The 55,045-nt window shown below is 56.7% G+C and carries 56 protein-coding genes and 1 riboswitch (1 of these 57 cut by a window edge); of the genes, 31 read left to right on the top strand and 25 right to left on the bottom strand.

Annotated features, from left to right (window positions below):
- The 3 genes in view from EKN83_RS03260 to hpxW are tightly spaced (at most 10 nt apart) and all read right to left on the bottom strand, a layout consistent with a single transcriptional unit that may run on beyond the window.
- Positions 1–1,084: the 5' portion of an AtzE family amidohydrolase gene (locus EKN83_RS03260; protein WP_126800323.1), read on the bottom strand. The gene continues 314 nt to the left of window position 1, outside the view; the window shows 1,084 of its 1,398 coding nt (coding positions 1–1,084); its start codon is at positions 1,082–1,084; the stop codon falls past the left edge of the window.
- Complete coding sequence (gene hpxX, locus EKN83_RS03255) at positions 1,081–1,269, bottom strand: oxalurate catabolism protein HpxX (protein ID WP_025755912.1); 189 nt, start codon at positions 1,267–1,269, stop codon at positions 1,081–1,083. Before hpxX ends, EKN83_RS03260 begins: the two co-directional genes overlap by 4 nt.
- A gap of 10 nt (positions 1,270–1,279) precedes the next feature.
- Positions 1,280–2,863: an oxamate amidohydrolase gene (gene hpxW / locus EKN83_RS03250; RefSeq protein ID WP_126800322.1), complete on the bottom strand. Its 1,584-nt coding sequence runs from the start codon at positions 2,861–2,863 to the stop codon at positions 1,280–1,282.
- 142 nt (positions 2,864–3,005) lie between these two features.
- Here hpxW and hpxU point away from each other — a divergent pair, with 142 nt between their 5' ends.
- From hpxU to hpxK, 7 genes are all read left to right on the top strand, one after another.
- The gene (gene hpxU, locus EKN83_RS03245) at positions 3,006–3,845 is read left to right on the top strand and encodes a MurR/RpiR family transcriptional regulator HpxU (protein WP_025755910.1); all 840 of its coding nucleotides are present in this window, start codon (positions 3,006–3,008) and stop codon (positions 3,843–3,845) included.
- Positions 3,846–4,036: 191 nt separating this feature from the next.
- Positions 4,037–4,819 carry a transporter substrate-binding domain-containing protein gene (locus EKN83_RS03240; RefSeq protein WP_095440982.1) on the top strand — a complete coding sequence of 261 codons (783 nt, stop codon included), beginning with the start codon at positions 4,037–4,039 and terminating at the stop codon, positions 4,817–4,819.
- A 4-nt stretch (positions 4,820–4,823) separates the two neighbouring features.
- Positions 4,824–5,489 (top strand): amino acid ABC transporter permease, encoded by a 666-nt coding sequence (locus EKN83_RS03235; protein ID WP_045284650.1) that lies wholly within the window; start codon positions 4,824–4,826, stop codon positions 5,487–5,489.
- Positions 5,489–6,145 (top strand): amino acid ABC transporter permease, encoded by a 657-nt coding sequence (locus EKN83_RS03230; RefSeq protein ID WP_164850651.1) that lies wholly within the window; start codon positions 5,489–5,491, stop codon positions 6,143–6,145. The genes EKN83_RS03235 and EKN83_RS03230 overlap by 1 nt, the downstream gene beginning before the upstream one ends.
- The gene (locus EKN83_RS03225; RefSeq protein WP_023327069.1) at positions 6,126–6,863 is read left to right on the top strand and encodes an amino acid ABC transporter ATP-binding protein; all 738 of its coding nucleotides are present in this window, start codon (positions 6,126–6,128) and stop codon (positions 6,861–6,863) included. The genes EKN83_RS03230 and EKN83_RS03225 overlap by 20 nt, the downstream gene beginning before the upstream one ends.
- A gap of 13 nt (positions 6,864–6,876) precedes the next feature.
- A complete protein-coding gene (locus EKN83_RS03220; protein ID WP_126800321.1) occupies positions 6,877–8,118 on the top strand; it encodes a pyridoxal-phosphate-dependent aminotransferase family protein in 1,242 nt (413 codons plus the stop codon).
- Positions 8,085–9,350: an allantoate amidohydrolase gene (hpxK, locus tag EKN83_RS03215; protein WP_260591123.1), complete on the top strand. Its 1,266-nt coding sequence runs from the start codon at positions 8,085–8,087 to the stop codon at positions 9,348–9,350. The genes EKN83_RS03220 and hpxK overlap by 34 nt, the downstream gene beginning before the upstream one ends.
- Here the strand turns inward: hpxK and EKN83_RS03210 are convergent.
- On the bottom strand, positions 9,347–10,462 hold the full coding sequence (locus EKN83_RS03210; protein WP_025755904.1) for an ABC transporter ATP-binding protein: 1,116 nt from the start codon (positions 10,460–10,462) through the stop codon (positions 9,347–9,349). The two genes, hpxK and EKN83_RS03210, sit on opposite strands and share 4 nt — an antisense overlap.
- Before the next feature lie 321 nt (positions 10,463–10,783).
- Between EKN83_RS03210 and EKN83_RS03205 the strand changes: the two genes are divergently transcribed.
- The 6 genes from EKN83_RS03205 (at position 10,784) to EKN83_RS03180 (ending at position 17,901) form a co-directional block, all read left to right on the top strand.
- Positions 10,784–11,998: an extracellular solute-binding protein gene (locus EKN83_RS03205; protein ID WP_126800319.1), complete on the top strand. Its 1,215-nt coding sequence runs from the start codon at positions 10,784–10,786 to the stop codon at positions 11,996–11,998.
- Between the two features lie 57 nt (positions 11,999–12,055).
- Complete coding sequence (locus EKN83_RS03200) at positions 12,056–13,360, top strand: carbohydrate ABC transporter permease (RefSeq protein ID WP_045284644.1); 1,305 nt, start codon at positions 12,056–12,058, stop codon at positions 13,358–13,360.
- An 11-nt stretch (positions 13,361–13,371) separates the two neighbouring features.
- Complete coding sequence (locus EKN83_RS03195) at positions 13,372–14,223, top strand: sugar ABC transporter permease (RefSeq protein ID WP_025755901.1); 852 nt, start codon at positions 13,372–13,374, stop codon at positions 14,221–14,223.
- A 2-nt stretch (positions 14,224–14,225) separates the two neighbouring features.
- On the top strand, positions 14,226–15,428 hold the full coding sequence (locus EKN83_RS03190; RefSeq protein ID WP_126800318.1) for an arabinogalactan endo-beta-1,4-galactanase: 1,203 nt from the start codon (positions 14,226–14,228) through the stop codon (positions 15,426–15,428).
- A 29-nt stretch (positions 15,429–15,457) separates the two neighbouring features.
- Complete coding sequence (locus EKN83_RS03185) at positions 15,458–17,515, top strand: beta-galactosidase (protein WP_126800317.1); 2,058 nt, start codon at positions 15,458–15,460, stop codon at positions 17,513–17,515.
- 143 nt (positions 17,516–17,658) lie between these two features.
- The gene (locus EKN83_RS03180) at positions 17,659–17,901 is read left to right on the top strand and encodes a PTS transporter subunit EIIB (RefSeq protein ID WP_013097212.1); all 243 of its coding nucleotides are present in this window, start codon (positions 17,659–17,661) and stop codon (positions 17,899–17,901) included.
- 104 nt (positions 17,902–18,005) lie between these two features.
- Here the strand turns inward: EKN83_RS03180 and EKN83_RS03175 are convergent, their stop codons facing one another.
- Positions 18,006–19,271: a maltoporin gene (locus tag EKN83_RS03175; protein ID WP_025755897.1), complete on the bottom strand. Its 1,266-nt coding sequence runs from the start codon at positions 19,269–19,271 to the stop codon at positions 18,006–18,008.
- Between the two features lie 269 nt (positions 19,272–19,540).
- Between EKN83_RS03175 and EKN83_RS03170 the strand changes: the two genes are divergently transcribed.
- Positions 19,541–20,617, top strand: coding sequence for a LacI family DNA-binding transcriptional regulator (locus EKN83_RS03170; RefSeq protein ID WP_025755896.1), 1,077 nt, complete (start codon positions 19,541–19,543; stop codon positions 20,615–20,617).
- A 42-nt stretch (positions 20,618–20,659) separates the two neighbouring features.
- Here EKN83_RS03170 and EKN83_RS03165 read toward each other — a convergent pair whose 3' ends face one another.
- Entirely contained in the window at positions 20,660–21,661 is a 1,002-nt protein-coding gene (locus EKN83_RS03165; RefSeq protein ID WP_126800316.1) for a magnesium transporter, read from the bottom strand.
- Positions 21,662–21,722: 61 nt separating this feature from the next.
- Positions 21,723–21,892, bottom strand: a riboswitch (M-box (ykoK) riboswitch).
- A 283-nt stretch (positions 21,893–22,175) separates the two neighbouring features.
- Here EKN83_RS03165 and EKN83_RS03160 point away from each other — a divergent pair.
- On the top strand, positions 22,176–22,679 hold the full coding sequence (locus tag EKN83_RS03160) for a DedA family protein (protein WP_025755894.1): 504 nt from the start codon (positions 22,176–22,178) through the stop codon (positions 22,677–22,679).
- A 1-nt stretch (position 22,680) separates the two neighbouring features.
- Here EKN83_RS03160 and EKN83_RS03155 read toward each other — a convergent pair whose 3' ends face one another.
- Complete coding sequence (locus tag EKN83_RS03155; RefSeq protein WP_025755893.1) at positions 22,681–23,430, bottom strand: SDR family oxidoreductase; 750 nt, start codon at positions 23,428–23,430, stop codon at positions 22,681–22,683.
- 100 nt (positions 23,431–23,530) lie between these two features.
- Here EKN83_RS03155 and EKN83_RS03150 point away from each other — a divergent pair, with 100 nt between their 5' ends.
- Positions 23,531–23,890 carry a winged helix-turn-helix transcriptional regulator gene (locus EKN83_RS03150; RefSeq protein WP_126800315.1) on the top strand — a complete coding sequence of 120 codons (360 nt, stop codon included), beginning with the start codon at positions 23,531–23,533 and terminating at the stop codon, positions 23,888–23,890.
- 1 nt (position 23,891) lies between these two features.
- Here EKN83_RS03150 and EKN83_RS03145 read toward each other — a convergent pair whose 3' ends face one another.
- Together EKN83_RS03145 and EKN83_RS03140 are read right to left on the bottom strand one after the other, a co-directional pair.
- Positions 23,892–24,686, bottom strand: a complete 795-nt coding sequence (locus EKN83_RS03145) for an SDR family NAD(P)-dependent oxidoreductase (RefSeq protein ID WP_025755891.1) — start codon at positions 24,684–24,686, stop codon at positions 23,892–23,894.
- Positions 24,687–24,811: 125 nt separating this feature from the next.
- Entirely contained in the window at positions 24,812–25,255 is a 444-nt protein-coding gene (locus EKN83_RS03140; RefSeq protein WP_025755890.1) for a winged helix-turn-helix transcriptional regulator, read from the bottom strand.
- Between the two features lie 152 nt (positions 25,256–25,407).
- Between EKN83_RS03140 and agp the strand changes: the two genes are divergently transcribed.
- Complete coding sequence (gene agp, locus EKN83_RS03135) at positions 25,408–26,649, top strand: bifunctional glucose-1-phosphatase/inositol phosphatase (RefSeq protein ID WP_126800314.1); 1,242 nt, start codon at positions 25,408–25,410, stop codon at positions 26,647–26,649.
- A gap of 32 nt (positions 26,650–26,681) precedes the next feature.
- Here agp and EKN83_RS03130 read toward each other — a convergent pair whose 3' ends face one another.
- Together EKN83_RS03130 and wrbA are read right to left on the bottom strand one after the other, a co-directional pair.
- The gene (locus EKN83_RS03130) at positions 26,682–26,909 is read right to left on the bottom strand and encodes a YccJ family protein (protein WP_045284636.1); all 228 of its coding nucleotides are present in this window, start codon (positions 26,907–26,909) and stop codon (positions 26,682–26,684) included.
- Between the two features lie 18 nt (positions 26,910–26,927).
- Positions 26,928–27,524: an NAD(P)H:quinone oxidoreductase gene (gene wrbA, locus EKN83_RS03125; RefSeq protein ID WP_025755888.1), complete on the bottom strand. Its 597-nt coding sequence runs from the start codon at positions 27,522–27,524 to the stop codon at positions 26,928–26,930.
- A 392-nt stretch (positions 27,525–27,916) separates the two neighbouring features.
- Between wrbA and EKN83_RS03120 the strand changes: the two genes are divergently transcribed.
- The 4 genes from EKN83_RS03120 to EKN83_RS03105 all read left to right on the top strand — a co-directional run bounded on the left by EKN83_RS03120 (position 27,917) and on the right by EKN83_RS03105 (position 29,982).
- Positions 27,917–28,087, top strand: a complete 171-nt coding sequence (locus tag EKN83_RS03120; RefSeq protein WP_013097201.1) for a general stress protein — start codon at positions 27,917–27,919, stop codon at positions 28,085–28,087.
- A gap of 118 nt (positions 28,088–28,205) precedes the next feature.
- Entirely contained in the window at positions 28,206–29,123 is a 918-nt protein-coding gene (locus tag EKN83_RS03115) for a DMT family transporter (protein ID WP_025755886.1), read from the top strand.
- 61 nt (positions 29,124–29,184) lie between these two features.
- Entirely contained in the window at positions 29,185–29,454 is a 270-nt protein-coding gene (locus EKN83_RS03110; RefSeq protein ID WP_025755885.1) for a DUF1778 domain-containing protein, read from the top strand.
- Positions 29,455–29,460: 6 nt separating this feature from the next.
- Positions 29,461–29,982: a GNAT family N-acetyltransferase gene (locus tag EKN83_RS03105; protein ID WP_126800313.1), complete on the top strand. Its 522-nt coding sequence runs from the start codon at positions 29,461–29,463 to the stop codon at positions 29,980–29,982.
- 167 nt (positions 29,983–30,149) lie between these two features.
- Here EKN83_RS03105 and rutG read toward each other — a convergent pair whose 3' ends face one another.
- The 9 genes from rutG to EKN83_RS03060 all read right to left on the bottom strand — a co-directional run bounded on the left by rutG (position 30,150) and on the right by EKN83_RS03060 (position 37,467).
- Positions 30,150–31,472, bottom strand: coding sequence for a pyrimidine utilization transport protein G (gene rutG / locus EKN83_RS03100; RefSeq protein ID WP_126800312.1), 1,323 nt, complete (start codon positions 31,470–31,472; stop codon positions 30,150–30,152).
- 21 nt (positions 31,473–31,493) lie between these two features.
- A complete protein-coding gene (gene rutF / locus EKN83_RS03095; protein ID WP_126800311.1) occupies positions 31,494–31,988 on the bottom strand; it encodes an NADH-dependent FMN reductase RutF in 495 nt (164 codons plus the stop codon).
- 9 nt (positions 31,989–31,997) lie between these two features.
- Positions 31,998–32,588 (bottom strand): malonic semialdehyde reductase, encoded by a 591-nt coding sequence (locus tag EKN83_RS03090; RefSeq protein ID WP_126800310.1) that lies wholly within the window; start codon positions 32,586–32,588, stop codon positions 31,998–32,000.
- Positions 32,589–32,597: 9 nt separating this feature from the next.
- Positions 32,598–33,398, bottom strand: coding sequence for a pyrimidine utilization protein D (rutD, locus tag EKN83_RS03085; protein ID WP_045284631.1), 801 nt, complete (start codon positions 33,396–33,398; stop codon positions 32,598–32,600).
- Positions 33,399–33,405: 7 nt separating this feature from the next.
- Complete coding sequence (rutC, locus tag EKN83_RS03080; RefSeq protein ID WP_025755881.1) at positions 33,406–33,792, bottom strand: pyrimidine utilization protein C; 387 nt, start codon at positions 33,790–33,792, stop codon at positions 33,406–33,408.
- Positions 33,793–33,803: 11 nt separating this feature from the next.
- Positions 33,804–34,493: a pyrimidine utilization protein B gene (rutB, locus tag EKN83_RS03075; protein ID WP_045284630.1), complete on the bottom strand. Its 690-nt coding sequence runs from the start codon at positions 34,491–34,493 to the stop codon at positions 33,804–33,806.
- Positions 34,493–35,584 (bottom strand): pyrimidine utilization protein A, encoded by a 1,092-nt coding sequence (rutA, locus tag EKN83_RS03070; protein ID WP_095440998.1) that lies wholly within the window; start codon positions 35,582–35,584, stop codon positions 34,493–34,495. Before rutA ends, rutB begins: the two co-directional genes overlap by 1 nt.
- A 441-nt stretch (positions 35,585–36,025) precedes the next feature.
- Positions 36,026–36,577 carry a hypothetical protein gene (locus EKN83_RS03065; protein WP_260591115.1) on the bottom strand — a complete coding sequence of 184 codons (552 nt, stop codon included), beginning with the start codon at positions 36,575–36,577 and terminating at the stop codon, positions 36,026–36,028.
- Between the two features lie 317 nt (positions 36,578–36,894).
- Complete coding sequence (locus EKN83_RS03060) at positions 36,895–37,467, bottom strand: flavin reductase family protein (protein WP_025755876.1); 573 nt, start codon at positions 37,465–37,467, stop codon at positions 36,895–36,897.
- 129 nt (positions 37,468–37,596) lie between these two features.
- Between EKN83_RS03060 and EKN83_RS03055 the strand changes: the two genes are divergently transcribed.
- The 3 genes from EKN83_RS03055 to EKN83_RS23465 all read left to right on the top strand — a co-directional run bounded on the left by EKN83_RS03055 (position 37,597) and on the right by EKN83_RS23465 (position 39,685).
- Entirely contained in the window at positions 37,597–38,496 is a 900-nt protein-coding gene (locus EKN83_RS03055) for a LysR family transcriptional regulator (RefSeq protein WP_126800309.1), read from the top strand.
- Positions 38,497–38,795: 299 nt separating this feature from the next.
- Entirely contained in the window at positions 38,796–39,368 is a 573-nt protein-coding gene (locus EKN83_RS23470) for an EcsC family protein (RefSeq protein WP_260591112.1), read from the top strand.
- A complete protein-coding gene (locus tag EKN83_RS23465) occupies positions 39,308–39,685 on the top strand; it encodes an EcsC family protein (RefSeq protein WP_260591110.1) in 378 nt (125 codons plus the stop codon). The genes EKN83_RS23470 and EKN83_RS23465 overlap by 61 nt, the downstream gene beginning before the upstream one ends.
- 209 nt (positions 39,686–39,894) lie before the next feature.
- Here EKN83_RS23465 and EKN83_RS03045 read toward each other — a convergent pair whose 3' ends face one another.
- Together EKN83_RS03045 and EKN83_RS03040 are read right to left on the bottom strand one after the other, a co-directional pair.
- The gene (locus EKN83_RS03045; RefSeq protein WP_094918327.1) at positions 39,895–40,251 is read right to left on the bottom strand and encodes a DUF4440 domain-containing protein; all 357 of its coding nucleotides are present in this window, start codon (positions 40,249–40,251) and stop codon (positions 39,895–39,897) included.
- 129 nt (positions 40,252–40,380) lie between these two features.
- Complete coding sequence (locus EKN83_RS03040; RefSeq protein ID WP_059385304.1) at positions 40,381–40,692, bottom strand: hypothetical protein; 312 nt, start codon at positions 40,690–40,692, stop codon at positions 40,381–40,383.
- Positions 40,693–40,983: 291 nt separating this feature from the next.
- Between EKN83_RS03040 and rutR the strand changes: the two genes are divergently transcribed.
- A complete protein-coding gene (rutR, locus tag EKN83_RS03035) occupies positions 40,984–41,622 on the top strand; it encodes an HTH-type transcriptional regulator RutR (protein ID WP_025755874.1) in 639 nt (212 codons plus the stop codon).
- A gap of 6 nt (positions 41,623–41,628) precedes the next feature.
- On the opposite strand, the gene EKN83_RS03030 is transcribed toward rutR, so the two are convergent.
- Together EKN83_RS03030 and putA are read right to left on the bottom strand one after the other, a co-directional pair.
- Positions 41,629–42,048 (bottom strand): lysozyme inhibitor LprI family protein, encoded by a 420-nt coding sequence (locus tag EKN83_RS03030; protein WP_126800308.1) that lies wholly within the window; start codon positions 42,046–42,048, stop codon positions 41,629–41,631.
- A 51-nt stretch (positions 42,049–42,099) separates the two neighbouring features.
- Complete coding sequence (putA, locus tag EKN83_RS03025) at positions 42,100–46,062, bottom strand: trifunctional transcriptional regulator/proline dehydrogenase/L-glutamate gamma-semialdehyde dehydrogenase (protein ID WP_045284625.1); 3,963 nt, start codon at positions 46,060–46,062, stop codon at positions 42,100–42,102.
- A 423-nt stretch (positions 46,063–46,485) separates the two neighbouring features.
- Here putA and putP point away from each other — a divergent pair, with 423 nt between their 5' ends.
- On the top strand, positions 46,486–47,994 hold the full coding sequence (gene putP / locus EKN83_RS03020; RefSeq protein ID WP_126800307.1) for a sodium/proline symporter PutP: 1,509 nt from the start codon (positions 46,486–46,488) through the stop codon (positions 47,992–47,994).
- A gap of 114 nt (positions 47,995–48,108) precedes the next feature.
- Positions 48,109–48,528, top strand: coding sequence for a DUF3574 domain-containing protein (locus tag EKN83_RS03015; protein ID WP_126800306.1), 420 nt, complete (start codon positions 48,109–48,111; stop codon positions 48,526–48,528).
- Between the two features lie 72 nt (positions 48,529–48,600).
- Here the strand turns inward: EKN83_RS03015 and EKN83_RS03010 are convergent, their stop codons facing one another.
- Positions 48,601–49,785, bottom strand: a complete 1,185-nt coding sequence (locus EKN83_RS03010; RefSeq protein ID WP_095441001.1) for a NupC/NupG family nucleoside CNT transporter — start codon at positions 49,783–49,785, stop codon at positions 48,601–48,603.
- A gap of 251 nt (positions 49,786–50,036) precedes the next feature.
- On the opposite strand from EKN83_RS03010, the gene efeU reads away from it, so the two are divergent.
- The 4 genes from efeU (at position 50,037) to phoH (ending at position 54,616) form a co-directional block, all read left to right on the top strand.
- Entirely contained in the window at positions 50,037–50,870 is an 834-nt protein-coding gene (gene efeU / locus EKN83_RS03000) for an iron uptake transporter permease EfeU (RefSeq protein WP_025755868.1), read from the top strand.
- 40 nt (positions 50,871–50,910) lie between these two features.
- Positions 50,911–52,038: an iron uptake system protein EfeO gene (gene efeO / locus EKN83_RS02995; protein WP_126800304.1), complete on the top strand. Its 1,128-nt coding sequence runs from the start codon at positions 50,911–50,913 to the stop codon at positions 52,036–52,038.
- A 5-nt stretch (positions 52,039–52,043) separates the two neighbouring features.
- Positions 52,044–53,327: an iron uptake transporter deferrochelatase/peroxidase subunit gene (gene efeB / locus EKN83_RS02990; RefSeq protein ID WP_025755866.1), complete on the top strand. Its 1,284-nt coding sequence runs from the start codon at positions 52,044–52,046 to the stop codon at positions 53,325–53,327.
- A 500-nt stretch (positions 53,328–53,827) separates the two neighbouring features.
- Positions 53,828–54,616, top strand: coding sequence for a phosphate starvation-inducible protein PhoH (gene phoH / locus EKN83_RS02985; protein ID WP_024908976.1), 789 nt, complete (start codon positions 53,828–53,830; stop codon positions 54,614–54,616).
- The last annotated feature ends 429 nt before the right edge of the window (positions 54,617–55,045 follow it).

The following is a 55,045-nucleotide window of genomic DNA, read 5'->3' as shown; positions in this document are numbered from 1 at the left end:
ACGCCTGCCGGGCATGCGCGCGAAACCGCTGGGCCTGAATGTACCAGGCTGAGGGGATCATTGCCCCTGCCAGCAGCCGCTCGCGGGAGTGCGGCTCAAAACGCTCCGGCTCGCGGCGAAGCGCGGGCAGGTACTGATTTCCCCCTTCGGAGGCGCTGATGATAAACGCTGCGGCGCGCGCCAGTTCGGCCTCCGGGAAGTGCAGTTCATCCTGCACGTCGAGCGCCTTCGCTACCCGCGCCACGGCATCTCTGGCCTGGGCGTCACACCAGGTGGTGAAGTAGCCGCCGAGCACCGCGCAGCGCAGGCCCTCCAGGCCGCGGTCGAGCAGGGGGCGCGTCTGTTCGCGCGGATGTTCTGCCTGAAAAACGTCGCTGCTGTCCCGCCCCTGCAGCGCGTCGTACACGGAGGCCAGATCGCCCACCCGACGGGCGAAGGGGCCGATATGATCCAGGCTGGCGACAAAGGGATGGCTGCCGGATCGCGACAGACGACCAAAGGTGGGCTTCAGGCCATAGATCCCACACAGGGAGGCCGGGACGCGTATCGAACCGTTGGTGTCGGTGCCGAGCGAAAAGTGCACCAGCCCGGCGGCCACGGCGGCGGCCGAACCGCCGGATGAACCGCCCGCAATGCGCGTCAGGTCGTGCGGGTTACGCGTCGTGCCGTAGTGGCTGTTTTCGGTGGTAAAGCCGTAGGCGTAGGCGTCCATATTCACCATGCCGGTCAGCAGCCCGCCCGCGCTGCGCAGCTGGCGCACCGCGAAGCCGTCAGCGGGTGCGGCAGGGCGCTGGCTGAACAGTTCAGCCCCGGCGAGAGTGGTGTGGCCGGCAACGTCAAACAGGTTTTTCACCGCGTAGGGCACGCCCGCCAGCGGCGGCAGCGGACGCTTTTCGCGGCGTAGGGTGTCGATATTGTCCGCCTCGGCGAGCATGCGCGCTTGCGTCACCGTGGTCCAGGCGTTGATCTGCGGGTTAACCTTCGCAATCGTCTCCAGCGTCTGGCGGGCGATATCGCGGGCGCTCAGCTCGCCTGCGCTGAGCGCCTGCTGAATGTCGCTGATACTCATCTCGTGTAGCGTCATGCTTTATACACTCCTGCAATCTCCAGACGGTCGTCGAGCGGTAGCGCCATCAGCGGCGCGGCCATGCCGGCAATGCGGCTGAACTGCAGATGCAGCTCGGCGCGGCGGGCCTCATCCAGCGCAATGCCAAGCACGGACTCCATTTGCGCCAGATAGGCGTGCCACTCAGGTTGTACGTCATTCATTATTCTCTCCTCAGAATCCGGTGGCGGCGCCGTTGCTGCGTGGGTCGAACGCGCCTTCAAACAGCCCGTTCGGGTGGCGAACTATCGCACCCGCGTGGCCCATGGCTTCGCTAAAGTCCGGGAACAGCTCCACGTCGTGACCGAGCCCCTGCAGGCGTGCGACAGTCTCGGGAGAAAAACGGCCCTCCAGTTTTAAGGTGTCCGAGGTTTGTCCCCAGGTGCGCCCCAGCAGCCAGCGCGGGCGGGAGATGCTCTCCTGCAGCGGCACGCCCTGAACCACGTAGCGGGTAAAGAGGGCGGCCTGGGTTTGCGGCTGTCCGTCGCCGCCCATTGAGCCGTAGACCATCACCCGCCCATCCTTAAGACGTGCCGCTGCCGGGTTGAGGGTATGGAACGGCTGTTTACCCGGCGCGAGCGCCAGCAGATGATTGGGATCGAGACTGAATGAGGCGCCGCGGTTCTGCCAGACGATGCCGGTATCGGGCAGCACCACGCCGCTGCCGAATTCGTGATAAATGCTCTGAATAAACGACACGGCCAGGCCGCTGCTGTCCATCACCCCCATCCACACCGTATCGCCGGGGCCTTTGCCAGCTCCCCATGGGGCGGCGCGGCTGTCGTCAACCCTGTCGGCAAGCGCCTGAAGGGCAGCGGGGTCCAGCAGGCGCTGAATATCGGTTTTCAGCTCGCGCGGGTCGGTGATGTAAGCATCGCGCAGGCCAAAGGCCAGCTTGGTGGCTTCAACAATGCGGTGAAGGGTGTCGGCGTCGTCGGCCTCCGCCATGTTCAGCCGGTCGGTAATGCCGAGGATTGCCAGCGAGACCAGCCCCTGGGTCGGTGGGGCGAGGTTAAACACCTCCCCCTGCTGATGCTGCAGCGTCAGCGGCGTGGTGCGCCGGGCAGCGTGGGCGTGTAAATCGGCCAGCGTCACGGGCAGGCCCAGCGCCTCCATACCGTGCGCCAGCACCTCCGCCAGCGGACCGCGATAGAAGCTGTCCAGCCCGTCTTCCGCCAGCCGCTTAAGGGTGGATGCCATCGCCGGTTGATAAAAGCGGCTCCCGACCTCTGGCAACTGACCGTTTACCAGCCAGGTTTCCGCAAAACCGGGGATATCTTTCAGCTCGTCGAATTTACTCGCCGTGGCGTGAGCCTGAGAGGGCGTGACCGGCGTGCCGTGCTGCGCATACTCAATGGCGTCGGCCAGCAGGCGGGCCAGCGGCAGCGATTTACCGGTCATCTCACGTGAGACCTTAAGCGCCTCGTCCCAGCCGCTGACCGTTCCGGCGACGGTGAGCGCTGCGCGGGGACCCCGATGGGGTATCTGCGCCACATCATCATAAGCGGCAAGGGTTGCCAGAGAGCCAGCCGCGCCGCTGGCGTCGATGGCGATCGGCTCGCCCTGCGGCGGAACGATAAGCCAGAAGCCGTCACCGCCGAGGCCGTTCATATGCGGGTAAACCACGGCGATGGTCGCCGCCGCCGCCACCATCGCTTCGATGGCGCTGCCGCCTTCGCGCAGCACCGCCAGCGCGCTCTGGCTGGCAAGGTAGTGGGGCGCAACGGCCATTCCGCGTGTGGAAACATTACTGTGCATGAAAAGTCCTCATAACCCTGAAGGTCACAAGGCGCTGCAAAAGTTGTTCCAGTTCTGAAAGAAAAGTTTCAGTAAACTGGCACGTATCATGATACGTATAATGAAAAGCAAAATGTGATGAAACAAAAGTTACAGAGGCGCTATGGAACAGTTAGATGAACGTCTGAAAGCACAATACCCGTCGCTGTCGCCGCAGGAGCAGCGGGTGGCGGATTTTATTTTCGATCATTTTGACGACCTGATCGGCTACAACAGCGCCGAGCTGGCGCAGCTGAGCGGAGTGTCAAAAGCGACGGTCAGCCGTCTGTTTAAGCGCCTGGGCTATGAGAAATATAAGGACATGCGCGACGAGTTGCGCACCCTGCGCCAGAGCGGGATGCCGCTTACCGATAACCGCGACGCGGTGCAGGGCAACACGCTGCTGGCGCGCCACTACAAGCAGGAGATGGCGAACCTGACCCAGTGGGTTAATGCCCTCGACGCGCAGCAGTTTGCCGAGGCGATGGCCTGTATGGTGAAGGCGCGACGCATTGTCATCATCGGCATGCGTAACGCCTATCCGGCGGCGCTGCACCTGCGCCAGCAGCTGTTGCAGGCGCGCGGGCAGGTGCTGGTGCTGCCGCAGCCGGGGCAGAGCCTGAGCGAGGAGCTGGTGGATTTAACGCCCGACGATCTGGTTGTCATGATGGCCTTTCGCCGCCGCCCGCGCATTATCCGCCCGCTGATGCAGCAGCTTCAGAGCAGCGGCATTCCGGTGCTGCTGATGTGCGAGCCGCAGGCCCACAGCCTGTTTCCGCTGGCGAGCTGGCAGCTCTGCGCCCCGCTGGACAGCGTCTCGGCCTATGACAGCTATTCGTCCGTCAACAGCCTGATCAACCTGCTTTCAAATGCCTTGCTGCATGAGATCCTCGATAAGGGCCGTCCGCGCATTCACGAGATTGCCTCTCTCTACCAGCAGCTGGACGAACTGGAACAACGATAATGGGGCATCAGGCTGGTGCTTTGCATTGAAATGGTGCAGAACGGCGGGGCGAAAATGGGGCGCATTTTCGCCCCGCCCACGTTTTATCAGGCGTTAACAGAAAATTCCCCGCGCTACATTATCTGGCACATTAGTTGCAAAAACACATTCAAAGAATCTTTTGTTTCATGTTAACGTTACGGGGAAGCACCATGAAAAAACTGTTAATTGCACTGGCCGGGGCCGTCTGTCTGTTCACCAACCTGCCGGTAAAGGCTGACCAGCTTCAGGATATCGAGAAGCGCGGCACTATTCGTATCGCCGTACCGCAGGACTTCCCACCGTTTGGATCGGTGGGGACCGATCTCCAGCCGCAGGGCTATGACATCGACATGGCGCGCTACCTGGCCAAACAGATGAAGCTCAAGCTGCAGCTGGTCCCGGTGACCAGCGCCAACCGCGTGCCGTACCTGCAAACCGATAAGGTGGACCTGGTCATTTCCAGCCTCGGGAAAAACCCGGAGCGCGAGAAGGTGATTGACTTTAGCCGCGCCTACGCGCCGTTCTTCCTTGGCGTGTTTGGCCCGAAAGGCGCCGAACTGAAAGATGCCGCCGCCCTGAGCGGAAAAACCATCGGCGTGACGCGTGGAGCAGTGGAGGACATGGTGCTGACCAGCGTGGCGCCGAAAGAGGCCAACGTAAAACGCTACGAAGACAATAACACCACGCTGTCGGCGTATCTCTCCGGGCAGGTGCAGTACGTGGCGACCGGCAACCTCGTGGTGGCGGCCATTTCGCGTCAGAACGCGGCGAAAGCCCCGGTGCCGAGCTTTATGCTGAAAGACTCGCCGTGCTTTATTGGTCTGAAGAAGAACGAACCGGCTCTGAAGGCAAAAGTGGACGCGCTGATTGAGCAGGGTATTAAGGACGGCACGCTGAACGGCCTGTCTGAGCAGTGGCTGAAGGCTCCGCTGCCGGCAAACCTTGGCGCCTGAGCCGATGACGGAGCAACTTGATTTCTCCGCGCTCTGGCCGCACTGGCCGGAGCTGCTGGCGGGGCTGTGGGTCACCATTCAGCTAACGGTGCTGGCGACCGTGGGCGGGCTGGCGACAGGTATTTTCGGGGCGGCGATCCGCAGCGGACGCAAAACGTGGTACAGCCGGATCTGGGGTGGGTACGTCGAGATCATCCGCAACACGCCGTTTGTGGTGCAGCTGTTTTTCATTGTCTTCGGCCTGCCGAATCTGGGGCTGAAGATGACCGCGGGGGAAGCGGCGCTGCTGGCGATGGTGGTGAACCTCGGCGCGTACAGCACCGAGATTATCCGCGCCGGGATCCAGGTGACGCCGAAAGGGCAATGGGAGGCCGGACGCGTGCTGGGGTTGACCCGCCTGCAGACCTTTATCCGCGTGGTGCTGCCGCCCGCGCTGCAGCGCATTTACCCGGCACTGGTGAGCCAGTGCATTATTGTGATGCTCGGCTCGTCGGTGGTGTCGCAGGTCTCGTATGAAGAGCTGACCTTTGCCGCCAACCTGATCCAGTCCAGAACGTTTTTGAGCTTTGAGGTTTATCTGGTGACAACCGGGATTTACTTAGCGCTGTCGATTACCCTGCGCCAGCTGATGATGGCCGCAGGACGCAAATGGCTGGGGGTACAGGCATGATGACCACCTTTACCGACTGGGACATTATTCGCAACCTGCTGCTGGCCGGGCGCTGGACGGTGCTGCTGTCGCTGGTGGCGTTTGTCGGCGGCGCGGTGGTGACGCTGCCGCTGTTGCTGCTGCGCCTGACGGGCGGACGCACGGTGAAGCGCATCATCCGTGGCTATATCGAGCTGTTTCAGGGCACGCCACTGCTGATGCAGCTGTTCCTGGCCTTCTTCGGCGTGGCGCTGTTTGGTATTGACGTTTCGCCGTGGACCGCCGCCTCGCTGGCGCTCACGTTCTACACCAGCGCCTTTTTACTCGATATCTGGAACGGATGTATTCGCGCGCTGCCGAAGGGGCAGTGGGAGGCGTCTCGCTGCCTGGGGCTGACCTTTGGCCAGACCCTGTTTCGCGTGGTCGCCCCGCAGGCGCTGCGCATCGGCATTGCGCCGACGGTCGGTTTTGCCGTGCAGGTGATCAAGGGCACCGCGCTGGCATCGATTATCGGTTTTATCGAGCTCACCAAGGCCGGCACCATGCTGACCAACGTGACCTATCAGCCGTTTAAGGTCTTTGCGCTGGTGGCGCTGGGCTACTTTATTCTGTGTTATCCGCTGTCCCGCTACAGCCGCTATCTGGAGACGAAATTCAATGCCTCTCATCACCATTAATCAGGTGCAGAAGTACTACGGCGATAACCACGTGCTCAAGGGCGTCGATCTGGATATCGACATGGGCCAGGTGATTTCCATTATCGGGCGCAGCGGATCGGGCAAAAGCACGCTGTTGCGCTGCATTAACGGCCTGGAAGGCTATCAGGACGGCAGCATCAAGCTGGGCGGCATGACCATCACCGACCGGGACTCTCAGGCGCGTGAAATCAGCCGCTCGGTCGGAATGGTGTTCCAGAGCTTCAACCTGTTTCCGCACATGACGGCGCTGGAGAACGTCATGCTCGCCCCGCGCCGGGTACTGAAGAAAAGCGCCGCCGAATGCCGGGCGCTGGCGCAGCAGATGCTGGAGAAAGTCGGCCTTGGCGACCGTCTGGATTACTACCCGTCGAGCCTCTCCGGCGGCCAGCAGCAGCGCGTGGCGATTGCCCGGGCGCTGGCGATGTCGCCGAAAGTATTGCTCTGTGACGAGATCACCTCCGCGCTCGACCCGGAACTGGTGGGCGAAGTGCTCAAAGTGCTCGAGCAACTGGCGGCCGAAGGGATGACGCTCATCCTGGTTACCCATGAAATGAATTTCGCCCGCGAAGTGGGCGACCGCGTGGTGTTTATGCACCAGGGGAAAGTCTGGGAGCAGGGCGACAGCAAAACGCTGTTCGCCAACCCGCAGACCACCGAACTGAAGCAGTTCATCTCCTCCGTGCGCGGCCTCAACTGATAAGGACTGAACAATGGATATCGCACACTTTCCGCAAATCAATCCGCCGCAGCGCCTGCTGATGGGCCCGGGCCCGATCAACGCCGACCCGCGCGTGCTGCGCGCCATGTCGAGCCAGCTGATTGGCCAGTACGACCCGGCCATGACCCACTACATGAACGAGGTGATGGCGCTTTATCGCGGGGTGTTCCGTACCGAGAACCGCTGGACGATGCTGGTGGACGGCACCTCCCGCGCGGGGATTGAAGCGATTCTGGTCTCCGCCATTCGCCCCGGTGATAAAGTGCTGGTGCCGGTGTTTGGCCGCTTTGGTCACCTGCTGTGCGAAATCGCCCGCCGCTGTCGGGCAGAGGTGCATACCATCGAGGTGCCGTGGGGCGAGGTGTTTACCCCGGACCAGATAGAAGATGCGATTAAACGTATTCGTCCGCGCCTGCTGCTGACCGTGCAGGGCGATACCTCCACCACCATGCTGCAGCCGCTCGCGGCGCTTGGCGAGATCTGCCGCCGTTACGATGTGCTGTTTTATACCGATGCCACGGCATCGCTCGGCGGCAACGCGCTGGAGACCGACGCCTGGGGGCTGGACGCGGTGTCAGCCGGCATGCAGAAGTGTCTCGGCGGCCCGTCGGGCACGTCGCCGATCACCCTGAGCGCGCGGATGGAAGAGGCGATCCGCCGTCGCAAATGCGTTGAGGAGGGCATCCGTACCGACGCCCACCGCGACGGCGACGAGGAGATGATCTACTCCAACTACTTCGATCTCGGCATGGTGATGGACTACTGGGGGCCGGAGCGTCTGAACCACCACACCGAAGCGACCACCGCGCTGTTTGGCGCCCGCGAATGCGCGCGGCTGATCCTGCAGGAAGGGCTGGATAACGGTATCGCGCGTCATAAGCTGCATGGTGACGCTTTGCTGAAGGGCATTCAGGCGATGGGGCTGGAGACCTTCGGCGACCTGAAGCACAAGATGAACAACGTGCTGGGGGTGGTGATCCCGCAGGGGATCAACGGCGACCAGGTGCGTAAGCTGATGCTGGAAGATTTCGGCATCGAAATCGGCACCTCGTTTGGTCCGCTGCACGGCAAGGTGTGGCGCATTGGCACCATGGGCTATAACGCACGCAAAGACTGCGTGATGACTACCCTGAGCGCGCTGGAGTCGGTGCTGAACTACCTGAAGTTCGCGACGACGCAGGGGGCGGCGATGCAGGCCGCGTGGGATCACTATCGCCGCGAGACGCCACTGTGAGCCCGGCAGAACGGGTGATGGCACGTGCCGACGCGCTGGCCGCCATCAGCGAAACCCCGGACGGGCTGACGCGGGTGTATCTCTCCACGCAGCATCTGCAGGCCAACCAGCTTGTTGGAGAGTGGATGCGCCAGGCGGGCATGACCGTCTGGCAGGACAGCGTGGGCAATATCTGCGGTCGCTATGAAGGCCAGCTGGAGGGGGCGCAGGCGGTGCTGCTCGGATCGCATCTGGATACCGTGCGCAACGCCGGGCGCTACGACGGCATGCTCGGGGTACTCACGGCCATCGAAGTGGTGGACAGCCTGCATCAGCAGGGCGAGCACCTGGCCCAGGCGATTGAGATTGTCGGCTTTGGTGACGAAGAGGGAACCCGTTTTGGCATCACTCTGCTGGGCAGCCGTGGTCTGACGGGAACCTGGCCGCAGGGCTGGCTGGAGACGTGCGATGCCGAGGGCATCAGCGTGGCGCAGGCGATGGTGCAGGCAGGACTCGACCCCACCCGCGTGGCGCTGGCGTCGCGCCATCCGCACGATTTCAGCGCCTGTCTGGAGCTGCACATCGAACAGGGGCCGTGTCTGGAGCAGGAGGGGCTGGCGCTGGGCGTGGTGGAAGCCATCAACGGCGCGCGCCGCCTTAACTGCCGCTTCACCGGCGAGGCCGGGCACGCCGGTACCGTGCCGATGGCTCACCGTAAAGATGCCCTGGCCGCCGCCGCCGAATGGATGGTGCTGATTGAAAACACCACCCGGCAAGCCGGCGGCAATCTCGTGGCGACAGTGGGGGCGTTACGCTGTCTGCCCGGTGCGGTTAACGTTATACCCGGCGAGGTCGCGCTCTCGCTGGATATTCGCGGCCCGCAGGATGCCCCGCTGGATGCGCTACTCGCTGAACTGCTGGCGCAGGCGCAGGCCATCGCCGCCCGTCGCGGGTTACGTTTTGGCGCCGAAGAGTTTTACCGGATCGCCGCCACGCCGTGCGATGCGCGTCTGCAGCATCTGCTGGGCGACGCCGTTGAATCGGTGCAGGGGCGTACCGTGTCCCTGCCCAGCGGCGCCGGGCACGACACCATCGCCCTGGCAGAGCGCTGGCCGGTGGGGATGCTGTTTGTGCGCTGCAGGGGCGGCGTCAGCCATCATCCGGCGGAATCGGTGATGGCTGAGGATGTTGCGCTGGCGATTGAGGCGTTTGGGCGGGCGGTGAGAAAGCTGGCTGACGGTGGCGCGCGTTAAGCCACCGAACGCACCGCATCGTCGATATCTGCGCTCACCCGCACATCCTGCTCGTCAAACACCATGCAGTGACGGTCGTCAAACGCCACGTCTATCTTCTGCCAGGGCGCGAACTTCACGTCGCCCGGCAGCAAGATCTTCACGTTGTCATGGCCGTAGCATTGTCCAAACAGGTAAGTGTTGTTCCCCAGCCGTTCCACCACTTCACAGTTAAATTCCAGCGGCGTGCCGCGCTTAACGTCGGTGGTTAAATGTTCCGGACGAATGCCCAGCGTGACCTGACTGCCTGGCTGCAGCGGTGTGGTGGTTATCGCGAGCGTGAGCGACTTCTGCTGTGACAATCTGACGGTGAGCTTGCCCGGCTGCCAGGCTTCGACGGTGGCAGGCAGAAAGTTCATCTTCGGAGAACCGATAAACCCGGCGACAAATTTATTCGCTGGTTTGTAATAGAGATCCATCGGCGCACCCATCTGCTCAACCTTGCCATAGTTCATGACCACGATCTTGTCCGCCAGCGTCATCGCTTCTATCTGGTCATGTGTCACATACACCATGGTGGTTTTCAGCTCCTGGTGCAGTCGGGCGAGGTGCAGGCGCATTTCGACGCGCAGTTCAGCATCCAGGTTTGAGAGGGGTTCATCGAACATAAAGACGCGCGGGTTACGCACGATGGCGCGACCAATCGCCACGCGCTGGCGCTGCCCGCCGGACAGTTGTTTAGGTTTACGGTCCAGCAGGTGTGAGAGCTGCAGCGTTTTTGCCACCATCTCTACCTGATGGCGGATCTGATCTTTCGGGACTTTATTCACCTTCAGACCGTAGCCCATGTTTTCGGCGACGGTCATATGCGGATAGAGCGCGTAAGACTGAAAGACCATTGCCACGCCCCGGTGAGAAGGGGCGACGTCATTCATCACCTCATTACCGATTAAGACTTCACCTTCGCTAATCTCCTCCAGACCCGCAATCATGCGCAGCAGGGTCGATTTACCGCAGCCGGAAGGGCCAACAAAAACGGCAAACTCCCCGTCTTCAATCTCCAGATTCACGTTGTGTAAGGTAACGGTGTCGCCAAAGCGCTTGGTGACATTCCTCAATTGTATGTTCGACATCAGTGTTCCCCGAGTAAATCGCCAGTTATGTTCTACGTATAACAATTGTGTTTAACATGGCTGGACGGTGCAATTTGTCTGTGTTGACTATAACTTCCAGTATTCATGGGCCCTATACAGATATTCCATTAATGTTATGACGATCACACAACTCGCAGTTTTTTGTAGAGTTATCATGATGTGAAGGGTAGCGTATACCAAACCAAAGGCATTTGATGTCATACGTGCAGCATCAGATTTAATGCGTTATTTGATGAGGTGGGTAAGGCGTTTGATGCGATAATAACCATAAAATTGTTATACCTTCACATGAGGTTGAACATGAAAAAGAACATTCTCGCTGCGCTTATCCTCTCTACGCTCGCGATGCAGGTCCACGCCACCACGCAGCTTAACGTCTGGGAAGACATCAAGAAGTCGTCCGGCATAAAGGATGCGGTCGCCGACTTTGAAAAACAGTACGACGTTAAGGTTAACGTGCAGGAAACGCCTTACGCCCAGCAGCTGGAAAAATTGCGCCTGGACGGCCCGGCAGGCATTGGCCCGGACGTGCTGGTTATTCCTAACGATCAGCTGGGCGGTGCCGTGGTGCAAGGGCTGCTGGCCCCTCTGAATCTGGAGGCTAAGCAGACACAACAGTACACCCCGGCCTCAATCAATGCCTTCAGAATGGATAATGCCCTCTACGGCGTGCCGAAAGCGGTCGAGACGCTGGTCCTGATCTACAACAAAGACCTCATCGACAAGCCCCTGAACTCACTGCAGGACTGGTATGACTTTTCGAAACAGCAGCGCGCGAAAAACCAGTACGGCCTGCTCGCCAAGTTCGACCAGATTTACTACAGCTGGGGGGCAATCTCCCCGATGGGCGGCTACATCTTCGGTCAAAACGACAAAGGCGGCTATAACGCCAGCGACGTTGGCCTGAACAAACCGGGTGCAGTAGAGGCCGTAACGTACCTGAAAAAATTCTACGCCGACGGGATCTTCCCTGCCGGGATAGTCGGCGACAACGGTCTGAACGCCATCGACTCTTTGTTTACCGAGAAGAAAGCGGCAGCCGTGATCAATGGGCCGTGGGCATTCCAGCCGTATGAAGCGGCTGGCATCAACTATGGCGTTGCGCCGCTGCCAGTGCTGCCGGACGGCAAGCCTATGAGCTCTTTCCTTGGGGTGAAAGGCTACGTGGTCTCCACGTGGAGCAAAGACAAAGCGCTGGCGCAGAAATTTATCGAATTTATTAACCAGCCGCAGTACGTCAAAACCCGCTACGTTGCCACGCGCGAGATCCCGCCGCTGACGGCGATGATCGACGATCCGATTATCAAGAACGATGAAAAAGCGAGTGCCGTCGCGGTACAGGCCGCGCGAGCCTCCGCCATGCCGGGTATTCCGGAGATGGGCGAAGTGTGGGGGCCAGCCAACGCCGCGCTGGAGCTGAGCCTGACCGGCAAACAGGATCCTAAAGCCGCGCTGGATAGCGCAGAGAAACAGGTCCAGATGCAAATCGAAGCCATGCAGGCCAGCAATCAGTAATGTTCTGACGTCGCCGAACGGGAGGCTTCTCTCCCGTTTTTTTGAAAGGAGTTGTCTGTGAGTATCATCCCGGAAAATTTTGCCAGACCGCACGGGGCCGGGCGTCATGCCTGGACTGGCCTGCTGCTGGCGGTTATCCCTGGCTTCGGTCAGTTCTACCATCGCCAGTGGCTTAAAGGGGGCATCTTCCTGGTGCTGCTGGCCAGTTTTATCGGCGTATTTGCCGATTTTCTGCGCGAGGGGCTGTGGGGGCTGGTGACGCTGGGCGAGGAGGTGCCGCGGGACAACTCCATCTTCCTGCTGGCTGAAGGGATCATCAGCGTATTGATTGGCGCGTTTGGCATCGTGGTGTATGCCCTGTCGATGCGGGATGCGTGGGTCAATGGCCGTAAACGTGATGAAGGCTTACGGCTGAACAGCGTGCGCAAGCAGTATCAGATGCTGCTGAGTGACGGCTTCCCGTATCTGATGATCACCCCTGGCTTTATCCTGCTGGTGTTTGTGGTGGTCTTCCCGATACTGTTCGGCTTTGCCATTGCGTTTACCAACTACAACCTGTACCACACGCCGCCGGCTAAGCTTGTAGACTGGGTCGGGTTTAAGAACTTTATCAATATCTTCACGCTCTCCATCTGGCGTTCGACCTTCTTCGACGTGCTGCAGTGGACGGTGGTCTGGACCCTGCTCGCCACTACGCTGCAATGTTCGGTAGGCGTGCTGCTGGCCATCCTGGTCAACCAGAAGGATCTTCGCTTTAAGCCGCTGATCCGCACCATTTTCATTCTGCCGTGGGCGGTACCGGGTTTTGTCACCATTCTGGTGTTTGCCGGGATGTTCAACGACTCCTTTGGGGTGATCAACAACGCCATACTGGCCTTCTTCGGCATTGCGCCAAAAGCGTGGATGACCGATCCGTTCTGGACCAAAACGGCGCTGATTATGATGCAGACCTGGCTCGGCTTCCCGTTTGTTTTCGCCATGACCACCGGCGTGCTGCAGGCCATTCCGGACGATCTCTACGAAGCGGCGACCATGGACGGTGCCAGCAGCGCGACGAAGCTGCGCACCATCACGCTGCCGCTGGTGCTGTACTCGATTGCGCCGATTCTGATCACCCAGTACACCTTCAACTTCAATAACTTCAACATCATCTATCTGTTCAATAACGGCGGACCGGCGGTGGTGGGGTCGAATGCGGGTGGGACGGATATCCTGGTGTCGTGGATCTACAAACTGACGATGTCCTCTTCGCAATACGCGATTGCGGCGACCATCACTATCCTGCTGTCGATCTTTGTCGTCGGGCTGGCGCTGTGGCAGTTCCGCGCCACGAAATCGTTCAAAAATGACGACATGGCGTAAGGAACGTAACAATGGCTCAATCACAAAGTATTAAACGTGAGAAGTGGGTACGCCTCTCGCTCTCCTGGCTGGTTATCGCACTGGTCTCGACAATCATCATTTACCCGCTGGTGTGGACGGTCGGCGCGTCGTTTAACGCGGGGAACAGCCTGCTGAGCTCGTCGATTATTCCCGAGAACGTCTCGGTGCAGCATTATGCCGACCTGTTCAATGGCCAGGTGAACTACATGACCTGGTACTGGAACTCGATGAAAATCAGCTTTCTGACCATGGTGCTGACCTTAATCAGCGTCAGCTTTACCGCCTACGCGTTTTCGCGCTTTCGCTTTAAAGGACGCCAGAACGGGCTGATGCTGTTCCTGCTGCTGCAGATGATCCCGCAGTTCTCGGCGCTGATTGCCATCTTCGTGCTGTCGCAGTTGCTGGGTCTTATCAACAGCCATCTGGCGCTGGTGCTGATCTACGTAGGCGGCATGATCCCGATGAACACTTATCTGATGAAAGGCTACCTCGATGCCATCCCGAAAGATCTGGATGAATCCGCGCGCATGGACGGGGCCAGCAACTTCCGGATTTTTATCGAGATCATCATGCCGCTTTCGAAGCCGATTGTGGCGGTGGTGGCGCTGTTCTCCTTCACCGGGCCGCTGGGAGATTTCATCCTCTCAAGCACCATTTTGCGCACCCCGGACAAATACACCTTACCCATTGGGCTTTATAACCTGGTGGCACAAAAAATGGGTGCCAGCTACACCACCTACGCGGCAGGCGCGGTGTTGATTGCCGTACCGGTGGCGATCCTCTACCTGGCGTTACAAAAATACTTCGTCTCCGGCCTGACCTCCGGGAGTACCAAAGGATGATCATGAAAAGACTCAAACCCGCTTTGCTCGCCGTTTGCCTCTCATGTGGCCTTGCCGCGAGTGCGTTTGCTGCCGACGCGGTAAAAACGCGTCCCTTTAACGCCATGCCGGCGGATTTTATTAAGGGGGCGGATATTTCGACCCTGCTGGAAGCAGAACAACACGGCGCGAAATTCTATAACCAGAACGGCCAGCAGCAGGACGCGATTGCTATCCTCAAAGCCAACGGCGTAAACACCGTGCGCCTGCGCCTGTGGGTTGACCCGCAGGATGCGGATGGCAATACCTACGGCGGCGGCAGTAACAACCTGGAAAACACGATTGCGCTGGCGAAGCGCGTGAAGGCGCAGGGGCTGAAGCTGCTGCTCGACTTCCACTACAGCGATTTCTGGACCGATCCGGGCAAACAGTTTAAGCCAAAAGCCTGGGAGAAGATGGACTACCCGCAGCTTAAAACGGCGATCCATGACTACACCCGCGACACCATTGCCCGCTTTAAGAAAGAGGGCGTCCTGCCGGACATGGTGCAGATCGGTAACGAAATCAACGGCGGCATGCTGTGGCCGGAAGGCAAAAGCTGGGGGCAGGGCGGCGGCGAATTTGACCGCCTGGCCGGGCTGCTTACTGCCGCCATTGGCGGGCTAAAGGAGAACCTGACCGACGGCGAGCAGGTGAAAGTCATGCTGCATCTGGCCGAAGGCACCAAAAATGACACCTTCCGCTGGTGGTTTGATGAAATCACCAGGCGCAACGTGCCGTTCGATATCATCGGCCTGTCGATGTACACCTACTGGAACGGCCCGATAAGCGCGCTGAAAGCCAATATGGATGACATCAGCAAGCGCTATAACAAAGATGTGATTGTGGTGGAAGCGGCCTACGGCTATACGCTCGACAACTGCGATAACGCCGAAAACAGTTTCCAGGCGAAAGAAGAAAAAGACGGCGGCTATCCGGGCACCGTTCAGGGTCAGTACGATTATATTCACGATTTAATGCAGGCCGTTATTGATGTTCCGGACCAGCGCGGCAAAGGCATCTTTTATTGGGAGCCGACCTGGATTGCCGTCCCGGGCACCACGTGGGCGACCAAAGCCGGCATGAAATATATCCATGACGAATGGAAAGAGGGGAATGCCCGTGAGAATCAGGCATTATTTGATTGCCAGGGAAAAGTGCTGCCATCAATAACGGTATTTAAATAATTTTTATCTCCATTCAGGACGTTTTCAATATGAATAAATTTGCGCCTTTAAGCCCAAAGGTCGCGGCGTTATTGCATGGCGCCGACTATAACCCGGAGCAGTGGGAGAATTATCCCGGTATTATTGAGCAAGATATCGCCATGATGCAGCAGGCGAAATGTAATGTCATGTCGGTGGGCATATTTAGCTGGGCGAAGCTGGAGCCGCGTGAAGGGGAATATGATTTTGCGTGGCTGGATAATATTATTGAAAAACTCTATGCGGCAGGTATTCATATTTTCCTGGCGACGCCAAGCGGCGCGCGTCCGGCGTGGATGTCGCAAAAATACCCTGAGGTGCTGCGCGTCGGGCGCAACCGCGTGCCCGCGCTGCATGGAGGCCGTCATAACCACTGCATGTCATCCCCGGTCTACCGCGCGAAAACGCTCAAAATAAACGGCCTGCTGGCGGAGCGTTATTCCCACCATCCGGCGGTGCTGGGCTGGCATATCTCCAATGAGTACGGCGGTGAATGCCACTGTGATCTGTGCCAGGCGCGATTCCGCGACTGGCTGAAAGCGCGTTACAAAACCCTCGACGCGCTGAACCACGCGTGGTGGAGCACCTTCTGGAGCCATACCTATACCGACTGGTCGCAGATTGCGTCCCCCGCGCCGCAGGGAGAAGTGTCGATTCACGGCCTGAACCTCGACTGGCGTCGCTTCAATACCGCGCAGGTGACCGATTTCTGCCGCCATGAAGTGGCCCCGCTAAAAGCCGCGAATGCCGAACTGCCGGTGACCACCAACTTTATGGAGTATTTCTACGACTACGACTACTGGCAGCTTGCGAAGGCGATCGACTTTATCTCCTGGGACAGCTACCCGATGTGGCACCGGGAGAAAGACGAAACGGCGCTTGCCTGCTACACCGCCATGTATCATGACATGATGCGCAGCCTGAAGGGCGGTAAGCCCTTCGTGCTGATGGAGTCAACGCCGAGCACCACCAACTGGCAGCCGACCAGCAAGCTGAAAAAGCCGGGGATGCATATTCTCTCGTCAATGCAGGCGGTGGCGCACGGGGCGGATTCAGTGCAGTACTTCCAGTGGCGTAAAAGCCGCGGGTCGGTGGAAAAATTCCACGGCGCGGTTATCGACCACGTGGGCCATCTGGATACCCGCGTCGGGCGTGAAGTGACGCGCCTGGGCGAGATGCTGGCCCGCCTGTCAGGTGTGGTCGGCTGCCGTACCGAGGCCCGGGTGGCGATCGTCTTCGACCAGCAAAACCGCTGGGCGCTGGACGATGCCGAAGGTCCGCGCAATATGGGAATGGAGTACGAAAAAACCGTCAACGAGCACTATCGTCCGTTCTGGGAAAAAGGCATCGCGGTGGATGTCATTGACGCTGACGGCGATCTGAGCCAGTACGCGCTGGTGATAGCCCCCATGCTTTACATGGTACGCGAAGGATTTGCCGGGCGGGCAGAAGCCTTTGTGGCTAATGGCGGACATCTGGTGACGACCTACTGGACCGGCGTGGTGGATGAGACCGATCTCTGTCATCTGGGCGGTTTCCCCGGGCCGCTGCGCAAGCTGCTGGGCATCTGGGCAGAAGAGATCGACTGCCTGGGCGAGGGGGAGCGCAATCTGGTTCAGGGGCTGGCGGGCAACGCGGCAGGCCTGCAGGGGCCGTATCAGGTGCGGCATTTATGCGAGCTGATCCACGCGGAGTCCGCACAGGTGCTGGCGACCTACCGTGATGATTTCTACGCCGGTCGCCCTGCGGTCACGGTCAACCGCGTCGGTAAAGGCAAGGCGTGGCACGTCGCTTCGCGCAACGATCTGCCGTTCCAGCGCGATTTCTTCGCCGGGATTATCAACGAGCTGGCGCTGCCGCGCGCCATCGAGAGTGAACTCCCGCCGGGCGTGGTTGCCACGGCGCGCACGGACGGCGAAACCCGCTGGGTGTTTGTGCAGAACTACACGGCACAGCAGCAGTACATCACGCTGCCGCAAGGGTATACCGACTGCATGACAGACGCCGCCGCTGCGGGCGATACCGTGCTGCTGCCGTGGGACTGTCGGGTGCTCAGGCGTAAAGCGTAGTGCGGTTTTATTGCCGGGTGGCGCTGCGCTAACCCGGCCTACCCAACCTGTAGGCCCGTGCAAGCGCAGCGCCGCCGGGCAAAAAGGCAAAGAGCCTGCTCCACGAGCAGGCATTTTTTTATCTGCATAGAATGAGGCGTATTATGGACAGTCAAATTACCCAGCGTTTAATTCCCGCGTTTGGCGGTGACGATAATATCGAACACGTCGAAGCCTGCATTACCCGCCTGCGCGTGACGGTTAAAGATTTAAATAAGGTTGACTCTGAGGCGTTACAGAATGAAGGGGCGCTGGGCGTAATTATTATCGGTCAGCAGGTGCACGCTATCTTTGGCAGGCAGTCTGATGCCTTACGTCAGTTATTAGATGAACACTTTAATCAGTAAATATAAAAAAGGGATAGCCAAAGTAATGGCTATCCCTGAGCAGAGATATATGCTGCAATTAGCTGGAGATACAATAACGATTAACGCATTTTAAAAATGAAGGTTTACCACCAGGCTTCGACCTGCACCCCAAAGTTCCAGGTATTATTCGCGGTACCGTCCTCGAAGGATTTCCCTTTTTCGGAATCATTCAGGTAAGACGCAAACACACGCAGTTCCGGACGCGACATAAAGTCAGGGCCATCGGCCAGGCCGAGGGCAAGGGTGTATTTCTCGCCGCTCTGCTTGTAGTCAGACCCGTCGGTATAAGTGTCTTTCTGGTAGAAACCACCCACTTCGCCAATCAGGCGGACATACTCGGTAAACTGGTACTGCGCGCGGCCGACAAGGGAAATCAGGCGCGATTTATCGGTATATTGCGTCGTGTCGTCCGCCGAACCCCAGGTCAACACGTGGTTGAAGGAGAGCTTGTCGGTGATGGGAATTAAGCCGGTATTGATCACGCGGTAGCCGCTGGCATCGTTCACATCGTTCCACATGTCGTACCAGCCGCCCCCCTGGGACACCATGTTCTGCGCCAGGCCTTTGTTGGCATACTGCAACACCAGCTTGTTGTATCCTCCCAGCATGTCCTGGCTGATCTCGCCGGTTACCATCACGCCGTTGTCGGCCTCGTACAGCCCGCCGTACTCTTTCTGTTTGTTGGTCGGGTTTGGCATGGCGTAGTCGATGCCGACTTCGGTCCAGGCGCCTGCCCACGGTTTCCAGCCCGCATAGCGCAGATCGATATAGTTGATGTTCACGTCGTTATCACCGTCAACGCGGTAGTCCACGTCGTTGGCATCGCCGCGGATCCACGCCACGGAGACCGCGCCAGGGCCGAGCGTATAGTTCTCAATACCTGCGCCGGATCCCGAGATATTCCAGTATTTGGTGTCGATGATGTGCAGGTCATGGCGCTGGTAATAGCGCTTCCCACCCCAGATCACCGCGTTGGGATCGCCCGGAATCAGCCCCTTGATCTGCAGGTTCAACTGACGCAGGCCAAACTGAGCATCGTCGCCAAAGGTGGTTTCGTTATCGTTAGAACCGTCAGACACCATGCTCACCATGCTGTCGAGATAAAAGCTTACGTCGTTCTTTTTATAAACCTCAGAGCCCAGTTCCAGCTCGCCGTAGGTATCGGCTTCGTTACCCAGACGGCCAATTTTATTCTTCTGCCACTCCTCCATCCCACCATCCCGTGAGACGCCCACGCCGGAGCGAAGATAGCCATGGAAATCAATCGGTACCGAAGACGCGGCAAACAGCGATGGAGACGCTAACGCGGCAGCCAGCGCAACGGATACAGAGCGGATCGTCGTGTTCATTGTTACCCTCTTATTGTTTTGTAATACGTTCACAAATTCGCTGTCATAAAATGCCTAAACCTTTTGTCTGGCAATTGCATGATCATAAATGTGTGATTAAGTGCAAATAAAATAGACAATTTTGTATCAGGTGATGAGATTTGTCGCAGGTTGTGTCATTGTGAGCGTCATACTTTTTGATGGTGTTGTGCCAGTGAAAAGAGGGCGGTAAGCGTTTTTTTCCAGCGCCCCTGTTACAATCAGCGCATAACAACATAAGGAACCGGACCATGAAGTCGAAAAGCGCAACGTTAGAGGACGTGGCACGCCATGCGGGCGTCTCCTATCAGACCGTGTCCAGGGTACTGAATAAATCTGCCAATGTATCCGACGCCACGCGTAGCAAGGTGGAGAAATCCATAGAGTTATTACGGTATGTGCCCAACCGCCTGGCTCAGCAGCTGGTCGGCAAACAGACCCAGACTGTCGGACTGGTGACGATTTCGCTCGCATTGCATGCCCCTTCCCAGGTGGCTGCGGCGGTAAAACGCTATGCGAATGTGGAAGGTTATCAGGTCCTGATTTCCATGATTGATGAGAACGTCAACCACAGTATTCAGGATTCTATCAACGAGCTGAAGTCCCAGCGGGTGAGCAAGGTGATCATTAACGTGCCGCTGGAGGCCGAAGAGGCACAGAAAATCGCGACTGACAACGATGATATTGTCTGTCTGTTCCTGGATGTCGACCCGTACAGTTCCGTGTTTAACGTTTCGTTTAACCCGGCGGACGGTACCCGCGCCAGCGTTAAATATCTTTACGAACTGGGCCATCGCGACATCGCCCTGCTGGCCGGGCCAGAGTCCTCTGTGTCGGCACAGTTGAGGCTAAAAAGCTGGATCGAAACCCTGAAAGGCTACGGCCTGGAGCCCGCCTCGGTGATCCGCGGCAACTGGGATGCGCAGAGCGGGTATGCCGGTGCGCTGCAGATGCTGCGTGAAACGCCGCAGTTTTCCGCCGTGCTGGTGGGCAACGACCAGATGGCGCTGGGTGTACTGAGTGCCTTCCACCAGCAGCAGATTTCCATTCCGGGCGAGAAGTCGGTGATTGGCTATGATGACACTTACGAAAGCTCGTTCTTCTACCCGGCGCTGACCACGGTCTCACTGGATTTAGATCTGCAGGGAAAAGAGGCGGTGCGCCGCATTCTGGACAGCGGCGAAGATAATGCGTTGCGTATGTCCTCGATTTTGCCTGCCCGTCTGGTGGTGCGACAGTCTACCGGGCCGAAAGGAGAGAAGGGGAAAAACCTCCAGGCGCTGGCCCAGCAGTTGCGTGAGATTGCGCATCAACTGGGTGATGTGTAGCACAGTGAGCACCGCAATCACGGGAAAGCGGTGCTCGCAAGATCACTCCAGCCCCAGGGTATATTGCGCGATTTTGAAGTAAATAATCAGCCCGGTACCGTCGATAAGCGTCGCGATAAACGGTGCGGAGACAACCGCCGGGTCAATGCCGCAGCGCTTGAGCACCATCGGGATCACGGACGAGACGATGGCGCTCCACAGCGTAATGCACACCAGCGTCAGGCTGACGATAAGCGTGATTTCCAGCCCAATTCCCATCATCCAGGCCCGGATGCACCCGGCAAGGCCCAGCGTGGCGGCAATCATCAGCGAGGTGCTCATCTCTTTGCGCAGCACGCGTCCGACATCGCGCAGGTGCACCTCTCCCAGCGCCATGGCGCGCACCAGCGTGGAGGTGATCTGCGTTCCGCTGTTGCCACCTGTGCCAATCAGCAGCGGGATAAAGAACGCCAGCGCAATGGCGGACTCCAGCGCCTCTTCGAAATGCTGAATGACCGAGCTGGTGTAGGCTTCGGCGACAAACAGCAGCAGCAGCCAGACGGAGCGTTTTTTCCACAGCTTAAAAGCGCTGGTTTCCAGATAGGGCTTCTCCAGCGGCAGCGTCGCCCCCTGAAGCTGGGCATCTTCGGTAACGTCATCTTCCAGCAGATGGGCGATTTCCCGTTCGGTCAGGCAGCCGACGAGCTTCCCGTGGGTGACCACGGGCACGACATCCGCGTCGCCGTGGGCCAGCAGTCCGGCCACGTCGGCACGTTCATCCTCCGGTTTGACCTGTAAAAATTGCGAAATCATCAGCGATTTCACCGGCTGTACCGTATCGGAAGTCTGCAGCAACTGGCGCACGGCAATCATTCCCGCCAGGCGGCCATGGTCTTCAATGAAAATATGCGACGGAATATCATCGTCTTTTAATTTTTCGAAGAATTGCTCGCGCGCCAGCGCCACGCATAATGAAATATCGAGGACGATAAAATCGGTATTCATATACTGCGCGATGGCGCTGTCATTGAATGTCGGGTTCTGGTTGTGAATAGCGTAAGACATAATGAATTCCCTTTGAATAATAAAAATCTCTCAGGGGCGAGCAAGACAGGGCATGTCGAAGAGGAGATCCCCACGTCCTGGGTTCAGCACTGTACACCGTATCCCGCAAGGGAAGTTATACTGACAAAGCCTTGATTCGACAGTGCCTGTTTTACCCTGTGCCGGTTCTCTCGAACCCACCAGAGCGATAACGTGTATTTGTACAGGAGCCTCGCCATAACGAGATCGTTGTATACCCGTCATACTTCAAGTTGCAGGTGCGTTGGCTGCACTCACTCACCCCAGTCACGTACTTGTGTACGCTCCCGGGGATTCGTTCCCTTGCCGCCTTCCTGCAACTCGAATTATTTAGGGTATAAAACGAGAGGGATAATACGCTTAATTAATTTTGCCGCTCAGAAATTTAAAAAATGTTTAAGAACGGTTTAGACGAATCTTATTAATAAGACGTTGAGGGTTTATTTAAGTGAATTCATTTTAAATGAAGAATGATATTTACATCGGGGGAGGGTAAATGACGTGGCTTGATACTTTGCTGAATCACTTTGCGCTCTATCCGGCACATCTTTTCGCGCTGTTATTTATGATGGCGCTGAGTAAATCAACGGTGCTGATCTCCTCTGTGCTGCCGCCTGCCTCGGTGATGCTGTTGACCGGCATTACCGTGAGTCAGGCGAGCATGCATCCGGCGCTGGCGTGGCTGGCCGTGGTGATGGGGGCAACGGTGGGTTCAGTGCTGAACTTCCATATCGGCCAGCTGATGGGGCACACGCGATGGATAACCCGCCTCACCGCAAAACACGCCGGTAAATTTTTGCGGGTGCAACATCAGCTGCAGAAAAACGGCGTGCTGGTGCTGTTCAGCGCGCGCTTCCTGGCGGTACTGCGCTATATCGTACCGCTGGCGGCAGGCATGCTCAGGCTTAACGTGGTCAAGGTTTACGCGGTGAGCCTGCTCTCTGCCGCCGTCTGGGCGGCGCTGTATGTCGGCATTGTCACCGGCATCAGCGCCTTCTGAGTTACAAACTTCCCATCCCACCGTCGACCAGCAGCTCCGTGCCTACCGTATAGCTGGACTCGTCGGAGGCCAGATAGAGCGCGGCTTTTGCCAGCTCCGTCGTGGAGCCCATTCTGCCCAGCGGCACCAGCTTGATGATCTCCGCCATCATCGCGTTAAGCGCTTCTTCGCTTAAGCCCGTTTTGTTAAAGGCCGGGGTCTCCACCGGACCGGGGCTCAGGCCGTTGACGCGGATCCCGCGCGGCAGCAGTTCCGCCGACAACGTGCGTGCCAGCGACAGCAGGGCAGCCTTGCTCGCGGCATACACGCTGCTGGTGGGCAGGCCGATGCGCGCGCTTACGGAGCCGCACAGGATCACGGAGGAGGGATTATTCAGCAGCGGCAGCAGTGCCTGAATTAAAAAGAACGGTCCCTTCAGGTTGATGCCCATCAGACGATCCCAGGCCTCTTCCTGCCACGCTTCCAGCGGCGCGTGCGTCACATCACCGGCGTTGAGAAAGACCGCATCCAGGCGTGGCCAGCGGGCGGCAAGGGTCTCCGCCAGCGCTTTTTGCGAAGCAATATCTCCCGCATCGGTCGGGATCACCCAGGCGTTTTCGCCCAGAATGCGCTCTGCTTCGGCGAGCGTGTCGGGATTGCGTCCGGTGACGGCGACGTGTGCGCCTTCGGCGATAAACGCCTGCGCGGTAGCAAGACCGATGCCGCTGGTGCCGCCGGTAATCAGCGTATACTTATCGGTTAAACGACCCATATTCTTCTCCTGAAATGTCTCTGGAGAAACCACTATAGAAACGTTAGTATCGAAAGGAAACCAGGTACCAAATGGATACTAAAGAGGCAAGAGGTGTGCAATGGCAGAAAGGCTGGACGTGTGCTGCGAAAAAAAATCTGAGGTGTATACCTGCCCGATGACGCAGTTTGTCAACCTGATTTCCGGGAAATGGGCGATCCCCATTCTCTATCGCCTGATTGTGTTCAATACGCCCGTTCGCTTTGGCGATCTGCTGCGGGCGGCTGCCCCGATTACGCAAAAAGAGCTGACGAAGCAGCTTCGCCTGTTCGAGCAGCGCGGGCTGGTGACGCGTACGGTCTACCCTGAGATCCCGCCGCGGGTGGAGTACCAAATTACCGCGCTCGGGCTTACTCTGCAAAATGCTCTCTCGCCGCTGGCCGCCTGGATGACTGAGTACGGCGACCAGCTGGAGCGTTAGGCTACTGTTTTACGTAGCGCGGGGCAGGAATACCGGTGCGCGCGCTGTTAAACAATTCCAGACGCGCCGTTTCGTAGCGATCCCACAGGCCAGCGTCATGCATCGGTGGGATGGTGATCAGTTCACCCTGATCCAGACCCGCCAGTGACGCATCCACCATATCTTCCGTGGTCATTACTGACCCTTCCGGCAGATCGTTAACCGTGACGCCGGAATGGCTCCAGATCTCCGTCGCCGTGGCGGCAGGCAACACCGCCTGAATGCGCAGGTTGCTGTCGGCAAACTCTTCCTGCAGCCCGCGGGTAAAGCTGAGCACCCACGCCTTGGTGGCGCTGTAGAGCGCGCTGCCCGCCCGCACGTGCAGGGCCAGCACGGACGCGATGTTGACAAGCGTGCCGCGGTTATTCTGTGCCAGGCGCGGCAGAATGGCATACGTTAAGCGCATTAGCGCCGTGGTGTTCAGGGTGTTAATGGCCTGATGCCGGGCCACATCACCCGCGAGGAACGGGGCCATCTGTGCGGTGCCCGCGTTGTTAATCAGCGTATCGATGGCGGTGTTGCTGCGCAGCGTCTCTTCCACGGCGCGGATCCCGGCTTCCTCCGTGAGATCGGCCACCAGAACCTCGACCGCAACGTCATAGCGTTCGCGCAGTTCACTGGCCAGCGCCTGCAGTCGTTCCTCACGCCGGGCGACCAGCACCAGATTAAGGCCGCGAGCGGCAAGGCGATCGGCATAGACAGCACCAATTCCGGAAGAGGCACCTGTTACCAGGGCGGTAGAGCGTGGCGTAGTCATCGTGTGTTACCTCAAAGCAAAGTGGGTTATTTGGTTTCAACATGAAACTTAATCCACTCTCTGCTATTTGGTTTTATAATGCAACCAAATTGGTGGGCATTTTGTGCTTTTGCTGGCGGGAGCGATCAGGAGGGGAGTTTGGCCACAATCTGCTCAGGGGTCAGTTCGCGACCGTCGTCGGCGATAAGCGCCAGTTTTCGCAGGGGTTTGCGCTTTTCGCTATCGACAAGGACCGTGCCGCATTCGTGTTCAGCAAATAAATATTCATTGCCCCACTGTGACAGGGCAACCAGCACCGTCTGCAGGGCGCGTCCCTTCTCGGTCAGGACATACTCCTGCCAGGCGCTGCCGTCGGAGGCGGGCTGAAGCCGAAGGATACCTTCGTCAACCAACAGTTTAAGCCGCGTGGTCAGCATGTTTTTCGCAATTCCGAGGCTTTTCTGAAACTCGCCAAAGCGTGTAACCCCGCGGAGGGCGTCGCGAACAATCAGCAGTGACCACCAGTCACCGATGATATCCAGCGAACGGGCGACGGGGCAGGTGCTCTCTTCAAGACGGGTACGTTTCACAGCACATTCTCCGGTGGGGTATGGTTTTATTATAAAACTAATCCACGCTCACCGTAAGCGTGTTAATCATCAGTTTGAGAAATGCTTCCCGGAAAATTGTCACGGTTCTGTCACACTGAACGCGACATTTTAAAACGAGTGAGGAATTAGGGATGAGAAAAGCACTACTCGCGCTGGCAGCCGCCGGTTCCATTTCAGCAACGTTTGGCGTGCAGGCGCAAGAGACGCCGGAAGGGTATCAGCTGGAGCAAGTTTTAATCATGAGTCGTCATAACCTGCGCGCTCCGCTTGCCAACAACGGCAGCGTGCTGGAGCAGTCGACGCCAAAGCAGTGGCCTGAGTGGGAAGTGCCGGGCGGTCAACTCACCACCAAAGGCGGCGTGCTGGAAGTCTATATGGGTCATTATATGCGCGAGTGGCTGGCACAGCAGGGGATGATCAAGACCGGCGAGTGTCCACCAGCGGATGCGGTGTATGCCTATGCCAACAGCCTGCAGCGTACCGTCGCCACCGCGCAGTTCTTTATCACCGGCGCCTTCCCGGGCTGTGATGTGCCTGTTCATCACCAGGAAAAAATGGGCACCATGGACCCGACCTTTAACCCGGTGATTACCGATAACTCCCCTGAATTCCGTGACAAAGCGCTGAAGGCGATGGAGGCCGAGCGGCAGAAAATGCAGCTTGCGGAAAGCTACAAGCTGCTGGAGCAGATGACGAACTACGCTGAGTCGCCGTCGTGCAAAGAGAAAAAGGTCTGCTCGCTGGCGGATGCGAAAGATACCTTCAGCGCTGATTACGAAAAAGAGCCAGGCGTTTCCGGGCCGCTGAAGGTGGGTAACTCGCTGGTTGACGCATTTACGCTGCAGTATTACGAAGGTTTCCCGGCAGACCAGGTGGCCTGGGGAGAGATCAAAACCGACCAGCAGTGGCGCGTACTGTCGAAGCTGAAAAACGGTTATCAGGACTCGCTGTTTACCTCTACCGAGGTGGCGCAAAACGTCGCCAAACCGCTGGTGAAATACATCGATAAAACCCTGGTCACCGAACAGGCGAAAGCGCCGAAAATTACCCTGCTGGTGGGGCATGATTCAAACATCGCTTCCCTGCTCACGGCGCTGGATTTTAAACCGTACCAGCTGCACGACCAGCAGGAACGCACCCCGATTGGCGGCAAAATTGTCTTCCAGCGCTGGCATGACAAAAACAGCAACCAGGAATTGATGAAAATTGAGTATGTCTATCAGAGCTCAGAGCAACTGCGTAACGCCAGCGTGCTGTCGCTGCAATCTCCGGCGCAGCGCGTGACGCTTGAGCTTAAGGGCTGTCCGGTCGATGTGAACGGCTTCTGTCCTGTCGACAAATTCAATGCGGTGATGAACAACGCGGCAAAATAGAGGATAACCCCCCGCATGGCGGGGGGAAACGTTCAGACGTTTTTACGTTCGATGGTTTGCTCACCCCAGAAGAGCGAGTCTTTGTCCGTTTTTTCGAAGGCGCGCACCAGCACTTCATCGTTGCCTTCTTCCCAAATCTGCTCTGCCAGTTTTTCGTCATACTTCGCGATTTCAAAAATGGCTTCGGCGATCTCCGGCGAGGTGTTGCGTAAACTTGCCCATTCACCCACGTGGTGAGCTTTTGATTCTTGCGTTGGCATGCTTGTCCTCCTGTTGGGTTAGCCGTTCAGTTTTTTGGCGAGACCCGCGACGTATTCACCCTGATAACGGGCGATAGCGAGCTCTTCATTGCTCGGCTGTCGGGAGCCATCGCCGCCGGCAATGGTGGTTGCGCCGTACGGCGTACCGCCACGTACCTGAGAAATATCAAATAACTCCTGTGCCCCGTAGCCAATCGGCACAATCACCATCCCGTGATGAGCAAGGGTAGTCCAGGTTGAGGTAATCGTCTGTTCCTGGCCGCCGCCGGTCCCGGTGGAGCTGAAGACGCTGGCGAGCTTGCCGTATAACGCGCCTGATGCCCACAGGCCGCCCGTCTGATCGAGGAAGGTACGCATCTGGCCGGACATATTGCCAAAGCGGGTCGGGGTGCCAAAGATGATGGCATCGTAATCAGCCAGTTCCTGCGGGGTGGCCACCGGGGCATTTTGTGTTTTACCCCCGGCTTTTGCGAATGCTTCTGCCTGCATGGTTTCCGGTACGCGTTTCACCACAACCTCAACGCCGTCCACCTTGTTTGCACCCTCTGCTACCGCGTGAGCCATGGTTTCAATGTGTCCATACATGGAATAATAGAGCACCAGAACTTTTGCCATTTTGCATCACTCCTCGTTTGTTTTCTCTGACAGCGGATCGCTGCGCTCTTTTAAAGATATGTCATCACAGCCAGACTGCAAAAATGAACGCCATTTATTTGATTTATAACAATATGGGTCTAAAAATGGCGTTGTAGCAAAATGATACAACTTTCCCGCTGCCGATTTTTAAAATGATAAGAAAGGCTTATGGATTACCGCCGCGTCATCTCACCCGAAAGACTGAGATCATGTTGCAGGATATTACCTTCGGCTTGCCGGATAACCTCATTCCACTAAGCTTAGTTTCACGCGGCACAGATAAAGGCGTTGTCCTTGAGCCGCGAGGTGAAAGAATCCTCTTTTACTGAATGCAATATGATGTCTAATGTTTCACACTCTGGAGGTTAGAGATGGCAAACCATCGTGGTGGTTCAGGTAATTTCGCAGAAGACCGTGAAAGAGCATCAGAAGCAGGCCGTAAAGGTGGCCAGCATAGCGGGGGGAATTTTAAAAATGACCCTCAGCGCGCATCTGAGGCTGGCAAAAAAGGGGGTAAAAACAGCCATGGCGGCAATAAGTAAGTCGCCGGGTTGATCTCCCTGCCGCCGGGGCTTCCCGGCGGTTTTTTTATTTCTGCAACATTGAACTGTAACCAAAGGCAACGCACACTAGGGAATTGTTCTTCATTGCGAGTGCCGCATGTCTGTCTCACGTTTCAAGTTTTCCGTTAAACCGCAGGAAGCCATCCTTATTCTCATCACCATGTTCTGGGGCGGGACGTTTCTGGCCGTCCAGTACGCGGTGACCCTTAGCGATCCCTTCTTTTTTGTTGGCCTGCGCTTTGCGACGGCGGCGATTGCCGTGGGGCTCTGCTCGCTAAACACGCTGCGGGGTCTGACGCTGAAAGAGCTTAAGGCGGGCGTGGCGATTGGGGTGGCGATAGCGATGGGCTATAGCCTGCAGACGTGGGGATTGCAGACCATCTCCAGCAGTAAATCCGCCTTTATTACCGCCATGTATGTGCCGCTGGTGCCGCTACTGCAGTGGCTGTGCCTTGGGCGACTGCCGGGGCTGATGTCCTGCATCGGGATCGTGCTGGCGTTTATTGGCCTTATTCTGCTCGCCGGGCCGGAAAACAACCTGCTGGCGCTGGGGACGGGGGAGATCATTACCCTGATCGGGGCGATTGCGATTGCGGCGGAAATTATTCTGATTAGCGCCTGGGCGGGGAAGGTCGACGTCAAGCGCGTGACGGTAGTGCAGCTTGCCACCGCGTCGCTGGTGGCATTTGCGACAATGGTGCCGGCAGGGGAGTCGGTACCGCCAATGTCCACCGGGCTGGTCGTGGTGGCGCTGGGGCTGGGCATTTTCAGCGCCATTATTCAGGTGACCATGAACTGGGCGCAGCGCAGCGTGTCGCCGACCCGGGCGACGGTGATCTATACCGGGGAGCCGGTCTGGGCAGGGATTTTTGGGCGGCTTGCGGGCGAGCGTTTGCCGCTGCTGGCCCTGGTGGGCGCAGCGTTTATCGTCGCCGGTGTGCTGGTGAGTGAATTAAAGCTAAAAAAACGTCGCCGTGAGGTGAGCGATGTGACGGCTGAAGAAGGTTTAGATTGAAAAAAAGGACGGATGTCTCTACGATATGTACGGATAAACACCGTACACGATAAAGTCAATTATGCCAGCACTTAAAAAACAGCGTATCGATCTTCGCCTGACGGACGAAGACAAAACAATGATTGAAGAGGCGGCGGCGATGACGAACCAAACGATCACCCAGTTTATGGTGAACAGTGCGTCTGAACGTGCTGCAGAGGTCATCGAACAGCATCGGCGTCTCGTCTTAAACGAAACATCATGGAATGCCGTGATGAACGCCATCGACAATCCGCCAGAGCCAAATGAACGCCTGAAGCGAGCGGCAAAACGTCTTCGAAACATGGAGTGAAGCGTCGTGGAAAATCTCACGATCGAAATGTTTTCAGAGGGAGAAGAGTATGATTTCAGGAATTTCGATTGTGGTGAACCCTCGCTAAATTCCTTCCTGGCAGACCATCTGGTGCGTCAGCACACTGGACGTATTTTACGCGGCTATCTGCTTAAAGATCGCGACCATCCTCGTGTCCTGGGCTATTACACGCTGTCCGGAAGTTGCTTTGAAAAAGCGATTCTTCCTTCTAAGACTCAGCAGCGTCGGATCCCTTATATCAACGTACCGAGCGTGACGCTGGGGCGTCTGGCTGTCCATAAAGACCTGCAGGGACGTGAGTGGGGAACAACACTCGTCACGCATGCTATGCGCGTGGTTTACCTGGCATCCCAGGCGGTAGGCGTACATGGACTCTTTGTCGATGCGATTAACGAACAGGCTAAACGGTTTTATCTGAAGCTGGGCTTTATCCCTCTGACGGGTGAAAACAGTCATTCGCTTTTTTATCCCACCAAATCTATCGAACGCCTGCTTGAAGAAGAGTAGGCCTGCGTCCTGAAAGTATGAGGGGGGCGTTTTTTGCCCCCCCCCCCTCACCCCGCCCCTCTCCCCGGAGGGGAGAGGGAGAAATGCAGACCTGTGCTGGTCTTACAGACAGCACCAGCCAGTCCCCTCGCCCCTTCGGGGAGAGGGTTAGGGTGAGGGGAGACGTATCACGAATCCTGATGCACCACCTCACCCTGCGGCGCGGCTGCTTCCCGCCGGCTCAGCAGGGCGTTAAGCAGGATTGCACCAAAGGTCGCCGTACCAATCCCGCCAATTGTGAATCCGCCCAGCGTCAGGGCGAAATCCCCCGCGCCCAGCACCAGCGTGACGGCCACCATAATCAGGTTGCTGTTCTGACTGAGATCGACGCGATGCTGCACCCAGATGCGTGCTCCCGCCACGGCGATCAGCCCGAAGACCACAATCGATGCTCCGCCAATAACCGGTGACGGAATGGTGTGGATCAGCGCGCCGAATTTCGGTGAGAAGCCAAGCAGTATCGCCATCACTGCCGCCGCCACGAACACCAGCGTCGAGTAGACTTTGGTCACCGCCATCACGCCGATATTTTCGGCATAGGTGGTGACGCCGCTGCCGCCCACGGAACCGGAGAGCAGGGTTGCCAGTCCGTCGCCGACGAACGCACGGCCCATATACGGATCCATACTGCGTCCGGTCATGCCCGCCACGGCCTTCAGATGACCCAGGTTCTCCGCCACCAGGATCACCGCCACGGGGGCGATAAGCATCATCGCCTGGCTGTTGAAGGTTGGTGATGTGATATGCGGCAGACCGAACCAGGCTGCCTGATGGAGCAACGTGAAGTCGACAGGCTTGCCAAGACCAAAGACATTTGCCAGCAGAGCGTAGAAAAGACAGGCCACAATCAGCCCGACCAATATCAGCAGGCGCTGGACCATACCGCGGGTAAATACCGCCACCAGGCCAATACACAGCACGGTGATCACCGCCATCCAGCTTTCAAACGGCGAGGCGGAGACGCTCCTGACCGCAATCGGCGCGAGGTTCAGGCCGATCGCCATCACCACTGCACCGGTCACGACGGGGGGCATCATGCGTTCGATCCAGCGCGTGCCGATCTTCATCACCACCAGACCAATCAGGGTGTACACCAGACCACAGGCGATGATGCCCCCGAGGGCCACGCTCAGGTTAGGGTTGATCCCCTGGCCGTTAAACCCAGTGGTGGCGATGACCACCCCCACAAAGGCGGCGCTGGAACCCAGATAGCTGGGCACGCGCCCGCCGGTGACAAAAAAGAACAGCAGCGTACCGATTCCCGACATCAGAATCGATAGGTTGGGATCCAGCCCCATCAGCATCGGCATCAGCACCGTGGCGCCAAACATGGCAACCGCGTGCTGCACGCCCATCACCAGGGTTTGCCCGAGCGGGAGCCGTTCATCCGGCGCGACCACGCCGGCGTCTGTGGAGGTCGATTTCAACTGCCAGTGGGGAAATCCGAACATGGTCTGTCTCCTTAAAGCGCCTCAGCAGGCGGATCGCATCAGCGCGTGGTAACCGCGGTCAAACCACACCAGCCCTTGCGGCGCCGGATGGCGGATAATCGAAACGATGTCGCAGAACAGAATGTCATGGGTGCCGACGCTCACCACCTGGCTGATGCGGCAGTCAAAAGAGGCCAGCGCATCCTCCAGCCGCGGGCAGCCCGTGTCGCCCCTCTGCCAGCGGGCAGCGGCAAAGCGCTGCTCCATCGGCGTTTTGCCGCCAAACAGGTTGGATAACGGCTCCTGCCCGGCGCTCAGGGTATTCACGCACAGGGTGCGGTTTTCGCTAAACGTGGGCCAGACGGACGCGCCGCGGTTCAGGCACACCAGCAGGGTGGGCGGTGAATCCGTGACGCTGCACACCGCGCTGGCGGTGAAGCCTGCTCTTCCCGCCGGGCCGTCAGTGGTGATGATATTGACCGCCGCGCCAACGCAGGCCATGGCGTCGCGAAAGGTCTGTTTATCCGGTGCTGTCATGTTCGCTCCTTACGCCAGGCCGCAGGCATCGTCGAAGTCCAGACGCGGCAGGCGTCCGTAAAGTTTGCCCGGGTCGCCATAGCCAATGTTGATCAGCAGGTTGCTTTTAAGCGTGGTGCCGGTGAAAAAGGCGTCGTCGACTTTTTGTCGGTCAAAGCCCGACATCGGGCCGGTATCCAGCCCCAGGGCGCGGCAGGCGAAAATCAGGTAAGCGGCCTGCATGGAGCTGTTGCGAAACGCCGTCTCTTCCGCAAGGGCGGGGCTGGTGGTAAACCAGCTTCTGGCATCACCGTGCGGGAACAGTTCGGGCAGGCGCTCGTAGAATTCACTGTCCCAGGCCACGATGGCCGTAACCGGCGCCGAGAGCGTTTTCTCCAGGTTGCCGCTGGAGAGCGCCGGGCGCAGCTTCTCTTTTCCCTCTGCGCTTCGCACAAAGACTATCCGCGCCGGAGAGCAGTTGGCGGACGTAGGGCCCCATTTCATCAGGTCGTAGATCTCGCGCAAAACCTGGTCGCTGACCGGCATATCCAGCCAGCCGTTATGGGTGCGCGCGGCGGTAAACAGCGTCTCCAGCGCAGTGGGATTAATGGCTTCGCTCATTACAGCTCCTTATAACGCAGGTTCATGGCTGTGCAGCAGGCTGGCAAGCCCGTTCAGCAGCAGCGTGTTAAAGGTGTCCGGCTCGGTGACGTTGCAGGCATGTCCACCCTGGCGCATCACCACTTTCTGACTGCCGGGGATTGCCGCCTGCAGTTCAGCGGAGCAGACAGAAGGCACCAGCATGTCGTCGCTGGAGCAGATAAGATGTACCGGGCAGCGGATGCGCGCGGCATGGCGGCTGAAGTCGGCTTTCTTCAGGGCGCTGAGCCGGTGCAGCAGGTTGGTTTTTCCCTGGAAATGGGCCAGCGCCAGCGCCTCTTCTGCCTCCAGACGAGGGGCGCGGGCCGCCATCCAGTCTGCCGGGTAGAGAAACAGCGGCTGCGCCTCTACCCATGCCTGCGGGCCGCCGGAATGCAGCAGGCGCTCGCGGATCTGAAAGCAGCGGCGGGTGTGCGCGTTAAGGGTTAACCAGCCGTTCACGCACACCAGCGCGGTGAGGGCGTCGGGATGATCCAGCGCCAGCTGCAGGCCGACCAGCGCCCCCAGCGCATGGCCGACGACGCTGTAGCGGGCAATCCCGGCCTCCGCCAGCGCCCGGGCCAGTTCGTCCGCCATCTGCGCAAGGCTGTACCCTTCCGGCAGGGTATCGGGGTTATTGCCCGTTCCGCGCTGGTCATAACAGACCACCTGATACTCCTGCTCCAGCACGGCGAGCTGGGGCAGCCAGTAGCTGCCGCTGCCGCCGAGACCGGCAATCAGGACCACCGCGGGTGCCCCCTCATACGGGGGCGGTGAGACGGAGAGTTTCATGGCCGCCTCACTTCGCGATGTGGGCAACGGTGGCGATCTCAACCAGCGCCTCCGGCTTCACCAGCCCGCACTGAATGCAGAACCGGGCCGGTTTATCGCCTGGGAAGAACTCCGCGTAGATTTCGTTAATCGCGGCGTAGTTTTTCCAGTCGGTGATAAAGATGCTGTTGAAGGTCACATCCTCCATCGTGCCACCCGCTGTTTCGATCACCTTTTTGATGGTTTCCAGCACGTGGCGGGTTTGCGCCTTTGGGTCGTTGATAAACACCACGTTGTTGTCTTTATCAAACGGCAGCGTGCCGGAGACGTACACCACGCCGTCGGCGAGCGTGCCGGGCACAAACGGGGCGATGGGCGTGCTGGTACCCGGCGGAATAATCACGGATTTCGGCATCGTTTTTCTCCTCAGGCGATACGGGCGAGTGGAGGATTCAGGGCGTCGCAGAACTCCGCGACGTTACTGACCCAGCCAAAAAAGGTTTCGATATTGAACAGGGCCGCTTTCTGGGCGAATTCCGGCCCGGCCTGATGGGTCGCGTCTTCCAGCACCACGCCGAAATACTCCAGGAAGAAGCCGTCGCGCAGGGTGGACTCCACGCAGACGTTGGTGGCGATACCGGTGAACACCAGATGGCGTATCCCCCGGCTGCGCAGCAGGCTGTCGAGCGGGGTGTTGAAAAAGCCGCTGTAGCGCGGTTTGGGCAGCACAATATCGCCTTCCTGCGGGACCAGTTCATCCACCAGCTGATAATCCCAGCCGCCTTTCGCCAGCAGTTTGCCCTGCAGCTCGGGCCGCTTGCGCATGGTTTTCAGGGCGTTCGATTTGTGGAAATTCGGTGAACCGGGGCCGCCGGCCTCAACGTACTGGTCGTCCCAGCCGTTCTGGAACCAGACAATGAGCATACCGGCGGCGCGTGCGGCGGCTACGGCGGTTTTGATATTCTCGATCACCGGTTGCGTCGCCGAGACGTCGAACCCCGCCAGATCCAGATACCCGCCGGGGCTGGCGTAGGCGTTTTGCATATCCACGACAATCAGCGCGCTCTGCTCAGGCGCAAAGGTAATGGCTTCCGGGCGTGCGTTCAGGGTCGTCATTACGCCACCTCCTTCGTAACGGCAGGGATATGGGCGCGGCACTGCATCAGCGGCTGGATGCGCTCGCCGAAGGTTTCCACACCGCTAAGAAAATCATCGAAGGTGAGCAGGACGCCTTCCGCGCCGGGAACGGCCGCCACTTCGTCAAGCATTCTGGCGACGCTGGCGTACGAGCCGACCAGCGTGCCCATATTGATGTTGACAGCGGAAGTTGGGTCGGCCATCTGGCGCACGTTGGTATCCGCCCCGGAGCGGGTATCTTTCTGGCTCTGTTCGGTGAGCCAGCTCAGGGCCTCCTCGTCGGCACCGTCCTTATAGCGCTCCCATTTCGCGCGGGCGGCGTCGTCGGTTTCGTCGGCGATCACCATAAACAGCACATACGAGCCCACGTCGCGCCCGGTTTTGTCGGCGGCCTCTTTCATCCGCGCGGCGGTCGGGGCGAAGGCGGCTGGCGTGTTGACGCCTTTACCGAAGCAGAAGTTGAAGTCGGCATATTTCGCCGAGAATGCCATTCCCGCGTCGCTCTGCCCGGCACAAATCACCTTCATAGGAACCGACGGCTGTGGGCTGACGCGGCAGTCGTTCATGGTGAAGAAATCCCCTTTGAAATCGCTTTTGCCGGTACCCCACAGGTCGCGCAGCACCTGCACGTATTCGGTGAGGTAGTCGTAGCGACGAGAGAAGTAATCGTCACCCGGCCACAGCCCCATCTGCTCGTACTCCGGCTTTTGCCAGCCGGTGACCAGGTTGACGCCAAAGCGCCCGCCGGAGATGGAGTCGATGGTCGAGGCCATGCGCGCCACGATGGCCGGAGGCAGGGTGAGCGTGGCGGCGGTCGCGTAAATCTGAATCCGCGAGGTGACCGCGGCCAGCCCGGCCATCAGGGTGAAAGACTCCAGGTTGTGATCCCAGAATTCGGTTTTGCCACCAAAGCCGCGCAGCTTGATCATCGAGAGCGCAAAGTCGAAATGGTAGTGCTCCGCTTTTTGCACGATGGCTTTATTCAGCTCGAAGGTCGGCATGTATTGCGGTGCGGTGGTCGAGATAAGCCAGCCGTTGTTGCCGATCGGTACAAATACGCCAATTTTCATCACGAACCTCTCTTCATCTCAGTGTGGGGTGAAAGTCAGACGTGGCGCTGCATCCTGCATATCCTGTTAAGCCTCGCGAAAAGGGATCTGCAAAGGGGATGCCAGTTTTTAAAAAGGCTTTGTTATTAATGTGTTAATCAGAGGTTGGTGAATTGAAATCAAATAAAGTGGACTAAATGGTCAAAAGTAATGCACGCAAAGCAGGCAGCGGTGCGCGATGACGGTGCAGGGGAGGCGAGGGTAATGCGACAACGATCCTGGTGCGGAACAACCCATCATCAGACAACACAGATAGTGGTGCTCCATTCGCAAATTTCTTCACCCTTTTCAAATGCTGCATTTCCGTTTGGGAAACACAGGGGCAAATGTGCAAAAGGACACTGACGCGCCTCACCGATGACTATCAAGCTTCCATTATTCAGTAGGGCGCTTCTAAGATAATTATTTAGGACACATATCTCTATAGCTTGTCATTTTCATCCTGGTTGCTGCCCCAGTTGATTTATTTATTTCATATAACTCAAAATAACACATATTATCGTCATTCCGGTTCCTGAATTCATATAATTTGTCTTTTTCAGGCCGGATAACAAAGTCTTTAGTACAAAGTCTACCATCGCTAAGATGTTTAGAAGGCCATACACCTAATAATTTTCCTGCACGAACATAATATTCTGCGCGGTCAAGAGGGTATACGCCATCTGGCAATTTGGATTTTTTAAAGCCCTTATCGATATATACGGGGTTACTTTCGAAAGTTGTTCTTACTTCAGGGTAGTATCCTTTTGGAGGCATCTTATATGGCTGATTACAATCAAAATCCCCCCACATCATAGTATCGCTGGTAAAACCAACAATTCTCACTTCAGCCCGGTCTCCAGAGGTGACATCCTGCACATGATTAACGACAACCTCGCGTTGTATGCATCCTGTCATTGCAACAGATATGAGGAAGAAGGGGACGGCAGCCAACGTTTTTGTTTTTTTTGACATAAATTAAATCCTTTTTAACCATTATGTGTAACGGCATCACTCTACCAGTCCAATAATATTAACTCCAGCAGAACTGGACGGTGACAGTTGTATGCACAATGTGGTGCAGGGTAAAGAAAAATGAGTAAAAAGGCTGCCGATGCGTCCTGGCGAGTCGGAAATAAAGACTTAAGTTAATTTTTAAAATTAGGGGGCGCCTCTGGCGCCTCCGGGAAAAGAATTACTGCTTTGAGCGAAAAGCGGACATCTTAAGTGGTTTTTTTGTTACTACCTCTATGTAGCCATGTTATATGGCTACATTTATAAAGAAGTAAGGATTAGTCTTTTCCCGGACCATAATTAAATTTTGTACCTTTGCCAATGGCGTAAAACTGTCCGCCAGCCACGTAATGGACAGTACGCAATTCATCAGGCGCATGATCAAAAATCCAGTGCCCATTTTTGAAAACGCGGTCATCACTCCATGCTCCGACAATTTCCCCCATGAACAAGTTGTGCTGCTTTTCATTTTCTACATTGGGTATGACCTTACAGACTAACCAGCCTGCGCAACCTTCAACTAAAGGAAGATCAAACTCTTTCTGATAAAACAGTGGAATTTTACTGTTTTTATCGGGTGTATCAGAATAACTGTGGCCTCCAGCATATAAAACCATTTCCATTTGTTTTACTACTGGGATCTGGACAACGTAATATCCGCTTTTTTCTACAAGCCCGCGAGTAAATGCCTGTGGACCTATAAAAGCCATCACTTTGTTATTGCCTACTAACCCCACCCAAGCCGCTGCCATGACATTTTCAATGCCATCATTTTTAGCAGATATCATCGTCGTTGGCCCGACCTGCAATAAACGATAGGCTTTGTTTAACTCTACTGGTTGAATTGACATAATTTACTCTTTTGGGTTCTGATAAAAAATTAAGACAGGTTACTTATTTGATTGTTCGATTATATGACTGGAATAGTTGCAAATTAATTGCTATTATCTAAATGCATTATTGCAATTTTCACAACAATCATGAACAAACTTGATGCTCTAAAGTTTTTTATCATTGCCTCTGAGACCCTAAACTTCCGCGAAGCAGCCATAAAGTTGTCGGTTTCACCATCAGTAGTAACCCGAACAGTCGCTGAGTTGGAGAAACAACTTGGTGAACCTCTTTTCAAACGCAATACTCGTTCGATCTTTCTCACCAGTTTTGGTGAGTTATTTTTACCCCAAGCGAAGCGACTGCTGGAAGATTCTGAAAAACTATTTCAGACAGCGAAAGATGATAATGAAATGAAGGGTATTGTTCGTATCACATTACTTCGACTTCCAAATCATGAACAAATCTTGTATGAACTATTGACTGCACTACGTCCATATCCTGAGTTATTTATCGACTGGCGTTTAGATATGATGAAACTTGATACTATCGAGCATCGTATCGATATAGGTATACGTGTAGGGCGAGAACCTAATCCAAACTTTATCATTAAAAATATCGGGCAAGTTGAACATATTTTGGTTGCGTCCCCTGAACTCATTGCGCGCCTGGGAGCACCAATTGATTTAGAAGATCTTCGACAGCGTTATCCATTTAGTGGTTTAATTAATCCTGAGACGGGAAAATCATTTGAGTTTATGAGTGACGCAGTGAATACTTTTGTCCCTCGCCATATTGAGTTTTATACTACAGACCCATACGCCGAAATTCAGGCTGCATTGGCCGGGAAAACGGTTGTACAATCCAGCGATTTTATCTGTAGGGAGTACTTAGCAAGCGGCCAACTTGTTCCCACACTGCCTGAACTGCGACAGGAGAAATGGCAATTTTATTTATATCGGCCTTACCAGTTGATTACTCCCAAAAGGGTGACGGTCGTTTTTTCGCTATTAGAAAAAATATTACGTAAATATTTCGCATCAAAATAACCGTCTCCTCAACGTCCGCTCCTGGCACACAGCAGACAAGCACGTGACACTGAAGGTCTGCTTTGAGCGAGAAGCGGAAGTTATACAATCGTAAATGCAAGTCATAGAGATTTAACATGTCAAAATGATCTTTTTCATCGATGAACCGCACAATCTAACATCCTTCTAGACCCTCCCTTTCTTTTTGCGACCTATCTTCAAAAAAAACTTTAAATTACTCATCTATGCGTTTTTATTGCCGATACATTATTATCAAATTCACGTCATACAAACACTGATGACTTCAGGCAAGAGATAAAATGGAACTGATCGCTTACGACAAAAATGCACTTCAGCAAATCCACGACTGGAAAAACCCACAGCGAGGTTTTCTAGCTAAATCATTTGAATTAATCAGCAAACCTCTAAACAGCGCCGGAGAGATAGTTCTTTCAACGCCTGTCGTCGGCGAAGCCATTCAATCTTCTGTACAGGGTCTGGTGGGTGTCTGTAACGATGCCGCGCTGTGGTCAGTGCGACCAGAGGCGATTTTCGAAGAGTACCGTAATGACGGGCATGTCCACATCAATCACTACGCAGATATTGAAACGCTACGTCTCGAGGACATCGATAAAACCGTCGGCTGGCTGGCTGCTAAATACAAGGGCATTGCATTGGCGGAAGGTGCAGGCGCAGGTGTGATGGGGATTGCAGGGATGGCCATCGATATACCTACCCTCATTACATTGAATCTGCGAGCCATTGGAGAATACATACATATTACGGTTTTGATATCACCCGTCAGGAAGAACGACTTTTTGCCTTTAACATATTGGGGCTCTCTTCTGCTTCATCGACTATGGCGAAAAACGTCGCCATGGCGCAGCTGGTAAAAATATCGCAGCAGGTCGCAAAGAAAGTAGTCTGGGAAGAATTAGAAAAACAAGTATTTGTGAAGATTATTAGGCAGATAGCCAACAGCCTGGGGATTCGCCTCACCAAAGCAAAACTGGCCCAAACGATCCCTATCGCAGGTGCGGCCGTTGGTGGAGGTTATAACGCCTATTTCACCAGCAACGTCTGTGATGCGGCTTACCACCTCTATCGCGAGCGCTTCTTGGCAATGAAATACGATCCGTCTGTAATCGATGTTACGGTAAAACCTGCAGATGATTTTTTGCCCGGCGCCGGCGATCCGGCTTTCGAATGAGCATAAATGGATCGTTCTTCGACTCTTTTTTCCATATGAAAGAATGGGTTCATAAACGATAACTGAATCTTAATAGCTACAGGTTTAACAGATAATTCAGTAGTCAACTTTCAACCTGGCAAAAAAACAACTTCGTTTTGGTGAGAAGCGGACCAAGCAACTGAGCTGATGGTCCGCTATTAGCGAGGAGCGGACGTTGTATTTGACACCTACACGCTCTGTGCCTCAGGTGTTCCCTGATGGAATACCAATTTCCATTGCCCGTTCTCAGATATTTCCCAGCATGAAGAACGAAGGGATGCACGATTACCATCTGGATTGACAGTTCTGTAGTGCAGTATTGCGAATTTATCTCCAGCACTGATAAGCCGGAAATCACTACTAAGAATAGCTGGAACGCTATCTTCATCCGAAAGGGCTTCAATAGTTTCTGCACGATCAACTAATACGCCTGAACGCGTTATTTCGCTAAATCTCTCATGGAGTATCTGTTCAAGCCATTCCCGATTTTTTCGCCTGCTGCCATGAAGAGAACATTCGAGTCTTTTTAACGTATCCAGTAGCATAGTGGTTGCCCTCATCACAATCGAACATTAACTTTTAAGGCAATAATCGCTGGAATGCAACACCCGTTCCCGGCACAGATCTAGTTCGAACTGCGGCGCTGAGGTTTTGCTATGAGCGAGGAGCGGAAATTAGTCAATTATTTCCGATGGTTTTTCATTCTCGGGCGACCAATACCCACCGCTGCCATGGTAAGTTTCAGCACCTAATACAAACTTAGTTCCACAGTGCCTACAAACAAAATGGTAATCGACGATATCGCCCCATATCATCTTTTCAGCACACTCTTGAAAGCTGTATTGATTCCAGTCATCCGTTGCATCAATTTCGGCCAGAACCCCTTCGCTGAGCGCATTCTTTGCAATACGGATTGCTTTACGTAATTGTTCAGGTTGGCGGATAACGTATTTAACACATAAATCCAGGCACCGATCGCAACTCATTAAACAGCCTCCATGATGATATGTTGGCGTGGTTTACCACTATAAGCCATCAAATTATTCACAACTTCTTCTATGGTGAACTTCTGAATTGATGTTAGCAACGCCCGCTTCTGGCACAAAGCGGACCGTCTAAAGGGCCGAGGAACCCGCTATAAAGAACGGTTAGTCACATTCGCATTGGCCTCCCACAACAGCTTTTCCTTGTCGATTTTGCACAGACTCTGTACCCCAAAATGTCGAGAGAAAGCAGGGCTTTTGCTATGCTATGGCAAACCAATAAGGAGAGCGGGAATGACACAAGGCGCAGTGAAAACACCAGGTAAACGTTCGCAGGCCGTGAGTGCCAAGAAGCAGGCGATCCTCAGCGCGGCGCTGGAGACTTTTTCACAGTTTGGTATTCACGGCACGCGCCTGGAGCAGGTGGCGGAGCAGGCCGGGGTGTCCAAAACCAATCTGCTCTACTATTACCCGTCGAAAGAGGCGCTGTATGTCGCGGTGATGCAGCAGATCCTCGACATCTGGCTGGCGCCGCTGAAAGCGTTCCGCGAAGAGTTAGCCCCGCTGGTGGCAATCAAAGAGTACATTCGCCTGAAGCTGGAGGTCTCGCGCGATTACCCGCAGGCATCAAGGCTGTTCTGTCTGGAGATGCTGCAGGGCGCGCCGCTGCTGCAGGCGGAGCTGACGGGGGATTTAAAACAGCTGGTTGACGACAAGTCGGCCATTATTGCCGGATGGGTGGCCAGCGGAAAGCTGGCACCCGTCGACCCGCATCATCTGATCTTTATGATTTGGGCTTCAACCCAGCATTACGCTGACTTTGCGGCCCAGGTTGAGGCGGTGACCGGAAAAACGCTTCAGGATGAAGCGTTTTTCCACAGCACCCTGGAAAACGTGCAGCGGATGATTATCGAAGGGATCCGCGTGCGTTAGTTCCCCTCACCCTAACCCTCTCCCCAAAGGGGAGAGGGCCGGGGGGAGGGGACAGCTTAAGTCGCCCTCTTCACACTGCATCAGCGAGGCCAGAAACGCTTCACGCTCCGCGGTTTTCTCCGCCAGGCACTGATTAACAATCATCGGCTGAATGCTGCCGCCTTCCGTACCCGAACCGATAAACGTACAGTCCGCATCGCGCAGGGCAATCCAGGCCTGCTGCGCTTTTTTCAGCAGGTCGCGCTGAGGGGCTGCCGCGCGCTTGATGACCGCCTGATACGTCTGGTTGAGCTTTTTATCGGCAGCCTGATACTGCTGCGCGCTACAGGTATTCAGTTCAAGCTGGGTGGTCGCTTTGTCGCACTCGTCGGCCAGCGCGCTGGCGCTCAGCAGCAGTGCTGCACCTGCGATAAGAAATCGTTTCATACACTCCCCAATTAAATAAGGCTCCGTCTCCGGAGCCTTATTAGCACAGCGTTAGCCGATTGTCATCAGGCTGGCGTTACCGCCTGCCGCCGCGGTATTGACGCTAAGCGAACGTTCCACATACAGACGCTCCAGCAGCAGGTTGGTTTCCCCGCGCGCGAAGCCTTGCACCGAAACAATCGCCCCGCTGCGGGCCGCCACCTGCTCGCACAGTTCGCGCAGCTGGTCAGAATCACCGTGATAAATCACTGCGTCAAACGGCTGCGTCAGCAGCGCATCGGCCTTCGCGAAGTGAATGCGCGCCGAGACCGCTTTCGGCAGCTGTTTTGCCAGATCGCGGTGCAGCGCATCTTCTGGCCACAGCACTTCACAACCGGTTGCCATCGCTGCGGCCAACTGCACCAGCGCGTCCTGCTCGTTATCCGCCACGCACAGCACGCGCTCGCGCGGCATCAGCGTCCAGGTGTTGCGCTCGCCGGTTGGCCCTGGCAGCAGACGCTGCGTACCGGCCTGCGCCAGCTCGCCGTACTGCTGTGCGAGGGCACGCAGTTCAGGACGTTTTTCCGCCCATGTGATGAGGGCTTCCAGCGGCTGCGTCAGCACGGTTTTCAGCTGCGCGTCCACCGGATAGTCCGCGTCCTGACGCGCCAGCGTTACGCCCAGCGCGTTCTCCGGACGGTTCGCCAGCAGACGGTACAGGTAGAGCGGGCCGCCCGCTTTCGGACCGGTGCCGGAGAGGCCTTCGCCGCCGAACGGCTGCACGCCCACGACCGCGCCGACCATGTTGCGGTTAACATACAGGTTACCCACTTTGGCGTTACCGGTGACCTGTGCGATGGTCTCATCGATACGGGTATGCACCCCGAGCGTCAGGCCATAGCCGGAGGCGTTGATCTGCTCAATCAGTGCGTTGAGGTTATTGCGGTTGTAGCGCACTACGTGCAGTACCGGACCGAAGACCTCTTTTTTCAGCTCGTCGAAGCTTGCCAGCTCAATCAGCGTTGGCGGCACAAAGGTGCCGGTACGCCATTCGCGGGCATCTTCACTGGTTTCACGCACGGCCTGGAACACCGGACGGCCTTTCGCGCGCATCGCCTGAATATGGTTTTCGATATTGGCTTTCGCTTCCGCGTCGATCACCGGTCCGATGTCGGTGGTGAGACGGCCCGGGTTGCCCATGCGGCATTCGGCCATCGCGCCGCGCAGCATCTTCAGCGTGTGGTCGGCCACGTCATCCTGCAGGCACAGCACGCGCAGGGCGGAGCAGCGCTGACCGGCGCTGTCAAAGGCGGAGGCCAGCACGTCAACCACCACCTGCTCGGTGAGCGCGGAGGAGTCGACGATCATGGCGTTCATCCCGCCGGTTTCGGCGATGAGCGGAGTCGGACGACCCTGCGCATCCAGACGGGTGGCAATATTGCGCTGCAGCAGGGAGGCCACTTCGGTTGAACCGGTGAACATCACGCCGCGCACGCGGTTATCGGCGGTCAGTCTGGCACCTACCGTTTCACCACGTCCTGGCAGCAGCTGAACCACGCCCGCCGGCACGCCGGCTTCCAGCAGGATGTTGATGCCCTGCGCGGCAATCAGCGGGGTTTGCTCTGCCGGTTTGGCCAGCACGCTGTTGCCTGCGGCCAGGGCGGCGGCAATCTGGCCGGTGAAGATTGCCAGCGGGAAGTTCCACGGGCTGATACAGACGACCGGACCCAGCGGACGGTGGGTTTCGTTATCGAAATCATCGCGCACCTGGCCTGCGTAATAATGCAGGAAGTCGACCGCCTCGCGCACTTCGGCAATGGCGTTGCTGAAGGTTTTCCCCGCTTCGCGCACCAGAATGCCGATAAGCTGTTGCATCTGATCTTCCATCAGCACCGCCGCGCGTTCCAGAATGGCGGCGCGCTCCTGCGGCGGGGTAGCGAACCAGATAGGGGCGTTGTTCACCGCGCTCTCCAGCGCCTGCTCCACTTCCGCGTCGGTGGCTTCACGCACGTAGCCGACGATATCTTTTGGCTCCGCCGGGTTGATCACCGGCTGCATTTCACCGTCAGCAACCGGCTGCTCCAGCATCGGTTTGGCCTGCCATTTCTGCAGCGCGCTATTGAGCAGGGCAGAGGAGAGGGAGGCCAGTCGGTGTTCGTTGGCGAGATCCAGACCCGCCGAGTTAACGCGGCCTTTGCCGTACAGCTCGCGCGGCAGGGCAATCTTCGGATGCGGCAGGCCAATCTGACCTTCCTGAGCCGCCATCTTCTCAACGGCCAGTACCGGATCGGCCACCAGCTCGTCCAGCGGCAGCGTGGTGTCGGCGATGCGGTTAACGAAGGAGGTGTTCGCACCGTTTTCCAGCAGGCGACGCACCAGGTACGCCAGCAGGGTTTCGTGGGTGCCCACCGGGGCGTAAATACGGCATGGGCGGTTGAGTTTGCCGTCTGCCACTTTCCCGGTCACCTGTTCGTACAGCGGTTCACCCATGCCGTGCAGGCACTGGAACTCGTACTGGCCCGGATAGTAGTTCTGCCCGGCCAGGCTGTAAATCGCCGCCAGGGTGTGGGCGTTGTGGGTGGCGAACTGCGGATAGATCAGGTTCGGCACGCCAAGCAGTTTTTTCGCACAGGCGAGGTAAGAGACGTCGGTGTAAACCTTGCGGGTATACACCGGATAGCCTTCCAGCCCTTCCATCTGGGCGCGTTTGATTTCGCTGTCCCAGTAGGCGCCTTTCACCAGACGGATCATCAGGCGGCGACGGCTGCGGCTGGCGAGGTCAATCAGGTAATCAATGACGAACGGGCAGCGCTTCTGGTAGGCCTGGATAACGAAACCAATGCCGTTCCAGCCCGCCAGCTCCGGCTCGAAGCACAGTTTTTCCAGCAGATCGAGGGAGATCTCCAGACGGTCGGCCTCTTCGGCGTCGATGTTGATCCCGATATCATATTGGCGCGCCAGCAGGGTCAGGGACTTCAGGCGCGGATAGAGCTCTTCCATTACCCGGTCGTACTGCGCGCGGCTGTAACGCGGGTGCAGGGCGGAGAGCTTAATTGAGATGCCCGGGCCTTCATAAATACCGCGGCCGTTAGAGGCCTTGCCGATGGCGTGGATTGCCTGCTGATACGAAACCATGTAGGCCTGCGCGTCGGCGGCGGTCAGGGCGGCTTCGCCCAGCATGTCATAGGAGTAACGGAAACCTTTATCTTCCAGTTTGCGGGCATTCGCCAGCGCTTCGGCAATGGTTTCCCCGGTCACAAACTGCTCGCCCATCAGGCGCATCGCCATGTCCACCCCTTTGCGGATCAGCGGCTCGCCGCTCTTACCGATAATGCGGTTCAGGGAGCGGGAGAGGTTGGCTTCGTTATGGGTCGAGACCAGTTTACCGGTAAACAGCAGGCCCCAGGTCGCGGCGTTAACAAACAGCGACGGGCTGCGGCCAATGTGCGAATGCCAGTTACCGTTGCTGATCTTGTCGCGGATCAGCGCGTCGCGGGTGGCTTTATCCGGAATACGCAGCAGCGCTTCCGCCAGACACATCAGCGCCACACCTTCCTGTGAAGAGAGGGAGAACTCCTGCAGCAGACCCTGTACCATCCCGGCGCGGCCGGTGGCGGTTTTCTGGTTACGCAGTTTGTCCGCCAGCTGATACGCCAGGCTGTGCGCCCGGGCGGCAATCTCCTCCGGCAGACGGGCCTGCTCCAGCAGCATCGGTACCGCGTCGGTTTCGGCGCGACGGTATGCGGCGGTAATGGCGGCGCGGCTGACGGACTGCGGCAGGATCTGCTCGGCGAATTCGAGGAACGGCTGGTGAGTTTCGTCGCCCGTGACCGGTGCTTCCTCGCTTTCATTGGCGGCACCGGCGAGCAGGGCAGGCAGCTCCGGCAGGCCCTCGTCGCTCTCGAGTCTTTCGAGGTAGTTAAAAATCGCCTGCTTAATTAACCAGTGCGGCGTGCGGTCAATGCGGGTTGCTGCGGTCTTAATCCGTTCGCGGGTAGCGTCATCCAGCTTAACCCCCATGGTGGTCATACCCATGCCAAAGCTCCTGTTGTTCTTTCATCGTGTTTGGTCGTTAGCGTGAAATATCCACCATGTTGCAACTTTGTGCAACCGTGTTAAATGTGACCTGGTCTGCAACCCAGAAAATGAATGGATTGTTAATGATTGGTTAGCTGAAAAAACGCACCAGACCCGTGACGGGAAGCCTGGTTTTATGCGGGAGTTAACACTTTTCAAAGGTGCAACCCGTAAAAGCGTGAGCGAGTGCAACCTATAGGAAACTCGTATCAAACCGGGGATGAAATTGATGTAAATGCAGTGTTAAATCGTTTGTCAGCGGGAGGCGCATACGGCAGGATAGCGCGCCCAACCGAAACACAAGATACCATCACCTCGTTCCGGTGATCATATAACAAGGCAACCTGGATGGTTGTCGCTCGACACTTTTGGAGAATTTGAATGGCAATTAGCACACCGATGCTGGTGACATTTCTCGTTTATATTTTTGGCATGATCCTGATAGGGTTTTTGGCATGGCGTTCAACGAAAAACTTTGACGACTACATTCTGGGCGGACGCAGTTTAGGCCCGATGGTGACCGCACTCTCGGCGGGCGCATCGGACATGAGCGGCTGGCTGCTGATGGGTCTGCCGGGGGCGATTTTCATCTCCGGTATCTCCGAAAGCTGGATCGCCATCGGTCTGACCGTAGGCGCATGGATCAACTGGAAGCTGGTGGCAGGCCGTCTGCGCGTGCATACCGAAGCGAACAATAACGCCCTGACGCTGCCGGATTACTTCACCGGACGCTTTGAAGATAACAGCCGCATCCTGCGCATTATCTCTGCTGTCGTTATTCTGCTGTTCTTTACCATCTATTGTGCCTCCGGCATTGTGGCCGGTGCGCGCCTCTTCGAAAGCACCTTCGGCATGAGTTACGAAACCGCCCTGTGGGCCGGTGCCGCCGCCACCATTCTTTACACCTTCGTGGGCGGCTTCCTCGCCGTCAGCTGGACCGACACCGTGCAGGCGAGCCTGATGATTTTCGCGCTGATCCTGACCCCGGTGATTGTGATTTTCACCGTCGGCGGCTTTGGCGATTCGCTGGAAGTGATCAAGCAGAAGAGCATTGAAAACGTCGATATGCTTAAAGGGCTGAACTTTGTGGCCATCGTGTCGCTGATGGGCTGGGGTCTGGGCTACTTCGGTCAGCCACACATTCTGGCGCGCTTTATGGCCGCGGACTCTCACCACACCATCGTCCATGCCCGTCGTATCAGTATGACGTGGATGATCCTCTGCCTGGCCGGGGCGTGTGCGGTAGGCTTCTTCGGTATCGCGTACTTCAGCAATAACCCGGCGCAGGCGGGCGCGGTGAACCAGAACGCCGAGCGCGTGTTTATCGAGCTGGCGCAGATTCTGTTTAACCCGTGGATTGCCGGTATTCTGCTCTCCGCCATTCTCGCGGCGGTGATGTCCACCCTGAGCTGTCAGCTGCTGGTCTGCTCCAGTGCGATCACCGAAGACCTCTACAAAGCCTTCCTGCGTAAGGGCGCGAGCCAGAAAGAGCTGGTGTGGGTAGGGCGCTTTATGGTGTTGCTGGTGGCGCTGGTGGCGATTGCGCTGGCGGCGAACCCGGAAAACCGCGTGCTGGGCCTCGTGAGCTACGCGTGGGCAGGCTTCGGTGCGGCGTTTGGTCCGGTGGTGCTGTTCTCCGTTATGTGGTCACGCATGACCCGTAACGGCGCGCTGGCGGGGATGATTATCGGTGCGGTCACCGTTATCGTCTGGAAACAGTTCGCATGGCTGGGGCTGTACGAAATCATCCCGGGCTTCATCTTCGGCAGTATCGGCATCGTGGTCTTCAGCCTGCTGGGTAAAGCACCGTCTGCCTCCATGCAGAAACGTTTTGCCGAAGCAGACGCGCACTACCACTCTGCACCGCCGTCTAAGCTGCAGCCTGAATAATCCTCCCCCTCACCTTAACCCTCTCCCCAACGGGGAGAGGGAATAAACCTCTCTTGCTAAATTCTGCAATTTACGTTGATATCGCTGTGCTTATAACAATGAGGATAGCGACACATGACAATCAAAACAGGGTTAATGGCAGGGGCATTATTGCTGCTGGCAGGCTGCACCGTACCGTCGCAGCACGCTACGGTTGAAACCTGCAAAGCGGATAACCAGATGCAGCAAACCACGCTCTATTTCGGACTGAATCGTCCGGCCGGGGCGCAGATCACCAGCAACGAATGGCAGCAGTTTGTCGACCAGGACGTGACGCCGCGTTTTCGCGATGGCTTAACGGTGTTTGACGCGCGGGGGCAGTGGCTGGGGAACGACGGGAAAGTGGCGCGTGAACCGAGCAAGGCGCTGCTGCTGATCCACGGTAACGATGCGCAGAGCGAGAAGAACATCGAAGCGTTACGCGGGATATATAAGTCCCGCTTTGCGCAGGAGTCGGTGATGCGTGTTGACCAGCCGGTGTGCGTACAGTTTTAATGAAAAACGGCGGGATTACCCGCCGTTGTTGTACCGTAGGCCGGGATCGCTGCGCGTCACCCGGCAAAAAAATTACAACACCAACCCCGCAAAGCTCGCCGACAGCAAACTCACCAGCGTCGCGCCGTAGACCAGACGCAGACCGAAACGCGACACCACGTTCCCCTGCTGCTCGTTCAGGCCTTTGATCGCGCCCGCCACGATGCCGATGGAGGCAAAGTTCGCAAACGACACCAGGAAGACGGATAAAATCCCCAGCCCGCGCGGGGACATCTGATGCGCGATTTTTTGCAGCTCAATCATCGCCACAAATTCATTCGCCACCAGTTTGGTTGCCATAATACTGCCCGCGTTTAAGGCGTCACTGAGCGGAATCCCCACCAGCCACGCCAGGGGATAAAATACATACCCCAGGATCTGCTGGAAGCTCATACCAAATACGCTGGAGAAGAGGGCGTTAACGGCGCTAATAAGGGCGATAAAGCCGATCAGCATAGCCAGAATAATCATCGCCACTTTAAAACCGGCCAGAATATATTCGCCGAGCATCTCGAAGAAACTCTGGGATTCATGCAGTTTTTCGAGCTTAACCTCCGCCTCCGCTTCCGGGCGCGCCGGGTTGATGACAGAGAGAATAATAAAGGTGCTGAACATGTTGAGAATCAGTGCCGCGACGACATATTTGGCATCGAGCATGGTCATATAGGCGCCGACAATCGACAGGGAGACCGTCGACATGGCCGTGGCCGCCATGGTGAACAGACGACGAGAAGAGAGATCCCCCAGCACGCCTTTGTAGGCAATGAAGTTTTCAGACTGACCGAGGATCAGCGAACTCACCGCGTTAAAGGATTCCAGCTTGCCCATACCGTTCAGTTTGGACAGCAGCGTGCCAATCACCCGAATAAAAATCGGCAGAATGCGCCAGTGCTGAAGAATACCAATCAGCGCGGAAATAAAAATAATCGGGCAAAGCACGCCGAGGAAAATGAACGCCAGCCCTTTTTCCCCCATTCCGCCAAAGACGAAATTGGTGCCTTCGCTGGCAAATTTGAGCAGTGACTCAAAAAATCCGGATACGTATTTAATCAGGAATAACCCGCTTTCGGCATGCAGGAAAAAGAACGCCAGCGCAATTTCAATAACAATCAGCTGTAAAACAAAACGAAGGCGAATTTTTCGGCGGTCAAAACTTGTAAGCCAGGCCAGCGCAAGAATAATCACCAGCGCCAGCAGGAAATGGACAATTTTAAACATGGTTTATTTTCAGTTAGGTTGCGAGGCGGATATTTAGCCACAGCCCTGAATCAGCGTAAATGGGCATTTTCGTTATAACTTATAAATCTGAACGTTACGTACGTCATTATTATCAGGCTTTACGTTTACAACTCGTCATCAAAACAGCGTACATTTCGCTTGTGTTTCTTTTCGCGGTAATGATAATCACTATCACAAGAATTTACCTTTCTTTGCATCAGTTGACCGCGATAAACATTTAAGGTGTCGGCATGTTTGTTCCATTTCTCATTATGTTACGTGAAGGGCTCGAAGCTGCCCTCATCGTTAGCCTCATCGCCAGTTATCTGAAGCGAACCCAGCGTGGGCGCTGGATTGGCGTGATGTGGGTCGGGGTTTTCCTTGCCGCGGCGCTCTGTCTGGGCCTGGGTATCCTTATCAACGAAACCACCGGGGAGTTCCCGCAAAAAGAGCAGGAGCTGTTTGAAGGTATCGTCGCCGTGATTGCGGTGGTGATCCTCACCTGGATGGTGTTCTGGATGCGTAAAGTCTCGCGTAACGTGAAGGTGCAGCTGGAACAGGCGGTGGATAACGCGCTGCAAAAGGGCAATAACCACGGCTGGGCGCTGATCATGATGGTCTTTTTCGCCGTCGCGCGTGAAGGACTGGAGTCGGTTTTCTTCCTGCTGGCGGCATTCCAGCAGGATGTGGGGATCTGGCCACCGGTAGGCGCCTTGCTGGGCCTTGCCACCGCCGTGGTGCTCGGTTTCCTGCTCTACTGGGGCGGTATTCGTCTTAACCTGGGCGCCTTCTTCAAGTGGACCAGCCTGTTTATTCTGCTGGTAGCGGCGGGGCTGGCGGCGGGGGCAATTCGCGCCTTCCATGAAGCAGGGCTGTGGAACCATTTCCAGGACGTGGCGTTTGACCTTAGCAACGTTCTCTCCACGCACTCGCTAACCGGCACCCTGCTCGAAGGTATCTTCGGTTACCAGGAAACGCCGAGCGTCAGCGAAGTGGCGATGTACTTTATTTATCTGGTTCCGGCGCTGGTGCTGTTTGCTCTGCCGCCGCGCACCGGCACGCAGGCGTCACGCGTTACGCCATAATTTTAGTTTTAGTTACAACATACTTTTAAAGGGAAGAGTCATGGCAATTCAGTTCCGTCGTAGTGCGTTATGCGCAGGCATTGCCGCGCTGTTCGCTTCTGCATTCTCCGCCTGGGGCGCGGATGTTCCTCAGGTTAAAGTGACCGTCAATGACAAACAGTGTGAGCCGATGACGCTCACGGTGAACAGCGGCAAAACCCAGTTCATTATTCAGAACCACAGCCAGAAAGCGCTGGAGTGGGAGATCCTGAAAGGGGTTCTGGTGGTGGAAGAGCGCGAAAACATCGCCCCTGGCTTCAGCCAGAAGATGACCGCTAACCTGCAGCCGGGCGAATATGAGATGACCTGCGGCCTGCTGACCAACCCGAAAGGAAAGCTCATCGTCAAAGGTGCCGCAACGGCCGATGCAGCGAAAGGCGCTGCGGTGCTGAGCCTGGGTGAGGCCATTACCGCGTATAAAGCGTATGTCACAAAAGAGACGGCGGACCTGGCGGTAGCAACCAAAGCCTTTACCGATGCGGTGAAAGCCGGTGACATCGAAAAAGCGAAATCCCTCTATGCGCCGACCCGTCAGCACTACGAGCGTATCGAACCGATTGCCGAGCTGTTCTCCGATCTGGATGGCAGCATTGATGCACGCGAAGATGATTTCGAGCAGAAAGCCGCCGATCCAAAATTCACCGGTTTCCACCGTCTTGAGAAAGCCCTGTTCGGCGATAACACCACCAAAGGGATGGAGAAGTATGCCGACCAGCTGAACAGTGACGTGCTGGAGCTGCAAAAGCGCATCAGCGAGCTGGCCTTCCCGCCGTCAAAAGTGGTGGGTGGCGCGGCCGGTCTGATTGAAGAAGTGGCCGCGAGCAAAATCAGCGGTGAAGAGGATCGCTACAGCCATACCGATCTGTGGGACTTCCAGGCTAACGTCGACGGCGCGCAGAAAATTGTTAACCTGCTGCGTCCTCAGCTGCAGAAAGAGAACGGCGAACTGCTGGCGAAAGTGGACGCCAACTTCAAAAAGGTCGACACCATTCTGGCGAAGTACCGTACCAAAGACGGCTTTGAAACCTACGACAAGCTGACCGATGCCGACCGTAACGCGCTGAAAGGCCCGATTACCGCCCTGGCGGAAGATCTCTCCCTGCTGCGCGGCGTACTGGGTCTGGACTAAGCACCATGAATAAGCATAACGAGAACGACGTGGCTGAGCCTTCCCGTCGTCGGTTGTTAAAAGGGGTCGGGGCGCTGGGTGGCGCCTTTGCCCTGGCAGGCGGGTGTCCGGTGGCGCATGCGGCGAAACCGCAAAGCGCGCCCGGCACGCTGCCACCCAATGCCCGCATGGAGACGCAGCCGTTTTATGGCGAGCATCAGGCTGGCATTCTGACTCCACAGCAGGCTTCCATGATGCTGGTGGCCTTTGATTCGCTGGCCAGCGATAAAGCTGACCTGGAGCGTCTGTTCCGCCTGCTGACCACGCGCATCGCGTTTCTCACGGCGGGGGGACCGGCTCCCGACACGCCGAACCCGCGGCTGCCACCCATGGACTCCGGTATTCTGGGGCCGTTTATCGCCCCGGATAACCTGACCATTACCGTTTCACTGGGTGAATCGCTGTTTGATGCGCGCTATGGGCTGGCAAAACAGAAGCCGAAAGCGCTGCAAAAAATGACGCGTTTCCCTAATGACTCGCTCGATGCTGCCCTCTGTCACGGCGATCTGCTCCTGCAGATTTGCGCCAATACGCAGGACACGGTGATCCACGCCCTGCGCGACATCATCAAGCACACGCCGGATCTGCTCAGCGTGCGCTGGAAGCGGGAAGGGTTTATCTCAGACCATGCCGCCCGCAGCAAAGGCAAGGAGACGCCTGTCAACCTGCTGGGCTTTAAGGACGGCACGGCTAACCCGGATAGCCAGAATGGTGCGCTAATGAAAGAGGTGGTGTGGGTGACTGCCGATCAGGGCGAGCCGGCATGGGCGGTCGGCGGAAGTTACCAGGCGGTGCGAATTATTCAGTTCCACGTTGAGTTCTGGGACCGTACGCCGCTCAAAGAGCAGCAGACGATCTTCGGTCGTGATAAGCAAAGCGGCGCACCGCTCGGCATGAAGAATGAGCATGACGTGCCCGACTACGCCAGCGATCCGAATGGCGATGTGATTGCGCTCGACAGCCATATTCGTCTGGCTAACCCGCGCACCAAAGAGACGCAGTCGAGCCTGATGATGCGCCGGGGATACAGCTACTCGCTCGGTGTGACCAACTCCGGTCAGCTCGATATGGGGCTGCTGTTCGTCTGCTACCAGCACGATCTCGAGAAGGGGTTCCTGACGGTACAGAAGCGCTTAAACGGCGAAGCGCTGGAAGAGTACATTAAACCTATCGGCGGCGGCTATTTCTTTGCTCTGCCAGGCGTGCGCGACAGCAACGCGTATCTCGCTCAGGGTCTTATTGAAGCCTGATAATTGTCCCCGCAACCGTTCGCGGGGACATTATTTTTTCATATGACTATCCTGCTGTTATATTTCTGTAATATTTCTGTATGAGACTGATTTCCACTGTAGGGACAGTCCTAAAAGTTGCATTCAGGTAAAATAAATGTTGCATTTATGATAACTCCTGATGTACTTAAGATAAGACAGCGGTAGTTCCCGGCAGTGATGCTGTATCACTATGGAGATCGCGAATGGTTGCGTCCTGTACTGGACAAGGTAAACATAACAACCGCAGCACCCGGCGCGGAGGCTCAGACTCCGGCAGCGATTTCCTCACCACTAAATTCTCCCCCATCCCTCAAGAATCTGATTCGACCGACGTGCAGAACGGTGCGCGTAGCTGTTCCGTATCGTCATCCGATAAAGCAAGCAATGGCTTACAAGGAAGCCAACCCTCTGATGTTCGTGCGCATAATCGTGCCGAAGCTGGCGCGTGTGATGAATACCAACAACTCAAGGTGCTATCCATGGGAAGACAAAAAGCAGTGATCAAAGCTCGTCGCGAAGCAAAACGTGTGCTGAGACGGGATTCACGTAGCCATAAACAGCGTGAAGAAGAATCGGTCACCTCGCTTGTGCAGATGAGTGGCGTAGAAGCAATTGGCATGGCCCGTGACAGCCGTGATAATTCTCCAATTGTGGCGCGCAATGAGGCTCAGGCGCACTACCTGAATGCTATCGAGAGTAAACAGCTCATCTTTGCAACCGGTGAAGCCGGATGCGGGAAAACCTGGATCAGTGCGGCCAAAGCGGCGGAAGCGCTGATCCATAAGGACGTGGAAAGAATCATTGTGACCCGTCCGGTACTGCAGGCTGATGAAGATCTCGGTTTCTTACCCGGAGATATTTCGGAGAAGTTTGCCCCGTACTTCAGGCCCGTCTATGACGTGCTGGTGAAACGTCTGGGCGCATCCTTTATGCAGTACTGCCTGCGACCAGAGATTGGCAAGGTGGAAATCGCGCCGTTCGCCTATATGCGCGGACGTACATTTGAAAATGCGGTCGTCATTCTTGACGAGGCTCAGAACGTGACCGCTGCGCAAATGAAGATGTTTTTAACGCGCCTCGGGGAGAACGTGACGGTTATCGTTAACGGCGATATTACCCAGTGCGACCTGCCGTCCGGCGTGAAATCCGGACTGAGCGACGCCATGTCACGTTTTGAAGAAGATGAGATGATTGGGGTGGTACGCTTTACCAAAGAGGATTGCGTGCGCTCGGCGCTCTGTCAGCGGACGCTGCAAGCGTATTACTGAATTTGCTGTTGTGTTCAAGGCCCGGGAAACCGGGCTTTGTTTTTTGTGCATTTATTCCCTCTCCCTTGGGGAGAGGGCCAGGGTGAGGGGCTCAGACCGCACCGAGCTGCATCTGGCTCCGGGGGGGATTGACTCGCTGCGCTCGCCCTGCGGGCAGCCTGTTCGCTGCGCTCTCAGTCTGTCCAACTGGCTGTCGCCAGTTGTCGAACCCCGGTCGGGGGTTCTCATCCCCCCAGAGGTGTGCAACATGCGAAAAAAAAGCCCGCATTTTCATGCGAGCTCTTCTTTAAAGATGGCGGTGAGGGGGGGATTGACTCGCTGCGCTCGCCCTGCGGGCAGCCTGTTCGCTACGCTCCCAGTCTGTCCAACTGGCTGTCGCCAGTTGTCGAACCCCGGTCGGGGATTCTCACCCCCCTTTTCGGAGAATAT

The sequence above is a fragment of the Enterobacter sp. WCHEn090032 genome, from assembly GCF_003986875.1.
GTDB lineage: Bacteria > Pseudomonadota > Gammaproteobacteria > Enterobacterales > Enterobacteriaceae > Enterobacter > Enterobacter sichuanensis.
This window is presented reverse-complemented; position numbering and strand designations above follow the sequence as displayed.

What these genes read in the sequence shown, in the direction of transcription:
- hpxX (WP_025755912.1), bottom strand. Translation starts at nt 1,269, where the DNA reads ATGAATGACGTACAACCTGAGTGGCACGCCTATCTGGCGCAAATGGAG.
- hpxW (WP_126800322.1), bottom strand. Translation starts at nt 2,863, where the DNA reads ATGCACAGTAATGTTTCCACACGCGGAATGGCCGTTGCGCCCCACTAC.
- hpxU (WP_025755910.1), top strand. Translation starts at nt 3,006, where the DNA reads ATGGAACAGTTAGATGAACGTCTGAAAGCACAATACCCGTCGCTGTCG.
- EKN83_RS03240 (WP_095440982.1), top strand. Translation starts at nt 4,037, where the DNA reads ATGAAAAAACTGTTAATTGCACTGGCCGGGGCCGTCTGTCTGTTCACC.
- EKN83_RS03235 (WP_045284650.1), top strand. Translation starts at nt 4,824, where the DNA reads ATGACGGAGCAACTTGATTTCTCCGCGCTCTGGCCGCACTGGCCGGAG.
- EKN83_RS03230 (WP_164850651.1), top strand. Translation starts at nt 5,489, where the DNA reads ATGACCACCTTTACCGACTGGGACATTATTCGCAACCTGCTGCTGGCC.
- EKN83_RS03225 (WP_023327069.1), top strand. Translation starts at nt 6,126, where the DNA reads ATGCCTCTCATCACCATTAATCAGGTGCAGAAGTACTACGGCGATAAC.
- EKN83_RS03220 (WP_126800321.1), top strand. Translation starts at nt 6,877, where the DNA reads ATGGATATCGCACACTTTCCGCAAATCAATCCGCCGCAGCGCCTGCTG.
- EKN83_RS03210 (WP_025755904.1), bottom strand. Translation starts at nt 10,462, where the DNA reads ATGTCGAACATACAATTGAGGAATGTCACCAAGCGCTTTGGCGACACC.
- EKN83_RS03205 (WP_126800319.1), top strand. Translation starts at nt 10,784, where the DNA reads ATGAAAAAGAACATTCTCGCTGCGCTTATCCTCTCTACGCTCGCGATG.
- EKN83_RS03195 (WP_025755901.1), top strand. Translation starts at nt 13,372, where the DNA reads ATGGCTCAATCACAAAGTATTAAACGTGAGAAGTGGGTACGCCTCTCG.
- EKN83_RS03190 (WP_126800318.1), top strand. Translation starts at nt 14,226, where the DNA reads ATGAAAAGACTCAAACCCGCTTTGCTCGCCGTTTGCCTCTCATGTGGC.
- EKN83_RS03185 (WP_126800317.1), top strand. Translation starts at nt 15,458, where the DNA reads ATGAATAAATTTGCGCCTTTAAGCCCAAAGGTCGCGGCGTTATTGCAT.
- EKN83_RS03180 (WP_013097212.1), top strand. Translation starts at nt 17,659, where the DNA reads ATGGACAGTCAAATTACCCAGCGTTTAATTCCCGCGTTTGGCGGTGAC.
- EKN83_RS03175 (WP_025755897.1), bottom strand. Translation starts at nt 19,271, where the DNA reads ATGAACACGACGATCCGCTCTGTATCCGTTGCGCTGGCTGCCGCGTTA.
- EKN83_RS03170 (WP_025755896.1), top strand. Translation starts at nt 19,541, where the DNA reads ATGAAGTCGAAAAGCGCAACGTTAGAGGACGTGGCACGCCATGCGGGC.
- EKN83_RS03165 (WP_126800316.1), bottom strand. Translation starts at nt 21,661, where the DNA reads ATGTCTTACGCTATTCACAACCAGAACCCGACATTCAATGACAGCGCC.
- EKN83_RS03160 (WP_025755894.1), top strand. Translation starts at nt 22,176, where the DNA reads ATGACGTGGCTTGATACTTTGCTGAATCACTTTGCGCTCTATCCGGCA.
- EKN83_RS03155 (WP_025755893.1), bottom strand. Translation starts at nt 23,430, where the DNA reads ATGGGTCGTTTAACCGATAAGTATACGCTGATTACCGGCGGCACCAGC.
- EKN83_RS03150 (WP_126800315.1), top strand. Translation starts at nt 23,531, where the DNA reads ATGGCAGAAAGGCTGGACGTGTGCTGCGAAAAAAAATCTGAGGTGTAT.
- EKN83_RS03145 (WP_025755891.1), bottom strand. Translation starts at nt 24,686, where the DNA reads ATGACTACGCCACGCTCTACCGCCCTGGTAACAGGTGCCTCTTCCGGA.
- agp (WP_126800314.1), top strand. Translation starts at nt 25,408, where the DNA reads ATGAGAAAAGCACTACTCGCGCTGGCAGCCGCCGGTTCCATTTCAGCA.
- EKN83_RS03130 (WP_045284636.1), bottom strand. Translation starts at nt 26,909, where the DNA reads ATGCCAACGCAAGAATCAAAAGCTCACCACGTGGGTGAATGGGCAAGT.
- wrbA (WP_025755888.1), bottom strand. Translation starts at nt 27,524, where the DNA reads ATGGCAAAAGTTCTGGTGCTCTATTATTCCATGTATGGACACATTGAA.
- EKN83_RS03120 (WP_013097201.1), top strand. Translation starts at nt 27,917, where the DNA reads ATGGCAAACCATCGTGGTGGTTCAGGTAATTTCGCAGAAGACCGTGAA.
- EKN83_RS03115 (WP_025755886.1), top strand. Translation starts at nt 28,206, where the DNA reads ATGTCTGTCTCACGTTTCAAGTTTTCCGTTAAACCGCAGGAAGCCATC.
- EKN83_RS03110 (WP_025755885.1), top strand. Translation starts at nt 29,185, where the DNA reads ATGCCAGCACTTAAAAAACAGCGTATCGATCTTCGCCTGACGGACGAA.
- rutG (WP_126800312.1), bottom strand. Translation starts at nt 31,472, where the DNA reads ATGTTCGGATTTCCCCACTGGCAGTTGAAATCGACCTCCACAGACGCC.
- rutF (WP_126800311.1), bottom strand. Translation starts at nt 31,988, where the DNA reads ATGACAGCACCGGATAAACAGACCTTTCGCGACGCCATGGCCTGCGTT.
- EKN83_RS03090 (WP_126800310.1), bottom strand. Translation starts at nt 32,588, where the DNA reads ATGAGCGAAGCCATTAATCCCACTGCGCTGGAGACGCTGTTTACCGCC.
- rutD (WP_045284631.1), bottom strand. Translation starts at nt 33,398, where the DNA reads ATGAAACTCTCCGTCTCACCGCCCCCGTATGAGGGGGCACCCGCGGTG.
- rutC (WP_025755881.1), bottom strand. Translation starts at nt 33,792, where the DNA reads ATGCCGAAATCCGTGATTATTCCGCCGGGTACCAGCACGCCCATCGCC.
- rutB (WP_045284630.1), bottom strand. Translation starts at nt 34,493, where the DNA reads ATGACGACCCTGAACGCACGCCCGGAAGCCATTACCTTTGCGCCTGAG.
- rutA (WP_095440998.1), bottom strand. Translation starts at nt 35,584, where the DNA reads ATGAAAATTGGCGTATTTGTACCGATCGGCAACAACGGCTGGCTTATC.
- EKN83_RS03065 (WP_260591115.1), bottom strand. Translation starts at nt 36,577, where the DNA reads ATGTCAAAAAAAACAAAAACGTTGGCTGCCGTCCCCTTCTTCCTCATA.
- EKN83_RS03060 (WP_025755876.1), bottom strand. Translation starts at nt 37,467, where the DNA reads ATGTCAATTCAACCAGTAGAGTTAAACAAAGCCTATCGTTTATTGCAG.
- EKN83_RS03055 (WP_126800309.1), top strand. Translation starts at nt 37,597, where the DNA reads ATGAACAAACTTGATGCTCTAAAGTTTTTTATCATTGCCTCTGAGACC.
- EKN83_RS23470 (WP_260591112.1), top strand. Translation starts at nt 38,796, where the DNA reads ATGGAACTGATCGCTTACGACAAAAATGCACTTCAGCAAATCCACGAC.
- EKN83_RS03045 (WP_094918327.1), bottom strand. Translation starts at nt 40,251, where the DNA reads ATGCTACTGGATACGTTAAAAAGACTCGAATGTTCTCTTCATGGCAGC.
- EKN83_RS03040 (WP_059385304.1), bottom strand. Translation starts at nt 40,692, where the DNA reads ATGAGTTGCGATCGGTGCCTGGATTTATGTGTTAAATACGTTATCCGC.
- rutR (WP_025755874.1), top strand. Translation starts at nt 40,984, where the DNA reads ATGACACAAGGCGCAGTGAAAACACCAGGTAAACGTTCGCAGGCCGTG.
- EKN83_RS03030 (WP_126800308.1), bottom strand. Translation starts at nt 42,048, where the DNA reads ATGAAACGATTTCTTATCGCAGGTGCAGCACTGCTGCTGAGCGCCAGC.
- putA (WP_045284625.1), bottom strand. Translation starts at nt 46,062, where the DNA reads ATGGGTATGACCACCATGGGGGTTAAGCTGGATGACGCTACCCGCGAA.
- putP (WP_126800307.1), top strand. Translation starts at nt 46,486, where the DNA reads ATGGCAATTAGCACACCGATGCTGGTGACATTTCTCGTTTATATTTTT.
- EKN83_RS03015 (WP_126800306.1), top strand. Translation starts at nt 48,109, where the DNA reads ATGACAATCAAAACAGGGTTAATGGCAGGGGCATTATTGCTGCTGGCA.
- EKN83_RS03010 (WP_095441001.1), bottom strand. Translation starts at nt 49,785, where the DNA reads ATGTTTAAAATTGTCCATTTCCTGCTGGCGCTGGTGATTATTCTTGCG.
- efeU (WP_025755868.1), top strand. Translation starts at nt 50,037, where the DNA reads ATGTTTGTTCCATTTCTCATTATGTTACGTGAAGGGCTCGAAGCTGCC.
- efeO (WP_126800304.1), top strand. Translation starts at nt 50,911, where the DNA reads ATGGCAATTCAGTTCCGTCGTAGTGCGTTATGCGCAGGCATTGCCGCG.
- efeB (WP_025755866.1), top strand. Translation starts at nt 52,044, where the DNA reads ATGAATAAGCATAACGAGAACGACGTGGCTGAGCCTTCCCGTCGTCGG.
- phoH (WP_024908976.1), top strand. Translation starts at nt 53,828, where the DNA reads ATGGGAAGACAAAAAGCAGTGATCAAAGCTCGTCGCGAAGCAAAACGT.